Origin of the sequence: Mesorhizobium sp. B2-5-4 (assembly GCF_006441095.1) — a bacterium.
Lineage (GTDB): Bacteria > Pseudomonadota > Alphaproteobacteria > Rhizobiales > Rhizobiaceae > Mesorhizobium > Mesorhizobium salmacidum.
Window position 1 is genome coordinate 1 of sequence record NZ_VFUR01000033.1, and the last position, 49,613, is coordinate 49,613.

A 49,613-nucleotide genomic window follows, 5' to 3' on the forward strand; every position below is an offset into this window, starting at 1 on the left:
ACTCCAAAACCCCTTCGGGCCAAAAGTGTTACCCATGTCTCCGGTATAAACCGTAACCTATGTGTCCGGAACGGACCCGAAGCAGGATGGCGGAGAGGATGGGATTCGAACCCACGAGAAGCTTTTGACCTCTACTCCCTTAGCAGGGGAGCGCCTTCGACCACTCGGCCACCTCTCCGTTGAGCCGCTGGATAAAGAAAAGCGGCGGCACAATCAACAAGCCCGCGTCATTATATGGAAAAATAAGAGCGCAGCGGATCGCGGCTTTGCTCGATGCGGCGGATCTGCGGCAATTCCCTGGCTGGCGACTCGCGACCTCGCCATAATTCCGTCCTCCGATCGCCGGATTCGGCTGGAAACAAGCGGTTGCGGCGGCCCCGATGGTTAACGAGAGCTTTCTGAGTGAGGCCAAATCGTATCATTTGTGCAACAACGGTGGGGGATAGCAGACGAACGGCCCTTTCGCCGGTACGATCGTTGTTGAACGCCGCTGGCTCACGCTGGAATGTCGGTTTCGGTGGAGTGGGGCCCAACCAAGAAGTGCTTCGACAGTAAGTCACCGCCCATGAAATTTGCTGGTGTCCCAGCCGGGACGCTAAAACTTGACATTCGCATGTCTGACCTGGACGCGCCGGACTTTGCGCACGGCGGCGGTAGGGTGGCGTATTCCGGAGAGGCCCTGCCTTATGGCGCGTTTTCATACCGAGGACCCTGTCCCCCGTCGCCGCATACCTACCAATTCACTGTCAAGGCACTAGACGTCAACGGTAAAACTGTCGGGACGGCGAAGGCAAGAAAGCGCTTTCCGTAGGGCACAGTATCAGAGCATGATGCCGAAAAGTGTGAGGCGGTTTCGGCCGATGCTCTATCTCTTTGATTTAGAGGAGGAATTGGATTTCAGGTCGAGTTGACCTGAAATCTGGAGGCTCTAACGGAGCGCTGGTCTTATCGAAACGCTAAGCAGACTTTCGTGGGGTGCCCCACGAAAGTCTGCTTAGATTCTCTTGTTATTCGCAGGTTGTGATCGCAAAACCATGGGACACTTTTGCAGAACCTGCTTAGCCTTGATTAGCTGATCAATGGCCGTTCTCAGCCCGATCGAGGAAGGAAGCAATCTCTTCCGGCAAAATGCCGGTTTCCAGGAAGGGCGCGTGTCCCTGGCCGTCGGCCGTGATCGCCTCCATGCCGGGATGGCGCTTTTTCATCTCTTCAAGCGTGGCGTCGGAGAGAAGCTTTGAATTGCCGCCTCTTATGGCAAGCAACGGCACGGTGACCAGCGCGTCGAACCGAGGCCACAGATCCGGCAGCGGCTTGGTGACGTCGACGCCGGCCAGCGTGTCGATCAGGGCCGGGTCGAAATCCGGCAACAGCCCCTGATCCGTCTCACGGTAGAGCGCCCCAACCATCCGCGTCCAGTCGCCCTCGGTTAGCGCTGGAAAATCCTGGCCGTGAACGCTGCGCTGGGCAGCCATCGCCTCGGCGAGGGTTTTCGGCTTCGGTGCGCGTTCGAGATAGGACTGGATGTGAGCGAGACCCGCGGGTTCGATCACTGGCCCGATGTCGTTGAGCACGATGGCTTTCAGCGCCGCCGGCTGCATCGCGCCAAGCACATGGATGATCAGCCCGCCGCGCGAGGTGCCGATGAAGGCCGCCTGTTCGATGCCGAGCGCCGCCAGCCCGGCAAGGACGTCGCCGGCTTCGATGCCGACATTATAGTGGCTGACATCGGGATCGTAGGCCGACTGCCCGCGTCCGCGGTAGTCGAAAGCGACGACCTTACGCGCAAGGGCGGATCGCGTCGAGAGATGGAGCGCAAGCTCGTGAAAATCCCGCGCGTTACGTGTCAAGCCAGGCAGACAGACGACCGGCCAATGTGCGGAATTCGCTTCGCCATAGACGCGCGCGTGAAGTCTCAGCCCATCTGGCGCCGCATAGAAGAAGTCGGAGAAATCTGGATTGCTCGACATGGGACGGGCTCTTTAGCCGAAGGATCGTCCACGACTGCTACAGACGGAGCGCCGGAGGGTCAAACGGGAAAGGCTCCTCCTTCTCCTCGCAAGGCGAGGGCAAGAGCCTCAGCCGCGCCCGTTCACGAGATCGCCGACGATGTCGTACTTGCCGGAAATACGCATCTTGTAGACCTCGTAATTCTCCATCACGCGCTGCACGTAACTTCTTGTTTCTGTGTAGGGAATCCGCTCGATCCAGTCCACCACCGCATCGATGTCCTTGCCGCGCGGGTCACCGTATTTCGCCACCCACTGGCTGGCTCGGGTCGGGCCGGCATTGTAGCCCGCGAAGGTCAATACGTACGAGCCATTGAAGCGATCGAGCTGTTCGCCGAGGAACGCCGACCCAAGCGTTGCATTGTAGCCGGCGTCGGTAGTCAGCCTGGTCTGCGAAAACTGTAATCCGGCCTTCTTCGCCAATTGCTTGGCGGTTCCCGGCATCAGCTGCAGCAGTCCGCGTGCGCCGGCACTGGATACGGCGCCGATATTGAATTCGCTTTCCTGGCGGGCGATCGCATAGGCCAGCGCCTTGCCCGAACCGGAAATATTGGCCGAATCGGGGATGACGCCGAGCGGATGCGACAGCGCGCCGACATCGATGCCGCGCGCCCCGGCGATCTTGCCGATTTTCAGCGCCATGAAATGGTTGTCCTGCTTTTCGGCAAGGACAGCGAGCAGCGCCAGTTCACCCGGGCTGGTCAACTGCCCGGCAAGGTCGCGATAGAGCGTTTCGGCATAACGGTCGTAGCCTGCCTCCTGCAGGCGCTTGATGGCCGAGACGGCCTCGCGGCCGGCAAAGTTCTGCCGGTCGGCGGCACTTGGCTGGGGATAGACGATGTTGAGCGCCTGCCGGCCGACGCGTTCGGCGGCTAGCTGGCCGTAAAACGTCGTGCCGTAGGTCGCCGCACGCCCAAGATAGTCCTTGGCATTGCCGGGGCCACCGACTTCCGCCGCGCGGCCGAGCCAGTAATAGGCGCGCGACAGGGTCATCGGCCCTTGGGCAAGGTCGGCGATACGCGCGAAATGCGTCGCCGCGAGCTTGGGATCGTTCAGGCCGCGCAGCGCATACCAGCCGGCATGGAATTCGGCTTCCGCCGCATTGGCCGCGCTTTCGGCGGCATGCGTGGCGACTATTTTGTAGGCGGTCTTCATGTCGCCCTGGTCGACCAGTTCGCGCGACAGCACCCGGCGTTCGACCCACCAGGCATCCGGATCGACCAGGGATTCCCGGTCTGCCGGCGCTTTCATGACAATTGTCGCGGCGCCCGCAAAATCCTTCTGCTTGCGCAGATATTCGGCCTGCGCGAAGAAATAGCCGGCCGAGCGTTGCGCCACCGGCACAGTCTTCAATAGTTTGGCAGCATTCTTGTCGCCCTTGTCGGCCGCCGCCCAGGCGTCGGCAAGCTGCTGGGCGCCGGCGAGGCCGGCGACACGCAAGGCGGAATTCACCCGGTTGGCATAGAACATGCGCTCCATGCGAAAACGGTGATCGGCGGCGGGAACAAGGCTGCCGAATTCCTTGATCAGAGCCGTCTCGTCCTTGGCTTCCAGGATCGCGGTGCGCCAGAACGGCGACAGCACCGATCGCGCCGCCTTGGCGTTGCCCGACGACACATAGGCGCGCGCGAGAACCATCACGCCTTCGACTGTCTGCGGCTGGCTGCCGTCGAATGCCTTGACGACGACATCCGCCGCCGGGTTCTCGCGATAGAGTGCGCGCTCGCTGTTCTTGCGCAATGCAACGGTGCCCGGCCAGTTGGGCAGCATCTTCGCGGCCGTGGCGATGTCGCCGCTCGGAACCTTGTCGCCCCCGTAGAGCGCGATCGCCCAGGCCAATATGTGCTGGTCGAGCGATTGTGCGGGTAGCGCATCGCGCACACCGCGCGCGCCGGGAATATCGCCAGCCGCCAGCGCATCCAGTCCGCTTTTCAGGATCGTGACGGCGGGTGAAGGGTCCTGTTGCGCCTTGTCCTGTACACCAGGCATCGGGATGGCCGAGGTGACCCGCACATCGACGCTGCCGCTGATCGCCACGCCGGGCATCAGCGCGGCGATGGCGCCAAGAAGCGCGAACAGGTGGGGCCGACTGGGCGGCATGATTTCGTGTCTTTCCTTAATCCAGCATTTTACCTGCGGGCAAAGAAGCCTTGAAGCCTAAGCTTAGGTCGTGAAGGGCTCGTAAACAAAGGGTTGTCGAGGCCGTTCGAATTACGCCTGCTGGCACCATGGCAATGCTTGCCGCGCAACAATGTCGAGACTATGGTGCGCCGCTTCGCTTTCGGTTAGAAGGCGCGCACGACAAAACACCGATGCATGTCGCCCAAAAGTGGATACCGGTTTTGGGGCAGCGACATGCATAACCGACAAAGTGCATGTCGCCCAAAAGTGGATACCGGTTTTGGGACCGCGACATGCGTGAACCAAGAAGTCCCAAGGAGTTGGACGACATGCTGAGAGGCTCGCTTACTGCGCTCGTGACACCGTTCGAAAAGAGCGGGCGTTTCGACGAGAAAGCCTTTCGCGCGTTCGTCGAATGGCAGCTTGGCGAAGGCACCACGGGCCTTGTCCCGGTAGGCACCACCGGCGAATCCCCGACGCTGTCGCATGACGAGCACCGCCATGTCGTCAAGGTCTGCATCGAGGTGGCCAAGGGCAGGGCGCCTGTCGTCGCCGGCGCTGGCTCCAATAACACCGTGGAAGCGGTAGGTTTGGTGCAATATGCCGAAAAGGCCGGTGCCGATGCAGCCCTGGTCGTCACGCCCTATTATAACAGGCCGACGCAGCGCGGCCTGTATGAGCATTTCGCCGCCGTCGCCAGGGCGACCAGCCTGCCGATCATCATCTACAACATCCCGCCTCGCTCGGTGATCGACATGACGCCGGAAACGATGGGCCGGCTGGCGCACGACTTCAAGAACATCGTCGGCGTCAAGGATGCGACCGGCAAGGTCGAGCGCGTGTCCGAGCAGCGCATGACCTGCGGCAAGGATTTCATCCAGCTTTCCGGCGAGGATGCCTCAGCACTCGGCTTCAACGCGCATGGCGGCGTCGGCTGTATTTCGGTGACCTCGAACGTTGCGCCGCGGCTGTGCGCCGAGTTTCAGGAAGCGACGCTCTCCGGCGACAGCGCCAAGGCGCTGGAACTGCAGGACCGCTTGCTGCCGCTGCACAAGGCGATCTTCATCGAGCCCGGCGTGTCCGGCGCCAAATACGCGTTGTCGAAGCTGGGCAAGGTCGAGAACGTCGTGCGTTCGCCGCTGGTCACCATCGAGCAGTCGACGGCCGAAAAGATCGATGCGGCCATGAAGCACGCCCGCTTGATTAATTAACGAGTCCGTTTGGAAACTCTACTCCTGCGGCCATCTGAAGGCGCCACCTGCGCTTCCGGTGCTCGCGTACTATATGTACGCTCCGCTCCGGTTCGGCGCGTGGCCCCGAAAGCACTTCGCTTTCGGAAAGGACCATGCGCAAAGTCGGATTTCTAGAGCGTCCTTTGCGCGTTAAAAAACGCGCGGCGCTCTAGTAGCACCATCATCTGACTCGCAGGAGCGAGTTTCGAAACGGATTCTAGACGTTATGAACCAAGTCAGAAAAGCCGATCCCAACAACAAGACAGTTGCGGAAAACCGCAAGGCGCGGTTTTCCTATGAAGTGCTCGACACGATCGAGACAGGCCTGGTGTTGACCGGAACCGAGGTCAAGTCGCTGCGCCAGGGCCAGGCCAACATCCAGGACAGCTATGCCTCGGTCGAAGGCGGCGAGATCTGGCTGATCAATTCCTATCTGCCGGAATACCTGCAGGCCAATCGCTTCAACCACGAGCCGCGCCGGCGCCGCAAACTGCTGCTCAACAAGCGCGAGATGGCAAAACTATCGCAGAGCGTCGACCGCGAAGGCATGACGCTGGTGCCGCTGAAAATCTATTTCAACGACCAAGGGCGCGCCAAGCTGCTGCTTGCAGTTGGCCGCGGCAAGAAACTGCATGACAAGCGCGAGACCGAGAAGCAACGCGACTGGTCGCGCGAAAAGGGCCGGCTGCTCAAGGAACGTGGGTGATCGGGAGATAGCCTGGAAAAGTCACGGTCGGGTTTTCAACGTCGAACAACCGGCACGTCCAACAGGGGATGGTCTTGAAGAAGCGGATTGTCCTCTGGGGCCTGGCCAATCTTGCCCTGGCATGTGTCATTGCCGTGGCCTATTTCCGCACCTACTCTCCCGACCGCGACCGATATCCGGTCAGGGGCATCGACGTCTCCCATCATCAGGGCAAGATCGACTGGCGGCGTGTTGCCGCCGACGATGTGGCTTTCGCCGTCATCAAGGCGACTGAAGGCGGCGACCATGTCGATAATGCCTTCGCCGGCAATCTGCGCGAGGCCCGCGCCGCCGGGCTCGCCGTCGGCGCCTATCATTTCTTCACCTTCTGCCGGCCGGGCGCCGATCAGGCCAGGAACTTTATCTCGGCGGTTCCGCACGATCAGCCATTGCTGCCGCCGGTCGTCGACATCGAGTTCGGGGGCAACTGTCCGCAGCGCCTGTCACCCGAGCAACTGAATACGGAACTGAAGGATTTCCTTGGACCTGTCGAGGCTGCCTTCGGCAAGCCGGCGATCATCTATCTGACGGATGAAGCCGAGGCTGCCTATGCTGGGCAAATCGCCGCTCGCCCACCCTGGCTACGCTCGCTGCTCATGGAACCGGACCGCCGTGACTGGATCTACTGGCAGTACCACAACAGCGGGCGCGTGGACGGCATAGAGGGGGACGTCGACCTGAACGTTTTGCAGGGTGGGCCGGAGAAGTTGGCGGCTCTGCTTGCCTCCACACCTTGATGGACAGACCCGATCCGATGCCGGCTGGTTCTTCAGAAGCCTGCCATGCCCCTGAAACCATTCACGTTCCAGCTGATGTCGAGACAGCCAGCTTTTCCCTGGTGCCGCGTCGGCCCATCGCCGAATAACCCATCCCGGCGGCCATGATGGCGATGGCCACGCATTGGATAGCCAGCGGGGTCTCGCCAAGCACGACCATGCCGACCAGCACGGTGGCGACCGGCACACCCGGCAGGAACAGCGATGCAGCCTGCGAGCCCAATCGGTCGACAATGTAAGTATAGAGGAACATCGCGGCAGCGCCCGCGAGAAGACCTTGAATGACGATCTGGCTGGCGATTTCGGCGCCTGCGGCGGCATGGAGGCCGCTTGGCGCAAAGACATAGAGAAGTGGCAGTGGCAGGCAGGACAAAAGCACGACGCTCGCGGTCGCCGTGACCGGGTCGACACGCCATCGCTGCACAAGAATGGCATGTGTGGAAAACATCGCGCCCGATCCGATAAACAGCAGGTCGCCGAACAGGACATCACTGGCGCCGGTGCGCGCCGGCGCTATGAACAGCAACAAGCCGGTGATGATCGTGGCGACGCCAATGATCCGCCGACGCGACGCGCTTTCCCTGAACAGCGACAATAGGAACGAGAAGAACACGATCGAGGCCGGGCAGAGCGCCGCGGCATGGGCGGCGGGCGCGTGGGTCAGGCCCCAGTTGATGATCAGTGGATAGGGCAATCCGGCCAGTGCCGCCAACGTCAGTCCACGCCGCCAGCCCAGCGCCTTCATGGTGGCCAGGCCGCGCCTCCAGACGATCGGCAGGAACACCGCGCCGGCACCGGCAAAGCGCAGGCTGGCCATGTCGGTGGCCGTCAGATGCTCCCTGAGGCTGAAGCGGGCGGCGACGAACTGCGCTGCATAGATGGCGATCATGACAAGGCCGGCGATCACCGCCAGTCTTGTGTCTCCGGTGTCTCGTCCGTCCGCCATGTCGGTTCCGCCGGATGTTCATGTCGCCAGGAGGAGACAGTTGCGATGAAGCGCAGCCTATTGTCGAAATGGCCGCGACAAAATACGCTGTTTTTTACAATTTGAAGTGTAATTCACGCAAATAGGATGGCTTGAACGTGAATCCTGAACCAGTCGACCTGGACGCCGTCGACCGCAGTCTTCTGCGACTGCTGCAGGAAGATGGACGCCGCACCACGCTCGACCTGGCAGCGCGCGTCGGCCTGTCGCCGACCGGCGCCAGCCAGCGCGTGAAACGCCTGTTTCGCGATGGCTTCATCACCGCCGTCAGGGCGGTGCTCAATCCGGCAAAGATTGGCCGCGGCATGCTTGTCTTCATCGAGGTACGGCTTGATCACGCGGCCCCGCATATCTTTGACCGCTTCGCCGAGGCGGTCGCAAAGGCGCCCGAGGTCCTGGAATGCCACATGGTCGTCGGCGGCTTCGACTATCTCGTGAAGGCCCGCATTGCCGAGATGGCCGACTATCAGGACTTTCTCAAACGCGTCATCCTGCCACTGCCGGGGGTGAAGGAGACACATACCTATGCCTCGATCGGCGACGTGAAGCCGGATGCCTTGCTGCCGGTGTGAGCAGGCACCGGAGACCGCACGGTATCCGAGAGCTCAGTTCTTCAGGAATGCCGCGATCTCGCCAAACACCCTGACGAACATGTCTTCGGTCAACACACCGGTATTGGTGTTGTAGCGCGAGCAATGGTAGCTCGAAAACAGCATGATGCCGCCGGCTTCCAACTGGCCGCCATGTTTGAACGGATAGGTGGCGACGCGCCCGCCCAGTGCCCGCACGGTCGACTGGTGCGCGATCGATCCCAGCGCCAGCACGGCGCGCAGGTTGGGAAAGCGAGCGATAGTCGGCACCAAAAATGTCCGGCATGTGGCGATCTCCGCACCCACCGGCTTGTTCTCCGGCGGCACGCAGCGCACCGCGTTGGTGATCGCCGTGCCGACGAGCTCCAGCCCATCATCGGGCCGCGCCTTGAACTCGCCGCGTGCGAAGCCGTGGGCAATCAGCGTCGAGTAGAGCAGGTCGCCGGCATAGTCGCCGGTGAACGGGCGCCCGGTGCGGTTGGCGCCGCGCAAGCCAGGCGCCAGACCGACGATCAGAAGCCGGACGGTATCTTCGCCGCCCAATGGCAGGAAGGTCGGCACCGGCGCGTTGAACCATGACGGCTCGCGCTGCCGCCATTCGGCGATGAAATCATGCAACCGCGGGCAGAGTGGGCAGTCGCGGCTGGGTTCGGCAGCGGGGAGGGCGGTCAAGTCGACCGGCCTCAGTAGTCGTCCTCATCGACTTCAGCCGGTTCGGGCCGCCTTACGGGCCGCTCCGAGGGATCGCGGCCGACTTCGTTCTTCAGCGTCGCCAGGTCGATGAAATGGTCCGCCTGGCGGCGCAGGTCATCTGAGATCATCGGCGGCTGCGAGGCCATGGTCGAGACGATCGACACCTTGCGGCCACGCCGTTGCAGCGCCTCGACCAGCGTGCGGAAATCGCCGTCTCCGGAGAATATGACATAGTGGTCGACGACGTCGGCGAGTTCCAGCGCATCGACGGTGAGCTCGATGTCCATATTGCCCTTGATCTTGCGGCGGCCGGTCGAGTCGGTGAATTCCTTGGCCGGCTTGGTCACCACCTTGAAGCCGTTATAGTCGAGCCAGTCGATCAGCGGCCGGATCGAGGAGTATTCCTGGTCCTCGACCAGCGCGGTGTAATAATAGGCACGCAACAGGTAACCGCGCTTGTGGAAGCTCGCCAGGAGCTTGCGATAGTCGATGTCGAACCCGAGCGCGCGCGATGTGGCGTAGAGATTGGCGCCGTCGATGAACAGGGCGATTTTTTCACGGGGATCGAACATGGAAATAGTCCTTTTCGAAAAAAAACGGCCGTCTAAACGAAATGTGGTAGCGACTATCGGTCAGGCTCATAATAAACCGGCCGACCTTGGACAAACCGAGATAACGCCAGTTTGGTGGCAATCCAAGGGCATGTGGCGCACTGCAAGCAATTGTGATCGCGGCGCCGAGCCCTGGACCCGGCCGGCTTTGCTAGATCGGGAGTTCGATATTTGAGACTGAGTGCCCTGTGGGCACGCATTGCCATGATGCTTGTATTTTGGCGCTGTTCGGGTTATGGACCGCGCCTGTTTTCCATTACATCCAGGCATGAAAGGGGCAATCCATGGCCCGCGTAACCGTTGAAGATTGCATCGACAAGGTCGACAACCGCTTCGAGCTGGTGCTTCTAGCCGGCCACCGCGCTCGTCAGATCAGCCAAGGCGCACAGATCACCGTGCCGCGCGACAACGACAAGAACCCGGTCATCGCGCTGCGCGAGATTGCCGACGAGACGCTGTCGCCCGACGATCTCAAGGAAGATCTGATCCATTCGCTGCAGAAGCATGTCGAGGTCGACGAGCCCGAAGCCGATGGTGAAGTGATCGCCGACCAGACTGGCGGTGCCGTTGCTGCCGCCGACGCGGACGACACCGAGGACAACGTCACCTTCGATCGCATGACCGAGGAAGACCTGCTGGCCGGCATCGAAGGTCTGGTTCCCCCGGAAAAGAGCGACGACTACTAAGCCGGCCTCCGTTCCGGGCGGTCGCTGGAACAATCTTCCGGCACTTCCGTCCCGGCGGTTTCGTGGCTATCTATGACATGCGCCGTACAGCAGTGCGGCGCATGATTCATTTCATCGCCGAGAGATTTAGCCCATGATGCGTCAGTATGAGCTTGTCGAGCGCGTCCAGCGCTACAAGCCTGACGTCAACGAGGCGTTGCTCAACAAGGCCTATGTCTACGCCATGCAGAAGCATGGCCACCAGAAGCGCGCTTCCGGCGACCCCTATTTCTCGCATCCGCTCGAAGTCGCAGCCATCCTCACCGAAATGCATATGGATGAGGCCACGATCGCCGTCGCCCTGCTGCACGACACCATCGAGGACACCACGGCGACCAGGGCCGAGATCGATGAGCTGTTCGGTCCAGAAATGGGCAAGCTGGTCGAAGGGCTGACCAAGCTGAAGAAGCTCGACCTCGTGTCGAAGAAGGCGGAGCAGGCGGAAAACCTTCGCAAGCTTCTGCTGGCGATCTCGGAAGATGTCCGCGTGCTCCTCGTCAAGCTCGCCGACCGCCTGCACAACATGCGCACCCTCGACCATATGCCGGAGGCCAAGCGCCTGCGCATCGCCGAGGAAACGATGGACATCTATGCGCCCTTGGCCGGGCGCATGGGCATGCAAGGCATGCGCGAGGAGCTGGAGGAGATAGCCTTCCGCTTCATTAATCCGGAAGCCTATCGCGCCGTTACCGCCCGGCTCGCCGAAATCTTCGAGCGCAACAAGGATGTGCTGTCCGAGATCGAGAAGGCTCTTTCGGGCCTGTTCGAGAAACACGCCATCAAGGCCGGCGTCAAAAGCCGGCAGAAGAAGCCGTGGTCGGTGTTCCGCAAGATGGAGGCCAAGGCGCTGTCCTTCGAGCAATTGTCCGACATTTTCGGCTTCCGCGTCGTGGTCGACTCTGTCGAAGACTGCTATCGCGCGCTGGGAGCCATCCACACCACCTGGTCGATGGTGCCCGGCCGTTTCAAGGATTACATCTCGACGCCGAAACAGAACGACTACCGTTCGATCCACACCACCATCGTCGGTCCTTCGCGCCAGCGCGTCGAGCTGCAGATCCGCACCCGCGAGATGAACAAGATCGCCGAATATGGTGTCGCCGCCCATTCGATCTACAAGGACACTGGCGGCAAGACGAACGGCGCCGTGCACGCGATCTCGAAGGAGACCAATGCCTATGCCTGGCTGCGGCGCACCATCGAGCAGCTGGCAGAGGGCGACAACCCGGAAGATTTCCTCGAGAACACCAAGCTGGAGCTGTTCCAGGACCAGGTGTTCTGCTTCACGCCGAAGGGCATGCTGATTGCCTTGCCGCGCGGCGCCACGCCGATCGATTTCGCCTATGCCGTCCACACCGATGTCGGCGATACCTGTGTCGGCGCCAAGGTCAATGGCCGCATCATGCCGCTGATGACGGAATTGAAGAATGGCGACGAGGTCGAGATCATCCGCTCCAAGGCGCAGGTGCCGCCGGCCGCGTGGGAATCGGTCGTCGTCACCGGCAAGGCGCGCGCCGCCATCCGCCGCGCTACCAAGAATGCGATCCGCAAGCAGTATTCCGGCCTTGGCGCGCGTATCCTGGAGCGTGCCTTCGAACGAGCCGGCAAGACCTTCACCAAGGAAAGCCTGAAGCCCGTCCTGCACCGGTTGGCGCGCAAGGACATCGAGGATGTGCTGGCATCCGTCGGTCGCGGCGAACTGGCTTCCACCGATGTCATGAAGGCGGTCTTCCCTGACTACAAGGACGAGCGCGTCACCCCCGCGGCTCCCAAACAGCGCGAGGAGGGCTGGTCGAAGATCCGCAACGCCGCCGGCATGCTGTTCCAGATTCCGGGCCGGGCCGCGCGCAAGGACAAGGACCAGCCAGGCGCCGGCGCGGTGCCGATCCGTGGTGTGCGCGGCGACCTGCCGGTGCGCTTCGCGCCGGAAGGCGCGGTCCCTGGCGACCGCATCGTTGGTATCGTCCAGCCGGGCACCGGCATCACCATTTATCCGATCCAGTCGCCGGCGCTGCAGGCTTTCGACGACCAGCCGGAGCGCTGGATCGACGTACGTTGGGACATCGACGAACGCACCAAGGAACGGTTTCCCGCGCGCGTCTCGGTCACCGCCATCAACGCGCCGGGCTCGCTTGCCGACATCGCCCAAGTCGTTGCCTCCAACGACGCCAACATCCATACGCTGTCGATGGTGCGCACCGCGCCCGATTTCACCGAAATGCTGATCGATCTCGAAGTCTGGGACCTGAAGCATCTCAACCGGCTGCTGTCGCAGCTCAAGGACAATTCGAGCGTCAGCGATGCGCGGCGCGTCAACGGCTAGCGATAGCCGACCATGGGGGACGAGATGAATACCGACGAAGTGCTGGGCATATTCCGTGAGGCTGGCGCTGTTCTGGAGGGTCATTTCATCCTGACGTCGGGCCTGCGCAGTCCAGTCTTCCTGCAGAAGGCACGGGTGTTCATGCATGCCGACAAGACCGAGCGGCTGTGCAAGGCGCTGGCCGAGAAGATCCGCGCCGCGATCCCAGGCAAGATCGACTATATCGTCGGGCCGGCGATCGGCGGGCTGATCCCGGCTTACGAAACTTCGCGCCACCTTGGCGTGCCGGCGATCTGGGTGGAGCGGGAAGGGGGCGAGTTCCGCCTGCGGCGCTTCGAGATTGACCGGGGCGCGCGCGTCGTCATCGTCGAGGACATCGTCACCACCGGATTGTCGATCCGCGAAACCATCGATTGCCTGCGCGCCCTTGGTGCAGAGGTGGTCGCGGCCGCCTGCATCATCGACCGATCGGCCGGCAAGACCCATGTCGGCGTGCCGCTGATCGCGCTTGCCGAATATGAGGTCCCAGCCTATCCGCCGGACAGATTGCCGCCGGAGCTTGCCGCCATCCCGGCCATCAAGCCCGGCAGCCGCAACATCTGAGGAGGTCGCATTGATCGTCGGTATCGATCATTTCGTGCTGACGGTGGCATCGCTCGACGCGACCTGCGCCTTTTATCAGCGCGTGCTGGGCTTCGAACGCATCGACACGCCGGGCCGGCCTACGGCACTTGCCTTCGGCAACCAGAAGATCAATGTCCACGAGATCAGCCGCACCTTCGAGCCGAAGGCGAAGTCGCCGACGCCCGGATCCGGTGACTTCTGCCTGATCACCGACCGGCCGCTCGATGAATTCCTTGCCGGCCTCGAGGCCAATCACGTAACGGTGGAACTCGGGCCGGTCGAACGCATCGGCGCGCAGGGGCCAATGATGTCGGTCTACTTCCGCGATCCGGATGGCAACCTTGTCGAAGTCAGCCAGTACCTGCGGTAGCATAGCGATCATTGGCTGCGACAATTAGCCGAAACCACTTCTCAAATTCGCCGCGATTGTCCGATGTTGGAGAAGACGGACTTACCCGAATTTGGCGGTGCGGCCGCTGCGCGGTCGGCCTCCAGTTGTTGTCGGGGTTGCGGATGGCTATATCAAAGTCGCGATTGCCTTCTGGCGACCGTAAAGCGCAAGATGTGGTGGTCGAAGCCCGGCTGGAAATAGCGGGCCTGTAAGCTGTGAATTGTCGGGAATAGGAAGAGAGTGCTTTTTCGTCGTCGCAAACCTGATGGTCTTTTCGAGCGGGTGCGCACCTATCTGTGGCCGCGCCGTTCGTTTTCGCGCTCGCTTCAATATTTCTCCAAGCGCATCCTGCGGCTGAAGGCCACCCCGCATGCGGTGGCGGCTGGCGTCGCGGCAGGTGTCTTTGCTTCGTTCTTCCCCGTCGGTTTCCACTTCATCATCGCCGCCGTTCTGTGTTGGGTGATCGCCGGCAATCTGGTGGCAGCGGCTCTCGGAGCCGTGTTTTTCGGCAATCCGCTGACCTTTCCGCTCTTGTGGGGCGCGTCCTGGGAAACCGGCAAGCTCATCTTGCACGATCGCCTGCCTACGCATGGCCCGCCGGCGCATCTGGGCGAGATGATGCACAAGCTTTCCTTCGCCAAACTATGGCATCCCGTGCTGGAGCCCATGCTGATCGGGGCGGTGCCGCTCGGGCTCGTGTTCGGCCTGGTATTCTACGGCATCACGCGCTGGGGCATGAATGTCTTCCGCGAACAGAGGCGCAAGCGGCTGGCAGAGCGCGCGAGACGCCGTGAGCATTCGCCTCATCCCGGCGGAAGCATCGGTTCCGCCACCCAATGATCATCGGCATCGGCAGCGACCTGATCGACATCACACGCATCGAGAAATCGCTTGAGCGTCATGGCCAGCGCTTCATCCAGAGGATCTACACCGAGGTGGAGCAGGCGCGTTCGGAGAACCGGCGCGCCCGCGCGGCTTCCTACGCCAAGCGCTTTGCCGCTAAGGAGGCTTGCGCCAAGGCACTGGGCACCGGTCTGGCGCAAGGGGTCTTCTGGCGTGACATGGGTGTCGTCAACCTGCCCAGCGGTGCGCCGACGATGGCGCTGACCGGCGGAGCGCTGGCGCGGCTGGAAAAGATCCTGCCGCAAGGTCATCGGGCAGCGATCCACCTCACCATCACGGATGATTTCCCGCTCGCTCAAGCCTTTGTGATCATAGAAGCGCTACCGGTCGAAGAAGCGCCACATTGATTGCATCTGACGACCGGCATTGACGTTGCCGAGCGCGCGCCGAGACTCTATACCATCCAACGCACAATCGAGGACGACATGAGCGTGGCTGAAAAATCCCAGAAGAAATCCGGCGGGCTTGGCGAAACCGTCAGCGTCATCGTCCAGGCGCTTTTGCTCGCCCTGGTCATTCGCACGCTGCTGTTCCAGCCGTTCTCGATCCCGTCGGGCTCCATGCGGCCGACGCTTCTGGAAGGCGACTATCTGTTCGTCACCAAATGGTCCTACGGCTATTCACGCTATTCGCTGCCTTTTGGACCGGACATTTTCTCGGGCCGCATCTGGGGCTCCGAGCCCAAGCGTGGCGACGTGGTGGTATTCAAGTTCCCGCCGGATCCGTCCGTCGACTATATTAAGCGCGTCATTGGCCTGCCCGGCGACAAGATCCAGATGAAGGATGGCCAAGTCTTCATCAACGGCGTCGGCGTGCCGCGCGTCAAGACCGGCCAGATCGACAATCCCGACATCACGGAAAAGGATTATCCGATCGATGTCTATCGCGAGACGCTGCCCGATGGCGTCAGCTACGACACGCTGGACCTGTCGCCGAACTCGATTGGCGACAACACCCGCGAATTCGACGTGCCTCCCGGCCACTATTTCATGATGGGCGACAACAGGGACAATTCCGCCGACAGCCGCTTCACCGTCGGCTACGTTCCAGCCGAGAACCTGGTCGGCCGCGCCAACCTTGTCTTCTTCTCGATCGCCGGCAAGGCAAGCCCGCTCGAAATCTGGAAATGGCCGTCGCTGATGCGCGCCTCGCGCCTGTTCCATTTCGTCAACTAGGGTCATGGCGGCACCAAAAAGGTTGACCGCCGATGCGCTCGCCGAAGCGCTTGCGGAACGCACGGGCCATGCCTTTGCCGACCGCCAGCGCCTGCAGCGTGCGCTTACCCATGCCAGTGCGCGAGGCGCCAATGCGGGCGCCGATTATGAGCGGTTCGAATTCCTCGGCGACCGGGTTCTTGGCCTTGTTGTCGCCGATATGCTGCTAGCTGCCTTTCCCGATGCCGCGGAAGGGGAGTTGTCGCTGCGGCTCAATGCGTTGGTCAATGCCGAGGCGCTGTCTGACATCGCCGAAGATATCGGGCTGCCGGACCTGATCCGTGCCGGGTCGGATGTGCGCGGGCTCGAGGGACGCAAGCGCGTCAACCTGCGCGCCGACGCACTGGAATCGCTGATCGCCGTGCTGTATCTCGATGGTGGTCTGGAAGCAGCCCGCGCATTCATCCATAGATACTGGCAGCCGCGTTCGCGGGCCTCGGGTGCCGCGCGCCGCGACGCCAAGACCGAATTGCAGGAATGGGCGCATCAGGCGGCGAGTGCTGTTCCCGCCTATCAGATCGACGGCCGGGAAGGCCCCGATCACGATCCGCTGTTTACCGTCAGCGTCAAGGTCGGCGCGTTTCAGCCGGCAACCGGCAGCGGCCGCTCCAAGCGCGAGGCCGAACAGGCCGCCGCTGCTGCCCTTCTGGTTCGCGAGGGCGTCTGGGTTCATGAAGGGAGTGCGGCATGACCGCCGAAGACACCGCAGCCGCTCCTGTCACGCATTCCGGCTTCGTCGCGCTGATCGGCGCGCCCAATGCCGGCAAGTCGACGCTGGTCAACCAACTGGTCGGCGCCAAGGTCTCGATCGTCACCCATAAGGTGCAGACGACACGCGCCATCGTGCGCGGTATCGCCACGCACGACAACGCGCAGATCGTCTTTGTCGACACACCGGGCATCTTCAAGCCCAAGCGGCGGCTGGACACCGCGATGGTGACCACCGCCTGGGGCGGCGCCAAGGATGCAGATATCGTGCTGTTGCTGATCGACGCCGAGCGCGGCATCAGGGGCGACGCCGATGCCATCCTCGAACGGCTGAAGGATGTGCGCCAGCCGATGGTGCTGATCCTCAACAAGGTCGATCGGGTGAAGCATGAGGCGCTGCTCGCCCTGTCCGCGGCAGCGAACGAGAAAGTGCCGTTCCAGCGCACCTTCATGGTCTCGGCGCTGACCGGCTCCGGCTGCAAGGACCTGCTCGACTACTTGGCCCAGGCGCTGCCGGCCGGCCCTTGGTACTACCCGGAAGATCAGATTTCCGACCTGCCTATGCGCCAGCTGGCGGCCGAGATTACCCGCGAGAAGCTCTATCTCAGGCTGCATCAGGAACTACCCTATTCCTCGCACATCGAGACCGAGAAATGGGAAGAGAAGAAGGATGGTTCGGTGCGCATTGACCAGACCATCTTTGTCGAGCGCGACAGCCAGAAGAAGATCGTGCTCGGCCACAAGGGCGAGACCATCCGTGCCATCGGGCAGGCCGCGCGGATGGAAATATCAGGCATATTGGAGCAGAAGGTGCACCTGTTCCTGTTCGTGAAAGTGCGCGAGAATTGGGGCGACGACCCCGAGCGCTATCGCGAGATGGGGTTGGAGTTTCCTCACTAGGCGTGATCCCGAGAAGTGAGCGCCGTTTTCGGGAAAGATCATGCTTGAGGTAGCGATCGATGCCGCCTTGGTGCGCCGGCTGATTGCCGCGCAATTCCCGCATTGGAAGAATCTTGCGGTCAGGCCGGTTGATTTTGGCGGCTGGGACAACAGGACCTTTCATCTCGGCGACGAGATGACCGTGCGATTGCCGAGCGCCGCCGCCTATGCCCTGCAAGTGGAAAAGGAACATCGCTGGCTGCCGAGATTGGCGCCGCTGCTGCCACTGCCCATTCCCGTACCGCTGGCGATGGGCGTTCCGGCCGAGGGTTATACCTGGCACTGGTCAGTCTATGGCTGGATCGAGGGCGAGATCGCGAAACCGGAACGTATCGCAAATCTGTCGGAATTCGCGGCGGACCTGGCTCGGTTCCTGGTTGCGTTGAAACAGGTGGACGCGACCGATGGGCCAGCGCCTGGGCAGCACAATTTCTTTCGCGGCGGACCGCTGACGGTCTATGACGGCGAGACAAGGCAAGCGATCTCGGCACTCGGCAGCAGCATCGATGCCGGCGCCGCCACCGCCGTCTGGGAGATAGCCCTTGCCGCGGCCTGGGAAAGTCCGCCCGTCTGGTTCCATGGCGATGTCAGCCGGGGCAACCTCCTTGTCGAAAAGGGCAGGTTGAGCGCCGTGATCGATTTCGGCACCTCCGGTGTCGGCGATCCATCCTGCGATCTGGCAATTGCCTGGACGCTGTTCGAAGGCGAAAGCCGGGACACTTTTCGCGCCTGCCTCGCGGCAGACGAAGCGACCTGGGCGCGCGGGCGCGGCTGGGCGCTATGGAAGGCATTGATCACCGCCGCCGGGCACATAGACGTGGCCTCGGCCGAGATCGAAGAATCGTGGCGAGTGATCGATGCTGTGCTGATCGATCGCGAGCGCCAGGCATGAGGCGAGACGCGTGGCGCCGTCATCGGGCGGCGCTGATGGATCAAAAAAACCTGCTGTCGCCGGCAGCTTTCGCGTGGGCCTCTCGTCGGCCGAGCGCTCAAGAAATTGACCAGATTTGACTTGAGAATCTGATGTTGAAAAATAACTCATTCGACATTTTGTTAAGCAGCGTGCGCAATTGACTTGAAAATAATGGAATAAACTGGAAATTTTACAGTATAAAGTAAAAGATATCAGGGATTATTACATAAAAACGACGATGTGCCATTTGTGCCGATTTGAAAATCGACATGAGCCGGTTAGTGTTATTTGTGCAACACCGATTTAATCTGTGGCGTGAATCCGGCATATTCGCGGAATTGTCATTGAAGGCGGAAGATTGGTGGGTATGTTCGCCGCGAAAAGGGGACGCAGTGCGAGCCTTTTTTCATTGTGGGGGTGAGGCGGGAAAACATATCCGCCAGCCACAATTCGGAAGCCATTTTATTAACTTGACTGGAGAGGTCAGAAAATGAACATCAAGAGCCTCCTTCTCGGCTCAGCCGCGGCACTGATCGCGGTGTCCGGCGCACGCGCCGCGGACGCTGTCGTCGTCGCCGAACCGGAACCGGCCGAATACGTCAAGATCTGTGACGTCTACGGCGCCGGCTATTTCTACATCCCGGGCACCGAGACCTGCCTGCGCATCGGCGGCTATGTCCGTTACGACATCGGTGTCGGCGATGCCGGCTCGCTCGATGGCGTCAACCACGTCCCGGATCATCAGGACGCCGGCACCACTCATTCGACCTACTACAAGAACACCCGCTTCACGCTGAAGACCTGGACCGGTCAGGAGACCGAGCTCGGTACCCTGAAGACCTACACCGAGACCCGCTTCAACTACGGCAACAGCTCCGGTGACTATACTAATCAAGCCGCCTCCAGCGCCGACGATTGGACGGGTCGTAACAAGTCGCTCTCGCTGCGTTTCGCCTGGATTCAGCTCGGCGGCTTGCGCGTCGGCAAGGACGATACGGCTTTCGATACGTTCATCGGCTATGCCGGCAACGTCATCCAGGACACGCTGGTTCCGTATGGCGGGCAGGAGAGCAACGTCGTTCAGTACTACTTCGACGCTGGCAACGGCTTCTCGGGGCTGGTCTCGCTCGAAGAGGGTGCTGGCAAGGTCGGCACCATCGACAGCTATGTTCCGCATGTCGTCGGCGGTTTGAAGTACAAGGGCGACTGGGGTTCGCTCACCGGCGTCGTGGCCTATGACAGCAACTATGAAGAAGTCGCTGGCAAGGTTCGCCTCGACGTCAAGGCAACCAACGAATTGTCGCTGTTCATCATGGGTGGCTACGGCACCGACGACAATCTCACCGACGATGCGAACAACGCCATCGATGCACACGGTCGCGGCTTCTACAAACAGTGGGGCGGCAACTGGGCGATCTGGGGTGGCGGCACCTACAAGTTCAACGACAAGACCTCGTTCAACGCCCAGATCTCCTATGACGACTGGAAGAATCTCGGCATCGCCGCGAACGTTGCCTATACCGTTGTGCCCGGCTTTACCGTCACGGCTGAAGTCGATTACCTCAATGCTGGAAAGTTCGACGACGCAGATTTCAGCAACTGGACCAAGGCCAACAAGAAGAGCAGTGTCGGCGGCATTCTCCGCTTCCAGCGCTCGTTCTAACGGATCGACTGACCTTACCAGACCGCCCGCAGCACATCGCTGCGGGCGGCTTTTTTACCCGTTGTTGCGAGAGCCGGCCAAGGCGGCAGGCCCGTACCTTGATTTCGCCACCCGATCGGTGAAAAGCTCCTGATATGGAATGGCGCGACGAGGGAATCATTCTCGGCACCCGCAAGCATGGCGAAACCAGCGCCATTCTCGAGGTGATGACGCGTGCCCATGGCCGCCATCTCGGCCTCGTGCGCGGCGGCCGCTCGCGCAAGCTGCAACCCGTTCTCCAGCCCGGCAATCGCGTCGATCTCTTGTGGCGCGCGCGCCTCGACGAGCATCTGGGCACCTTCCAGGCCGAAGCGATCGAGATGAACGCCTCCCGGCTGATGGACAGTGCCATCGCCGTCTACGGCCTTCAGACGATGGCGGCGCATCTGCGCCTGCTGCCCGAGCGTGACGCCCATGGCGGCCTCTACGAGGCGCTTTCGGTGATGATCGTCCACCTGGACGATGCCGACGCCGCCGGGGAGCTGGTGGCGCGTTTCGAACTTCTGATCCTCGATGAACTCGGCTTTGGCCTCGATCTCAGCCAATGCGCCGCCACCGGCACCAAACAGGACCTTGCCTATGTCTCGCCGAAATCGGGACGCGCGGTGTCGCGTGAAGCCGGGGCGCCGTGGCACGACAAGATGCTGGTGCTGCCTGCATTTCTGCAGCGCGGCTCCGGCCTGCGCGCGAATCATGCGGCGATCGCGGATGCCTTCCGCTTGACCGGTTTCTTCTTCACCCGCCATGTCTACGAGCCGCGCGGCATCGATCAGCCCGACGCGCGCGCCGGTTTTCTTGCAGCGTTGCGCAAGCACCACGCAGCGCACAAGCCCATCGCTGGAGAGAACGCGGCCAGAGAAATCCTCAGATGAGCGAAGTCGAACTCTATCCGGGCCGGGTCTCGCCGCTCGGCCTCGGCACCATTCCTCACGCCGACATCCTGAAATACACCGGCCTGGATTTGCTTCAGCGAATCATCGACGGCAAATATCCAGCACCGCCGATCTCCTTCCAGCTCAGCTTCGCGTTGACCGAAGTATCAGAAGGTCGCGCCGTATTCCGCGGCGTGCCGAACGAACGTCACCTCAACCCGCTGGGTGGCGTTCATGGCGGCTGGGCGGCCACGCTGCTCGATTCGGCGTTGGCCTGCGCAGTACAGACGTTGCTCGACAAGGGCGAGGCCTACACGACCGCGGAGTTCAAGGTGAACCTCACGCGGCCGATAACGCCCAGGACCGGCGAGGTGGTCTGCGAAGGCAAGGTGGTCCACAAGGGCCGCACGCTTGCCGTTTCGGAAGCGACGCTGAAGGACGCCGGCGGCAAACTGCTGGCTTTCGGCACCGAGACATGTTCGATATTTCCAGCCGCCAATCTGGCGGCACGTTGAGTTTTCAGCCGTTTGGCCGCCGCATTTGAATGTCAATGAGACGAAACGTCAGTGAACACTGGCCTGGTTTGGGGGAACCGCCATGTTTGAAAGCCTGATCGGACTTGTCGCCATTATCGCCTTGTTCGTCATCATTTCGCGCCAGCAGAGCCGGATCGGCCTGATCGAGCGCGAACTTGGCGCGTTGCGCAGTCTCGTGCTTTCGGGCGCGGTGCCGTTCGCGGCCAGGCCGTCGGAACAGGAAGCGTCCGAAGGCGAGGCCTACACGGCACCGGTGGCCGCGCCCCCAGCCGATATCGCCCCGGCAGCAATCAGCGAGCCCGCGCCGGTACAGGCCACCGAGGCGGAAATCCCGGCCGCAGAGAGTGTGCCCGGTCCCTGGAGCACCCCCGAGGCAACACCGAAAACGCCAGAGGTCGCGCCGGCCGCGGTCGCCAAAGCCGCTCGCCAGTCCGACGTCGAAACCGCGCTCGGCACGCGTTGGGCGGTCTGGGTCGGTGGCATTGCGCTTGCTCTGGGCGGCCTGTTCCTGGTCCGCTACACCATCGAGGCCGGCATTTTCGGTCCCGGCGTGCGGCTCACCATGGCGGCCGTGCTCGGTTTGGTGCTGGTCGCCGCCGGCGAGTTCATTCGTCGCACCGGATTCAAGGTGCCGGTGCAAGGTGCTGCCGGCGCTTATATTCCGGCGATCCTCACGGCAGCCGGTGCCTTCATCCTGTTCGGCACCGTCTATGCCGCCCATGGTGTTTACGGCTTCATCGGCCCGGCGCTTGCCTTCACGTTGCTTGGTGCGATCGGCATTGCCACCATCGCCGCCGCTCTCGTCCATGGCCAGGCGCTGGCTGGCATCGGTCTCGTCGGCGCCATGGTGACGCCGGTGCTGATCGCTTCGCAGGCGCCCAATCCCTGGGCGTTGTTCGGCTATCTCGCAATTGTGCTCGCCGCCACCGGCGTTATCGCCCGCATGCGCGACTGGAAAGCGCTGATGGCGGCCGCCTTTTTCGGCACCGGCATCTGGACCATCCTCTACATGACCGACGCACCGGGCGCGAACCTCTCCGCGATCCTGTTCATCGACACTGTGACGCTGGCTGTACTTGCCCTTGTCTGGCTGAGCAGTCGCGGCGAAACCGGACCAGCAAGATCCTTTGACTGGCCGTCCATCGTGCCTGGACTGTTCGTCGCCTTCTCGGCGCTGGGCCTCTCGGTTGACCTGGTCTTCGCCGCTGCCGGTGATGCCTTGCCGGGCGCGGTGCTGCTTATGGTGATGGTAGCGGTCGCGCTCTACCGCCCGCTGGCGCTGCCACTGCTTTATGCCGCCGGACTGGCGACGGTACTGATCTATCTCGGCATCATCCCGCCGACCTCTATCGCTTCCGATTTTTCGACCGGCGCTCTGGGTGTTGATGGGGTGCCTTTGGCCACGGCCAACGTGCTGAGCTTGCGCCTTGGCATCGGCCTTGGCGTAGTCTTCATTGCCGCCGGTCTCTGGGCCGCGCGCCGTTTCGCCGCCTCGGCGCAGATCCGAGCAGCCTCGTGGGCTGCATGGGGTGTCATCGCGCCTCTGGTCATCCTGCTGGCGCTCTGGTTCACCTTCGGCAATCTCGACCGTGACTTTGTCTATGCCGCCGTTGCGGCCCTGCTGGTCGTGGTCTTCGCCGCCGGCGGCGAGTGGATCGCGCGGGCTGAGGAACCGCCGCTCAGGGGCGGCGTGGCAGTGTCATTTGCCTTGGGTGGCGCAGCGGTCGCCGGCCTCCTGATGCTGCATATGGCTTTTGATTCCGGCTGGACCACCACCTTGCTCGGTGCCACGGCAATCGTGCCGGCGCTCGCCACGCGCTGGCGCTCTTATCCTGTGCTCGGCTGGATTTCAGTCGCCGCCGTCATCGCGGTGCTTGGCCGCGTCGCCTTCGACCCGACGATCGTCGGCGCCGAGTTCCTGTCAATGACACCAGTCTTCAACTGGTTGCTGCCGGGCTATGGCGTGCCGGCGCTCGCCTTCGGCTTCGCGGCCTGGCAGCTCGCCAACACCACCGATGGCCGACCGCGCCTCGCCATGGAGGCGGCGGCGGCACTGTTCGCGCTGCTGACGCTCGCCATGCTGGTGCGTCACGCCATGCATGGCGGCGTCATCAACAGCGATGCGCCGACGCTCGCCGAACAAGCGATCTACACGCTGATCGCCATCGGTGCCGGCGCCATCCTGATCGCCATCGACAGGCGCTCGCCAAGCTCGGTGCTGCGCTATGGTTCGATGGCGGTGGGCGCGGTCTCGGTCGCCTTTGTCGTCATCCAGCATTTCCTGGTGCTCAATCCGTTGTTCACCGACGAATCGACCGGTCGGATTCCGGTTTTCAATCTTTTGTTGCTGGCCTATCTCGTGCCGGCCGTCGCCGCCGGCGGTCTGGCGCTCTATAGCAGGGGCAAGCGGCCGAAATGGTATTCGGCCATGCTGGCGCTGGTGGCGGCGCTGCTTGCCTTCGCCTATGCCACGCTGTCGGTGAGGCGCCTGTTCAAGGGTGAGTTCATCGGCTTGTGGAGTGGCCTTGGCCAGTTGGAGACCTATACCTATTCGGCACTCTGGCTGGTGATCGGCGTGGCGCTGCTCACGGCTGGCGTCTGGCTGAAATCGCAGGTTCTGCGCATTGCTTCGGCCGGGCTGATCGCGGTTGCCGTACTGAAAGTCTTCCTCTTCGACATGTCGGAACTGGAGGGTGTGCTCAGGGCGCTGTCCTTTATCGGTCTTGGTGCGGTGCTGATCGGCATTGGCCTGTTCTACCAGCGGCTTTTGACGCGGGCGGCGAAGGAAAAAGGATAGTCGCCTGCGATCATTGGTTTTCCTTGCCGGTCGGGAATAAACCGGCACCCGCCGGCGTTATCTCGTTGCTTGGGTGACCGGAGCGGTGGACCGCTTCGCGCTGGCCGCTTGCGCCGTGCCGGGAAGGCGCGTTCAATCGAGATCAACAAGGGCGACCTCAGAACCAGCGGTCATGAACGAAAAGAAGGCAGCAATCCTTGGCGAAATACCGCGCCTGCGACGCTACGCACGCTCGCTTTTGCGCGACCGCGATGCTGCCGACGATCTCGTTCAGGACTGCCTTGAGCGCGCGCTGTTGCGGCTCGACAATTGGCAGACAGGAGAAAGCCCCAGGAGGTGGCTGTTTACGATCATGCATCATTTGTTCATCGACCAGATGCGCAAGGTGAATCGCCGCGGCGAAGCGGCGATGCTGCCGCTGGAGGCGGGCGAGACGGTTGCCCAGCCGCCCGAACAGTTGGAGGGCATCGCTTCGCGCGAGATCATCGACGCCTTGCAGGCGATCAGCCCGGATCGCCGCGCGGCGCTGGTCATGGTCGCCATTGAGGGCTTTTCCTATGCCGAAGCCGCCAACATTCTGGGTGTGCCCGCGGGCACGCTGATGTCGCGCATCGCGCGTGGCCGTGAGGAACTGCGTGGGTTGCTGGACGACACAGCACGCCGCCGAGCCATAAGGATCGTCGAGAAATGATCCGCCGCGATTTTTCCGAACGGGACATCCACATGGCGCTCGACGGCGAACTGCCGCCCGATGAACGTGCCGCCTACGATGCCTGGCTCGACTCCAATCCTGAGATGAAGGCCAGGAGCGCCCGCTTCACCGCCGACCGGGAGGCATTGCGCTCGGCTTTTGCCGGCGTACTGGATGAGGCTGTACCAGTGCGCCTGCGCAAGGTGGTGCTCGGCGAAGCGCCTGTTAAGGTTGTGGTGCCACGCTCACGCTGGTGGCTTGCCGCCGCTGCGGCCGTGCTTCTCGCCACGGGCGGATTTGGCGGCTACTTTGCCGGCATCGGCGGCCTCGGGCAGGAGGATCCGGCGGAGGATCAGCTCGCCGAACAGGCGATCGCCGCCCACGTCATCTATGCCGCCGAGAAGCGGCATGCGGTGGAAGTTCCGGCCAGCGACAAGGATCATTTGCAGACCTGGCTGTCCAACCGGATCGGCCTGAATCTGGTGGTGCCGGACCTGAGCGCGAACGGCTTCCAATTGGTTGGTGGCCGGTTGCTGCCGGCCGGCGAAAGCAAGGCCGCGATGCTGCTTTACGAAGACGACAAGGGCGAGCGCATATCCCTCTTCGTGACGGCTGAATCGACCGAGAATGCCAAGGGTACCTACGCTTCGGCGCAGGACGGTCCGCAGGCCGTCTACTGGCTGGACAAGGGCTATGGCTGTGCCGTCGTCGGTTCGCTGCCGCGCGAGCAATTGGCGGCCGTGGCCAAGAGCGCGTATGGCCAGCTTTTAGCCGGGCTGGCCAGTTGAGCCGGTTGCGAACTTGCGCGGCCGACTAACTTGAAAACAGCGATTGCGTTCAAAGCTTGCCAGCTTCCCTGTCGTGGCGGAAACTGTCACAATTCGGCCCTAATCAAGGAGCGATAGCGCTTGATGAATACCGGCGCTTCGGCCGGTGTTCGCGACGCTTTTGACCGGGGCCGTTTTCCGCAACGCAATCGAGGTTTTCTCAAGCCGCATGCCTGCCGAGATCCGCAAGGCCCGCGCGTCAGACGTCGATGATCTCGCCGCCATCGAGAAAGCCGTGTTCTCGAGCGACCGCATTTCCCGCCGCTCCTTCCGCCAGTTCATCGAGCGGGAGACCGCCGAGACGCTGGTCGCCGAAATCGATGGCCGCGTAGGCGGTTATGCGATCGTGCTGTTTCGCAAGGGCAGTGGCGTGGCGCGGCTCTATTCCATAGCCGTCGGACCGTTCTTCGGCGGGCTCGGCATAGGCCGCCAATTACTGTCCGCGGCCGAAGAGGCAGCCTTCGAACACGACCGCATGATGCTGCGTCTCGAAGCGCGCGAGGACAATGGCCGCGCCATCCATATCTACGAGCAGGCCGGCTACCGCAAGATTGGCCGCGAGCCGGGGTACTACGAAGACGGCGCGACGGCGCTACGCTATGAAAAAACCCTGCGCGGCGACCTTCCGGTCGCCACCAGGGTGCCGTTCTACCAGCAGACCTGCGAGTTCACCTGCGGTCCATGCTGCCTGATGATGGCCATGGCCAATTTCGATGGTGGCTTCGTACCCGACCCGGTGATGGAAATCCGCCTCTGGCGCGAGGCAACGACCGTGTTCATGATGTCTGGACCAGGCGGCTGCGAACCATTCGGTCTGGCCGTTTCGGGGTACGAAAGCGGGCTTGCTGCGGAGATTTACGTTTCCTTCTACGGCGCATTGTTCCTGCAATCGGTGCGCAGCGAGGAGAAGCGCCGGGTCATGGAACTGGCACAGGTCGACTTTCGCCGCCGCGCGGAACTTTACGGCATCCCGGTGAATTACCGTCCGTTCACCATCGACGATATCAGGGCGGCTCTCGCTGGTGGCAAACTGGTTCTGGTGCTGATCAGCGGCTTCCTGATGTTTGGCAAGAAGGTGCCGCACTGGGTGCTGGCCATCGGCGATGATGGCGATCATATTCTGATCCACGATCCGTGGGTCGAGGATGAAAGGCAGGAAACCATCCTTGATGCCGCCAACATTCCCGTGCCTTACGGCATCTTCATGAACATGGCGCAGTTCGGTCGCGACGGACTGCGTGCCGCCATCACTTTGGGAAAGAGATAATGACCTGGGTCATTCTTACCGGCAGGCAGAGCGATCTCGACCAGGTGGCGACACCGCACAAGATCATCACCAATCGTGACTATCTCGCGCATCCCTCGCTGTTCCGCGGCCAGCGGCCGAAGGTCATTAATCTGTCGAACAACTACGGCTACCAGAGCCGCGGTTATTATGCGTCACTGCTGGCAAGTTCGCGCGGCCACAAGGTCATCCCGACCGTCGAGACGATGATCGACCTGTCGGAGCGCAAGCTCTACGAGCACGCCTTGCCGGAACTGGAACTGGCGCTCAACAAATGCCGCAAGGATCTCGGCGGTATATTCCCGGCGAAGGTCTGCATCTTCTTCGGCATCGGCCCGTCCAAGGTCTGGGACCGTTTTGCCAAGCTGTTGTTCGACTGGTTCCGGGCGCCGGCGCTCGAAGTCCACATCAAGGACAGCGCCGAATGGGCTTCGATCCGCAAGATCGGCTTCCACCCGCTGGCGCGCATGACCGAGGACGAGGAAAAGAGCTTCATCCAGTGCCTGGAGACCTACACCAACCGTGAGTGGCGCGACACCAAGGGCCGCACGCCGGCGCGGTACACCTTCGCCACGCTGGTCGACCCGCATGAGGAATTGCCGCCCTCGGAAATCTCCTCGCTGCGCTACTGGGCCAAGATCGCCGAAAAGATGGGGGTCGAAATCGAGCCCATCACCAGGAAGGATCTCGCCAAGCTCGCGAATTACGATGCGCTGTTCATCCGCGAGACCACCTCGATCTCCAATCATACCTATCGTTTCGCCCGCCGCGCCCAGCAGGAAGGCATGCCTGTCATAGACGACCCGCTGTCGATGATCCGCTGCACCAACAAGGTCTATCTCAACGAACTGATGGCCTACAACAAGGTGCCGGTGCCGCCGACGGTGATGATCGCCGGCGCCTCCGATCTCGAACTCGCGGCGCAGACGCTGGGTTTTCCCCTGGTGTTGAAGATCCCGGATTCGTCATTCTCGCGCGGTGTCAAGAAATGCGCCAATTTCGAGGAGCTGAAGACGCTTGCCACCGAATGGCTCGAGGATTCCGATCTTCTGATCGCGCAGAAATTCATCCCGACCGAATATGACTGGCGTGTCGGCGTGCTCGGTGGCCAGCCGCTGTTTGCCGTGCATTATCTGATGGCCAAGAAGCACTGGCAGATCGTCAACCACAAGGCCAATGGCAAGCCCGACCAAGGCGGCATCAAGACCTTCACGCTGAAGGAGACGCCGCCTCATGTCGTCGAGACGGCAGTGAAGGCTGCGCGCTGTATCGGCGATGGTCTCTATGGGGTCGACCTCAAGGAGACCAAGGACGGCGTCTTCGTCATCGAGGTCAACGACAACCCCAACCTCGATCATGGCTGGGAGGATTCCGGCGAGAAGGATGAGGTCTGGGTGCGGCTGACGCAGTGGTTCCTGGAGCGGCTGGACAGGCCGGGACGGTAATCAACCGAGGGGAAACATGCAGTTCATCGTCATCGAGGATTTCACCGGCTGCGATCGCAAGGAAATCTATCGCCGGTTCCGCGACCGCGGCCGCCTGAAGCCGGAGGAGCTTGTTGTGCATCATAGCTGGATCGCGGCCGATATGAGCCGCTGTTTCCTGCTGGTGGAGACCGATGACGTCACGCTGCTGCAGCGATGGGTCATCGAATGGGCTGATCTGGTCGAATTCGAGATCGTGCCCGTGGCGGCCAACAAGGACATGGTGGCGGCCTTGAGCGCGCACCTCTGACCATGGCCCCACCCGGTCAGCGCAGCGCCGGCGAGCCCACGGCGCGCTGGCATTCATCGATCAGCCAATCGCGGAACGCGGCCACGACGTCGCGCCTCGCGCTTCGCTCTGGGACGGTCAGGCAATAGGGCTGTCGCAGGGCAATTGCGCTCTTGGCGGGGCGGACCAGCCGGCCGTCCTCCACCGCCTCGGCACAGTAGATCCCTTGCGCCAGTGCCACGCCCAGCCCGAAATGGCGAGGTCGAGGGCCGCGCGCGACGAATTGGCCGAGAGCCCGCGCCGTACCGCCCGGCCAGATTGGGCGCCCGCCGCCTCGAACCAGTTGCGCCAGGACGGAAACGATGCGCCGGTCGGTCCCCAATCCGTGTGAATGAGCGGCAGCCCGGCGAGCGGCTCGCCGCCCGCCTTGATCATGCCGGCAAGCTTTGGCGCGCAGACGGGGTAGACCGCATCCCTGGCAATGTCCTTGGTCGGATGCTCGCGATAATGCGGTCCGTAGGAGAGCCTGATGTCGATCAGCTCGCGGTCGAACGGCACCGGGTCGTCATCGCCCCGGAGCGATATGTCGGCGGCGCCATGGCTTGCGACGAAGCCGGCCAGACGCTGCGAAAGCCAACCCATGGCCATGGATGGCGGCACCGATACCACGAGGCGCGGGCGGAATGCGTCGCCAGCAAGCTCGCGCGAGACGCTGCCGATCTCCTGAAAGGCCACGGTCAGCCGCGGCAGCATTTCCACGCCGGCCTCGGTGAGGACAACGCGCCGGTTGACCCGCTGAAACAGCTTGCGGCCCATCTGCTCCTCCAAGATGCGGATAAGCTGGCTGACGGCGGCGGCCGAAACCGACAGCTCCTCCGCCGCCGCGGCAAAGCTGCCCGTACGTGCCGCGGCCTCGAAAGCCTGAAGCCCTTTCAGGGATGGAGATGTGACCATTGCCGCCCAATAAGATAAGCTTACCTTATCCAAATCGCAGGAATCGTCGTTTTTGGAAAGCTTTTTTGCCACTAGAATGGTCGTCGTCAATATCCAGCCTGGATCGAAGCCGATGGACCATCGCGACATCATCGCGTCACTGACACCGGAAGAGCGCAATCGCCTGACGACCAAATCCGATGTAGCGGGCCTGTTCCAGCTCGGCGCTCACTTGGGCGCGATTGTCATCATTGGATCGTTGATCGCGGCCAAGGTGCCGTTCTGGCCATTGCTGGTGTTGCCGCAGGGCATTCTGATCGTGTTCCTGTTCACGCTGTTGCACGAGACGGTTCACCGCACGGCTTTCGAAACACAGCGGCTGAACGACGGCGTGGCGCGGCTGTGCAGCCTGGCGATCGCGCTGCCGGCCGACTGGTTCCGCTACTTCCATTTCGCTCACCACCGATACACGCAGGATCTGGAGAACGATCCCGAGCTCGCTTTCCCCAAACCCGAGACCTTGCAGCAATACATTGTCCACGTCTCGGGCCTCCCGGTGTGGTGGGGGCATGTCAAGACGCTGTACACCAATGCAGGTGGTGGCAGTCAGGAGAGTTATGTGCCGCCGAAAGGTCGACCCAAGGTACGGGCCGAGGCGCGCGCCATGATTGCCTTCTACGCTGTGGTCATTCTGCTCACTGTCTATTTCCGGCTCACCGTGCTGCTCTATGTCTGGATCATTCCCGCACTACTCGGGCAGCCATTCCTGCGCCTGTATCTGCTGGCCGAGCATGGCCGCTGTCCGTTCGTCGCCAACATGCTGGAGAACACAAGAACCACGCTGACCAATTGGGTGGTGCGCAAGCTGGCCTGGAACATGCCGTTCCATGCCGAGCATCATGCCTATCCCGGAGTGCCGTTTCACCAATTGCCGCGGTTTCACGCGCTGATCGAGCGGCATCTGAAGGTGGTCGAGCCCGGCTACGTCAGCTTCCACGAGAAATACCTGGAAACATTGAGCTGACATGTCCCGATGCCGTCAGCCGGTTTGGCTGCGCGTCGCACGCGGCTTCAATAGGCGCTGGATCTCGGCCGGCTTCGATGGCACGCCGATCAGATAGCCTTGCGCCTCGACACAACCATTGTCGCGCAGCATGTCGAGTTGCCTCTCGGTTTCGACGCCCTCTGCCGTGACCACGATGCCAAGCTCGGCACCCAGCCCGATGATGGTGCGAACGATCGCCGCCGTGTCGCGGTTGCCCATGTCGCGGATGAATGATCGGTCGATCTTGATCTTGTCGACCGGAAACCGTCTGAGGTAGCCGAGCGAGGAATAGCCGGTGCCGAAATCGTCCAGCGCGATGCGGACACCGAGCTCACGCAACTGGCGCAGCGTTTTCAGCACGGCTTTGCTCTCGTCCATCAGCACGGTTTCGGTGATCTCCAGTTCCAGCTGTCCGGCCGGCACGCCGGAAAAAGCCAGCGCCGAGATGACGCTGCGGGCAAATCCGCGGCTTTTGAGCTGCACCGCCGAGACATTGACCGCGATGCGCAAACCCGGCGGCCAGCTAGCCGCGACCGCGCAGGCTTTCCTCAGCGCCCATTCGCCAAGCGGCACGATCAGTCCTGTCTCTTCGGCGACCGGAATGAAGTCGTCCGGCGCCACCCTGCCGCGCGCTGGTGAATGCCAGCGCATCAAGGCCTCCGCGCCGATGATCTCGCCCGAGGCGATGTTCATGATGGGCTGGAAATCGAGATCGAATTCCTGGCGCGGCAGTGCCGCCTCCAGATCGACTTCAAGCGCCCGGCGGGCCTGCACCACGGCGTCCATTCCAGGTTCGAAGAAGCGATAGAGGTTTCGCCCATCGTTCTTTGCCCGATAGAGCGCCGTATCGGCGTTCTTCAGCAGCGTGTCGGCGTCACGGCCGTCGGCGGGGAAAACGGCGATGCCCAGGCTGACGCCGACATGCATGTCCCGGCCCTTGTCGCGAAATGGTTTTGCGATTGCCTCGACGATGCGTTTCGCCAGTTTCTCGGCATCGGCAATGCCCACGGAGTTGGATTGGATGACGACGAACTCGTCGCCGCCGAAACGGGCGATCATATCTGCATCATTGCGCAGGCAGCGCTGCAGTCTTTCGGCCACACTCTTCAACAGCCAGTCGCCGGCGGGGTGTCCCCAGGTGTCGTTGACCGCCTTGAAGCGGTCGAGGTCGAGCGAGAAGATCGCGAGCGGTGTAGCGGCCACATCCTCCAGCGCAAGGTCGAGCCGCTCGCGAAACATCGATCGGTTGGGCAGTCCGGTCAGCATGTCGTGATGCGCGAGATGGGTCATGCGCTCTTCGGCCAGGCGACGTTCCGTGACGTCGTCGAACGTCGCCACCCAACCGCCGCCACTCATTGGCTGGCGCACGACCAGAAATGTCCTGCCGTCCGCAAGATGGCGATAGGTCGAATGCATTTTTCCCGCCCGCCGGCAGGCTTCGGTCTTGGCGACTTCGCTGTCGACGTCGATCATCGTGTAGATGCCGAGTTCCAGCAGTCGTTCGAGCGCGTCGCGATGCGTCGTTCCAAGCGGGAAGTCGGCCGCCGTGACGTTGTACAGTTCCAGAAAACGCCCGTTGCGCACGATCATTTTGCCGTCGGCGTCGTACATCAGCAGGCCTTGCGACATGTTGGCGAGCGCTGCGTCGAAGCGGCGATGCTGCTCCTTGAGATCCTGCTCGGCGCGCCGCTGTTCAGTAATATCCTCGTAGATCGAGACCCACCCGCCCGAAGCCAGCGGCCGGTGCGAGATAAGGATGATGCGGCCGTCCGACAGGATTTCTTCGTAGGTCGAAGGCTTCGCCTGGTCGATATAGGGCTTGCGGATGGCATAGAGCTCGTCGGCGCTTTGCGAGGCGACGCCGAGGTCGACGCTGTGCCGCAGGATATCGAGGAAGCGGATGCCTGGCCGTATCAGCTTGGCGTCGAGGTGGAAGATGTCGATGTAGTTGCGGTTGCAGATGATCATGCGTTCATCGGCGTCGAACATGCACAGGCCATGCGACATGTTTTCGACAGCGGCTGAAAAACGTTCGTTCTGCTCGCGCAGCTCATCTTCAATGCGGCGCGACCGCTCCACGCCTCCGGCCACCCGTTCCGGGACGATCGAACCATCCTTGACGACGGGCATGAGGCGCCCCTGCGGTGTTTGATCGAACACCACACTGTTGACGCTTTCGGTTAATTTAGCGTTTTCTACCCTAGCGCAGATGTCGCAACGTAATGTCTTGAGGTCTCGATCGCCGAAAACCGCTTCAGGAACGCATTCTGTGCCCAGATCACCGAGCGTGGCGTGAAGTCGAAACGTTCGGCTGAAAAACCGCGCGGGCGGCCGAAGAACTCGGTCGCCTCGGCGGTCGAAAAGCCGGCGAGCAGCGTAGCCTCGAAATAGGCGGCGATCTGGTCGGCGCGCTTGATCTCCTTGCGCAGGGCAGCGGCCGGTTCGGGAGGCAGCGAGAAACGCAGATGGATGGCGCGTTGCAGGCGCAATTCGCAGTCCCTGTAGCTGCCGCCCATCACCGACTTGAATGGCGAGATCATGTCGCCGATGACATATTCCGGCGCGTCGTGCAGCAGTGCTGCCAACTGGTCGTCGGCCGAAGCCTGCGGCACCAGCTCGTTGAACAGCGCCTCGACCAGCAGTGAATGCTGGGCCACCGAGAAGGCGTGCTCGCCGCTGGTTTGGCCGTTCCAGCGCGCGACGCGGGCAAGCCCATGGGCGATGTCCGAAATTTCGATGTCGAGCGGCGAGGGGTCGAGCAGGTCGAGCCTGCGGCCGGACAGCATGCGCTGCCAGGCGCGTGGTGGCGCACCGGCGCGGTCTGCCGCCATCAGGCTTCCTCCGCGCCGGCTATTTCCTGCGGGAAACTGAATTTGGCCCAGGCGGGGATGGTGAGGGTCACTGGCACGTCGTCCGCCAGGACCGGCTGGCCGGCATCGAGCGCCGCCTTGACCCTGTCGATGCGGGCGATGGCGAGCCCGGTCAGGGTGACGGTCGAGCCGAGCGTGCCGACGGGTCGCCCGCCGACGGTGAGTTCGGCACCCGCGGCGGGCAGAGGAAGCCCAGCCTGGACGATCAGCACGCGCCGTCGGGCTGTGCCCCGATGCTGCATGCGCGACACGACCTCCTGGCCGACATAGCAGCCCTTCTTGAAGCCGACACCGCCCATCTCGTCGAGCAACACGTCATGCGGGAACGCATCGCCGAGTGCATAGTCGGACCCGCTCTCGGCAATACCGTGGGCGATGCGGAAGGCCTGCCACGCGGCGATGTCGCCGGCCTCCACTGTGCCGGCATGGAAGCGCGTGACGCCTTGGTCGCCAAAGCGCCTGTCGGCAACTGCGGTTGAATCACTTTCTGAGGCGATTGACTCTTTTCCCCACGCGACAGTGACAAGCGTTTGTTCCGACTTGGCAATCTCGACCTTGGCGCGAAGCTTGTAGAGCATCAGCCGGCGAATGAAATCGTCTGAAACGTCGGCACGGCATTCGATGCGGAAGGCGTTTTCTCCTGCCCGTGAGATCAGGAAGTCGAACAGTATCTTGCCTTGCGGCGTCAGCAGCGCGCCCGGCTTGGCCTCGCCATTGCCAAGCGCATCGAGATCGGTGGTCAGGATGTTTTGCAGAAAATGTTCGGCATCCGGGCCGGAGACGGAGATAAGCGCGCGGTCTTTCAGCAGGGCAAAGGGCATGGAGCGGATAGAAGCCTGATCTTGCAAAACGGTTGGCCATTACGTAAGCCGCTGACACTCCCCCCGCAAGAGAGCATCACCATGACCTATGACCTCATCCTGACAGGCGGCACAGTGGTCAATCATGACGGCGAGGGGTTGCGCGACATTGGCGTGAAGGGCGGTCGCATCGCCGCGATCGGCGATCTGCGCCAGGCCTCGGCCGGCGAGACGATCGACTGCCGGGGCCTTCATATCCTGCCCGGTGTCGTCGACAGCCAGGTGCATTTCCGCGAGCCGGGACTGGAGCACAAGGAAGACCTGGAAACGGGATCGCGGGCTGCTGTGCTCGGCGGTGTCACCGCCGTCTTCGAGATGCCCAACACCAACCCGTTGACCACCAGCGAGGCAACGCTTGCCGACAAGGTCCGGCGCGGCAGCGGCCGCATGCATTGCGATTTTGCTTTCTGGGTTGGCGGTACCCGCGATAACGCCAGGGATGTCGGCGACCTCGAGCGTTTGCCGGGAGCTGCGGGAATAAAGGTCTTCATGGGGTCGTCCACCGGTGACCTGCTGGTCGAGGACGACGAAAGCGTCGCCTCGATCCTGAGGAATACCCGCCGCCGCGCCGCTTTTCATTCGGAGGACGAGTTCCGGCTGCGCGAGCGCCTGGGCGAGCGCATTGAGGGCGACCCGTCATCGCATCCCGTTTGGCGTGACGAGATCGCCGCCTTGCGCTGCACCGAACGGCTGGTGCGCATCGCGCGCGACGTCCGGGCCCGCATCCATGTCCTGCACATTTCGACCGTCGAGGAAATCCTGTTCCTCGAACAGCACAAGGATGTCGCGACCTGTGAGGCCACGCCGCACCATCTGACGCTGAGCGCCGACGATTATGCGCGGCTCGGCACGCTGATCCAGATGAACCCGCCGGTGCGGGACAAGCGCCATAGCGACGGCGTCTGGCATGGTATTGCGCAGGGCATTGTGGACGTGCTCGGCTCCGACCACGCGCCACACACATTGGCGGAGAAGGCAAAGCCCTATCCGGCTTCGCCCTCGGGCATGACCGGCGTGCAGACGCTGGTGCCGATCATGCTCGACCACGTCAACGCCGGCCGGCTGACCCTGCAGCGCTTCGTCGATCTCTCCAGCCATGGCCCGCAGCGCATCTTCGGCATGGCCCGAAAAGGCCGTATCGCCGCCGGCTATGACGCCGACTTCACCATTGTCGACATGAAGCGGCGCGAGGCCATCACCAACGCGCAAGCCGGCTCGAAAGCCGGCTGGACACCTTATCACGGCAAGGAGGTGACCGGTTGGCCGGTCGGCACGGTCATTCGCGGTCAGCGTGTCATGTGGGAGGGCGAAATCGTTACGCCCGGCCAGGGCAGGGCGGTGGAGTTTTCCGAGGCATTGCCCGGCTAGACGGCCATCGCCGACGCGTCAGGTCGCCGACGCGTCACGTCTTTGATTTTTAAGCGCTCTGCACTATGTTCAGAGCACTATGAAGGCACAATTCGCGCCTATGATTGACCCCGCCGAGTTTCCAGAGCTGCAAGCAATCGTTCGTGAAGCCCGCATCCCATTGCAAGGTCGTTTCGATGAAGATCTAAACGTACCTTCTTTGATCCCCTCGGACATATTCGCCGAGAAGTTATTGGCGAATGCCGACCGATGCCAAGACCGTGCTGTCGGCTATCGCGATGCTATTGATCTTGGGATGTTGGTCAGTGCCTGTCGGGAGATCCCGAACGACGCCGTAGCGAAGGCTCAGGCTGCATATGGACAGGATGTCCAGCACAAGGTTGCGTGGGTGGTCAACAAGCTTCGGGAAACGGTAGAGCTGAGTTACGCAGCCGAGATTCTGCAGATGCAGGCTGATAAGGCTAGCGGTGCCATCTCGTTTCTTCGAAACGAAAGCATTCGCATTTGGCCGAATGCTGACATCATTGCATAGCCCGCCAGCCCGCTTAATGGCAACATTGTCTACAATGCTGCTCGCATCCTGCCGCGAGCAGGCAGGCACCTTCAATCGCCCGCGACGAAGAAGGTCCATTGCCCGGCGGGCGTGATGCCGACGCGGTAGAAGATGTAGGCGCCGAACTGCTTCATGTCGTCGAAATCGCCGGCGGTGACGATCTTGAACAGCTCGACCCGCTGCTTGGCGTCGAGCCTATCGAGCGGCAGCGCGAAGAAATACGGCCAGACATAGAGTTCCTGTGGCGTACCCGCATCGACATGGACGTAGCCGGCGCTAAGCACCTCCTCCAGAATGGCCAGGATCTCCTGGCCGTCAGGGTCGCCGGACAGCCCTTTGAGGAAGGCGATGGCATCGCCATCGATGTCGGCCAGCGACAGCTGGGTCATGGTGTCGCCCTTGCCGATTAAAGGCCTGAGCTTCTCGATGTCGCCGCTCTTGCAAGCTTCGATGATGAGGTCATGCATGCGTCGCACGGACTCGGGCAGCTTGCCGAGGTCATAGACGACCTCGGGCAAGGGCGCCTGGGGATCGACACGCGGCCTGTTGCTGCCGCCATCCGACGGAATGTCCGGCTCCGCGGCGTCGGGAGCGGCCGGTTGGCTGGCCGAAGGCGGCGTTCCCAGCGGGCCAGGCACGGGAATCGCGCCCCCGGGCGACGACGCGTCGTCGTCCGTCGAGGGTGTGACCGGCGAGGGGAGTTCTTCGCTTTTGATCTCGCTCAGCGCATAGGCAGGGCTGCTGGCCAGGCACGTCACCAAGGCAATCGCGCCACAGCAAGCAGCGAGGCGGATGTAGAGGACAAGGCCCTTCGGCCTGCCTGACATCGGAAAATTCACTGCCCCTATCTCCCTGCTGCCGGGCATGGTGCCCGGTCGGCATCTACTCGTCAAAGAACCTGATGTTGGTTCAGTGCCGCAGCCGCTCGGGTTCGAAGGCGCCAGCAATCACCTTTTCACGCATACGGTCCAGCAGGGCAAGGGCCGAGGTTTCGCCATTGGCGCGCAGCATTTCGCCGAATGCCGTTTCGAGCGCCGCCTCGGCAATGATCTCGGGCTCGATGCCGGCCGAAAGGCCTTCCGCCCAGGCTTCGCTGTGGCTCTCAACCGCCGTCAGGCGCTTCTCTTCCCTGACCAGCGCGTCGATGTCGTTGGCAGCATGTTCCATAAGCGATGTCCACCCTTTCAAGCGGCAACCCATCAGTGGTGGATCAGGCTTGATCTGTTCCATTCATAGGCAGCGCCAAGTAAGTATCTGTAAATACGACATTTTTTTGGTCGCGTTTTACAGGGGCCAATTGTGTTTGGCGAAGCTGCGTTTCAACCCGGATCAAACTTAGCCGATTAGGCCGGCCTGCGGGGCGAAAACCTTCAGTTTGAGTTAATTCCGCATTCGCGTGGTAACGTTTGATTAACGCTGTTGCAGAAGTGCAACATCAGAATTGCACCAAGACATGGACAGGCACAAGTAGGATATGCCGACGATCCTTGCCGACGCGCCTAATATCTGTTGATGGATGCTCAGTTGCCATAACGCGAGGCGATGTCGCGCGACAGCGTCTCACCTTCCTTCATATAACGGCTGATGGCTTCAGCGGCCGAAGCGGTGCACTGGGTGTAGGTGCCGCCGAAGGAGCGATAGCCGCGGTTGAAGCTGGCGATGAAGCGGGCGCGGCGTTCTGGATCGGGATTTTCCGAATCGAGCAGTTTTTCCATCTCGCCCCGCCACTGGTCGCCTTTCTCCCCGCACAGATTGCGCAGGAAATGCAGCGACCCCAGAACCTCCGCCAGTCGCATCAGCCCCGGCTCGAACGGCGACTCGGCACTGAACGCGGGCCGTACCGGGACGGCCGCGCTGACGGCAAGGCAAATGGCGAGGAGTATTGACGGACGGTTCATAAGCCCAAAGCCGATATGGTCCGCCGAACGGCCTAAATCGTGGCTGGCGAGACAACATAAGCGTTGTGACGAAACAATTTGTCGCCTGCAAGGCGATTTTTCAGTGCTGCGTCAGCGTGTTTGAATGTGACCGAGGAGTTCCTCGGCGATCGCCAACACCGAGCCGGCAAGCGGCAACAGGATCATCTCTTCAAGTGTGTAGAAGGCAGCTGTCTCGGCGTCGTCGCTGGCCACGGCCTCGCCACCGGCATAGGCGGCGCCGAACACCGTGAGGAGATAATCGACCGGGTGGCCGTCATCCCTGCCGTCGATGTGGATTTCCCGAAGCGGGCGCAAACCGGTGGCACGCAAGCCGGTCTCTTCCATCAGTTCACGCCGTGCCGCGTCCTCCAGTGTCTCGTCGCCTTCGACCTTGCCGCCGGGAAAGGCGTAGAATCCTTGCGAAGGCGGCCGTGCCCGTTTCACGAGGAGTAAGCTGTCGCCGCGCACGACGGCGACCGAGACGGCGGGAAGTGTCTTGCGTGCTTCGTTCATGATCAGGCTCATTCGAGGACCGGTCTGTTGTGGACCGCCCGGTAAGGGGAAGCATTACCGGTTGCGCAACACCGGTTCCATAGCCACTTTCGAAGTCGAACCATTCGAAAGGCTCCATTATGTGCGGACGTTTTGCCTTGACCGCCACGCCGGACCAGACCGCCGCCTTCCTGGGCCTTGCCGAGCTGGAGGATTTCCCGGCCCGCTACAACATCGCGCCGACACAGCCGGTCCTGATGGCGACCGCCGGCGCGCCCCGGGCTCCAGGCTCTAACCTGCCGGACCGGCAGCCGAGGCTGGTGCGCTGGGGCTTCCTTCCCGCCTGGGTCAAGGACACCAGGGAATTTCCGCTGCTGTTCAACGCGCGCTCCGAAGGTGCGATCGAAAAGGCCTCGTTCAAGGCCGCCATGCGCCATCGGCGCGCGCTGGTGCCGGCATCCGGCTTTTACGAGTGGCGGCAGACCGGAGGCAAGAAGGGGCAACCCTATTGGATCCGGCCGCGGCATGGCGGGCTGGTCGCCTTTGCCGGTCTGATCGAAACCTATGCCGAGCCGGGCGGCTCGGAGATGGACACCGGCGCCATCCTGACCATGAACGCCAATGCCGACATCGCCCATGTCCATGACCGGATGCCGGTGGTGATCGATATCCCCGACTTTGCCCGCTGGCTGGATTGCCGCACGCGCGAACCGCGCGAGATCGCCGATTTGCTGCGGCCGGCGCGGCCCGATTTCTTCGAGGCGATTCCTGTCTCCGACCTCGTCAACAAGGTCGCCAACACCGGACCGGAGATACAAGAGAGGGGCGAGATCGGACCTGAGCCCGAGGAAGCCAGGCGCAAGAAACCCGGCGCGGACGACAGTCAAATGACGCTGTTCTAGCGAAGCCCGTCGAGGACTTAAATCAGGGCGCTTGTTCGTGCCCCTCGGTGCCGGCAATTGCGTCGGCTGGAGCGCCGCTTCAGGCGGCGCGGGGCGATACGATCTTCTGCGCCGGCTTGTTCTTCTTGGCGGTGTGAAGAAGGGCGGCGACGATAGCTGCCGGGCCGATCGCACGATAGTGGTTGGTCAGCGCCGGTTGCTTGGCGCGGTTGGCTTCCTGCTTGCTTCGAGGCATGTTTCTCTTCCCAGATAACGTTTTCGTGTATGCGATTTGGTCGCTGAATCAGACCAAATCGTGACGCTTGGTGATCTAGCCGGCGAATGTTTCATGACTGTGCCGACATGCTTAATAAAATGTTTCATTGGCTGATTCCGTGTGATCGGGCGATGCGTTTGCCAGTCTTTGCGACGTTTTTTCCGGGATCAGCGACTTGACGGCAACACCTGCCAAGGCGATAAAGCCGCCCATGAAAACGTCTTTCGCCATTTGTGGCATTTGCATTATTGGCTAGCCTCGCGCTGGTCCGGACGTTTTCGCCTCATCTTTCCCCAGATTGGACAAACGCCCCGGCCAGCAGGCTGGAGCCAGATTTGCGCCTCGGCGCTGGGCTGGCTCCATCCAGACAAGAAGTTCTGAAACCGGGAAGGCATGGAATGTCTGACGCATCGCAGGGCCTGCGCCTCTACAACACGCTGACGCGCACGAAAGAGGATTTCGTGCCGATCGATCCGCGAAATGTGCGCATGTATGTCTGCGGCCCGACCGTCTACGACTACGCCCATATCGGCAACGCCAGGCCGGTGATCGTCTTCGACGTGCTGTTTCGTCTGCTGCGCCATCTCTATGGCGAGACGCACGTCACCTATGTGCGCAACATCACCGACGTCGACGACAAGATCAACGCGCGCGCCTTGCGGGACTTCGGCGGCGAGATCGCTTCAGGGGCGCTTTCGCTCAACGAAGCGATCCGGCGGGTTACCGAAAAAACGGCCGATCAGTTCCACAGGGATGTCGCGACGCTTGGCTGCCTGGAGCCGACGGTCGAGCCGCGCGCCACCGAATTCGTCGAGCCCCGCGCCGACGGCAAGGCTGACATGATCACCTTGATTCAAAGCCTGATCGGGCGCGGCCATGCCTATGTCGCGGCAGGCGAAGTGCTGTTCGATACGGCGTCGATGCCGGACTACGGGCAATTGTCGAGACGCAATCTCGACGAGCAGCAGGCCGGCGCCCGCATCGCCGTCGACGCGCATAAGAAGAACCCCGGCGATTTCGTGCTGTGGAAACTGTCGTCGCCGGAGGAGCCCGGTTGGCAAAGTCCATGGGGCAGGGGCCGGCCCGGCTGGCATATCGAGTGCTCGGCCATGTCGGCCGCCTATCTCGGCGAGGTCTTCGATATCCATGGCGGCGGCCTCGATCTGATCTTCCCGCACCATGAGAACGAGATCGCCCAGTCGCGCTGCGCCCACGGCACGTCGGTCATGGCCAATGTGTGGATGCACAATGGCTTCCTGCAGGTCGAGGGCCAGAAGATGTCGAAGAGCCTCGGCAATTTCTACTCGATCCACGAGTTGCTGGAGACCGACACTTTTGGTGGTCGCAAATGGCCCGGCGATGTGCTGCGGCTGGCGATGCTGATGACGCATTACCGCGAACCGATCGACTTTTCCGTGCGCAAGCTGGAGGAGGCGGAAAACACGCTGCGCAAATGGAAACGCGCGGCGGATCTGGCGCCGGCCGCGGGAAGTCAGTTGCCGGTTGAAGTCGTGGAGGCGCTGTCGGATGATCTTGCGACCTACGCGGCCTTCCAGCGACTCACCCAGCTTGCCGGCGAGGCGACCGACTTTGACGGTAGCGGCGACAACGCCGCCGCCGTCGCATTGAAGACCGCGCTCACCTTCCTTGGCTTCGATATTGGCGCGACCAAGGTGGACGACACCGTGGTCGCCAAAGCGATTGCCGAGCGCCTGACGCTTATCGCTGCGAAAAATTGGACAGAGGCCGACCGCGTGCGCGATGAACTTCTGGCGCAAGGTGTACAGTTGAAGGACGGCAAGGACCCGGTCACCGGCGAGCGCGTGACGACGTGGGAGATCAAACGGTGAGGCTAATGGCGGGAATGGAGACCCATCATCTCGTATCTCCCCTTAATCGTGGCAATGCGCGCAAGATGCGCAAGGCAATGACCGATGCCGAACTCAAACTTTGGAATGAGATACGTGCACATCGCCTTATGGGGCTGGCTTTCAGGCGCCAGATGCCGATCGCTGGCTACATCGTCGACTTTGCTTGCCCGACCAGAAAACTGATCGTCGAGATTGACGGCTCCCAACATGCAACGGCCAAAGCCTCGGAGATGGATGCGGCGCGTGCCGCGAAGCTTGAAGCGCTGAGCTGGACCATCCTGCGCTTCTGGAATGACGACGTCATCCGCGATATCGACAATGTCTGCCAGCACATCGTGATCGGGGCCGGTTTGGCCGATGCTGTGATGCCGACAAGTCAACCAGAAACGGAGGAGCTCGTTCCATGATCGATCATCTTGGCATCGCCGTTTCCGATTTCGATGCCTCCAAGGCCTTCTACGACAAGGCGATGGCGCCATTGGGCGCCTCGCTGCTTTACATGGTGCCGCAGGAATATACCGGCGGCACCAAGGTCGGCGGTTATGGCCGCGACCGGCCGGTGTTCTGGCTGAGCGCGGCAAGGGAAAAGCCCCGGGATCACCAGCACGTCGCATTCACAGCGCGCAGCCGCGCCGAGGTCAACGCCTTCCATGCCGCCGCCCTTGCAGCTGGCGGCAGGGACAATGGCGGGCCGGGCCTGCGTCCGCACTATCACCCCAACTACTACGGCGCCTTCGTCTTCGATCCCGACGGCAACAATGTCGAGGCGGTCTGTCATGATCCGGAGTGAAAACCGATGAGCCTCGACAACCGGCCGGTCTACACCGGCGGCTGCCAGTGCGGCGCGGTGCGCTTCCGCGTCGAAGGCGCGCTTGGCGACGCCTCGGTCTGCCACTGCCGCATGTGCCAGAAGGCGAGCGGCAATTTCTACCTGCCGCTGGTCTCGGTGCGGGGCGCCAAGGTCGACTGGACGCGCGGCGAGCCCAAGCGTTTCCGTTCCTCCAATGCCGCCTGGCGCGGCTTCTGCGCCGACTGCGGCACGCCGCTGACCTTCGAGGCGCCCGACGGCATGGCGCTGGCGATCGCGGCCTTCGACGATCCGGCTGGTATCGCGCCGACCATTCAATGGGGCACGGAAGCAAAACTGCCCTATGTGGATTCCGTTCCGCGATTGCCGGGCGAGGATACGATGGCGGATATTGGCTCGGCCCCCTATCTCGCCGAACTCGTCTCCTATCAGCATCCCGACCACGACACCGACCAATGGCCGCCGGAGGAAAGACCATGACCGAGACCGTCCGAACCGGCGGGTGCCAATGCGGCGCCGTGCGCTTCCGCATCAAGGGGGCGCTTGGACGCGCGTCCATCTGCCATTGCCGCATGTGCCAGAAACAGTTCGGCTCCTTCTTCGGCGCCTTGGTGACGGTGCCCAAGGACGGCGTCGAATGGACCCATGAAGAACCAAGTTATTTCCAGTCTTCGGTCAACATCGATCGCGGATTCTGCGCCCGTTGCGGCACGCCGCTGACCTATCGCCAGCCCGGCGGACTCGAGATCGCCATCGGCGCCTTCGACGACCGCTCGGATCTGGCGCCGCGGATCCAGGTCAACTACGCGGCACGGCTGCCTTGGGTGGAGACGATCTTCGATCAGCCTGTCCACGATGATCCCGACTATTACGCGCGGCAGGAGCAGATCATCTCCTTCCAACATCCTGATCACGAAACGGCCAATTGGCCGCAACAGGGCCTGAAACTATGAGCTTGCGCACCCTCTATCCGGAAATCGAACCGTTCGACTCGGGGATGCTCGACGTCGGTGACGGCCATAGGGTTTATTGGGAGCGGTCAGGCACCAAAGGCGCCAAGCCGGCCGTGTTCCTGCATGGCGGGCCGGGCGGCACCATCTCGCCAAAACACCGGCGGCTGTTCGACCCCAAGCTTTACGATGTCATCCTGTTCGATCAGCGCAGCTGTGGAAAGTCGACGCCGAACGCCTCGCTGGAGGCCAACACGACCTGGCATCTCGTTGCCGACATCGAACGCCTGCGCGAAATGGCCGGCTTCGATAAATGGCTGGTGTTTGGCGGCTCCTGGGGCTCGACGCTGGGGCTCGCCTATGCCGAGACACACCCTGATCGCGTCAGCGAACTGGTGGTGCGCGGCATCTATACGCTGACCCGCGCGGAGCTCGAATGGTACTATCAGTTCGGCGTCTCAGAGATGTTCCCAGACAAATGGGAGCGCTTCCTGGCGCCGATCCCGGAGGCCGAGCGCAGCGACATGATGGGTGCCTACCGCAAGCGGCTGGTCGGGTCCGATCGCAAGGCTCAGATAGAGGCCGCCCGCGCCTGGAGCCTGTGGGAAGGCGAGACGATCACCCTGCTGCCGGAGCCTGAAACCAGCGGTCCGTTTGGCCAGGATGACTACGCCGTCACCTTCGCCCGCATCGAGAACCATTATTTCGTCCACGCCGGTTGGCTGGAGGAGGGGCAGTTGCTGCGCGATGCCGGGAAGCTCAAGGACATCCCCGGCACCATCGTCCATGGCCGTTACGATATGCCGTGCCCGGCGCGCTACGCCTGGGCGCTGCACAAGGCGTGGCCCAAGGCCGACTTTCATCTGATCGAAGGCGCCGGCCATGCCTATTCGGAGCCGGGCATCCTCGACCGACTGATCCGCGCGACGGACAAGTTTGCAGGCAAATGACCATGCCCCGCGAGCGTCTCTATCTCTTCGACACCACGCTCCGCGATGGCCAGCAGACGCCGGGCATCGACTTTTCGGTCGAGGACAAGATCGCGATTGCAAAATTGCTTGACGAGTTCGGCTTCGACTATGTCGAAGGGGGTTATCCCGGCGCCAATCCGACCGACACGGCCTTCTTCCGGGAAAAGCGCACCGCACGCGCAAAGTTCGTCGCCTTCGGCATGACCAAGCGCGTAGGGGTATCGGCCTCCAACGATCCGGGGCTGGCGGCGCTCGTTCAATCGAAGTCGGACGCCATCTGCTTCGTCGCCAAGAGCTGGGACTATCATGTCCGCGTGGCGCTCGGCTGCACCAACGACGAGAATCTGGAGTCCATCAAGGCCTCGGTCGAGGCGGCGGGCGCTTCGGTCAAGGAAGCGATGGTCGACTGCGAGCATTTCTTCGACGGCTTCAAGGCCAACCCGGACTATGCGCTGGCCTGCGCCAAGACAGCCTATGATGCGGGCGCCCGCTGGGTGGTGCTTTGCGACACGAATGGCGGCACGCAGCCCTCGGAAGTGCGGCTAATCGTTGAAAAGGTCATCGCCGCGGGCATTCCGGGCGAGCATCTCGGCATCCACGCCCATGACGACACCGGCCAGGCGGTGGCCAATTCCCTTGCCGCCGTCGAGGCCGGCGTGCGCCAGGTGCAGGGTACGCTGAACGGCATCGGCGAACGTTGCGGCAATGCCAATCTGATCTCGATCGTGCCGACACTGGCGTTGAAACCGGCTTTCGCCGACCGCTTCGAGACTGGAATTTCAGCTGAAGCGTTGACCGGCATCTCTAGGCTGTCCCGCGCCTTCGACGAATTGCTGAACCGCGCCCCGGAAGCGCAGGCACCCTATGTCGGCTCGTCCGCCTTCGCCACCAAGGCTGGCATCCATGCTTCCGCACTGGCCAAGGAGCCGGCGACCTATGAGCACGTGCCGCCGGAATCGGTCGGCAACCGACGCCGCGTCATGGTCTCCGACCAGGGTGGCAAGGCCAATTTCCTCGCCGAGTTGAAGCGGCGCGGCATCGATGTGCCGAAGGACGATCACCGGCTCGATGCCCTGATATCCGTGGTCAAGGAGCGTGAAGCGTCGGGCTATGCCTATGAGGGCGCCGACGCCTCCTTCGAGCTCCTGGCGCGCAAGATGCTGCATGGCCTGCCCGAGTTTTTCCACGTCACCTCGTTCCGCTGCATGATCGAGCGCCGCTTCGATGCCAATGGCCAGTTGAAGACCGTGTCGGAAGCGGTGGTCAAGGTGCTGGTCGAAGGCGAGGAGAAGATGTCGGTGGCCGAGGGCCATGGCCCCGTCAACGCGCTCGACATCGCGCTGCGCAAGGATCTCGGCAGATACCAGAACGAGATCGCCGATCTCGAACTCGCCGACTTCAAGGTGCGTATCCTCAATGGCGGCACCGAGGCCATCACTCGCGTGCTCATCGAATCGCATGACGGCACCGGTGCCCGCTGGTGGACGGTCGGCGTTTCCGAAAACATCATCGACGCCTCGTTTCAGGCGCTGATGGATTCAATCATCTACAAGCTGATGAAGAACCGCGAGATGGCGGGGCTGGTGGCGGCGGAGTAAGTTTGAACCATCAGCGAAAGTCCATTGATCCATCAGAACTTTGCGATGGTCTTGCCAAGATTACTGGGCCATAGCGTAGGGCCATGGCCGCAGAAGCAATTACCCCCGATATAGATTCAAAAGCCCGCCGCGGCTTCTTGCTGGCGTTGGGTGCCTATCTCTTGTGGGGATTGCTGCCTTTCTACATGAAGGCGGTGGCGCATCTGCCGCTTGCCGAGGTGATTGCACATCGCATCGTCTGGTCGGTGCCGATTGCCGCGGCGGTCCTGATCTGGGCCGGCCGCACGGCGGACTTCAAGGCGGCAATCCGTTCGCCCCGCACCATCGCCATGGCGGCGCTGACGGCGGCGCTGATCTCGGTCAACTGGGGCATCTATGTCTGGGCGATCGCCGTCGATCGCACCGTCGAGACCGCGCTGGGCTATTACATAAACCCGCTGGTCAGCGTCGTCGTCGGCGCGTTGCTGCTCGGTGAGCGCCTCAATCGGCTGCAGATCGCGGCGGTGGCGCTTGCTGCGGTTGCCGTTGGCGTGCTGACAATCGAGGGCGGCAAGCTGCCCTGGGTGTCGCTGGCATTGGCGTTTTCCTTCGCCGCCTACGGCTTCTTCCGCAAGACCCTGCCGATCGGTCCCAGCCAGGGTTTCCTGCTCGAAGTGCTTTTGCTGTCGGTGCCGGCGTTGGGCTACATCATCTTCCTGATCGCCACCGGACAGGATCATTTCGTATCCGGCAGTGGCACCGACACCGCGCTGCTCATCGGCTGCGGGCCGGTGACCGCCGTCCCGCTGCTGCTGTTCGCCTTCGGCGCCAAGCTGCTGCGCCTATCGACCATCGGCCTCATGCAGTACATCGCGCCAACCATGGTGTTTCTGATCGCCGTGCTGATCTTCGACGAGCCGTTCGGCACCACGCAGGCCATCGCCTTTGCCCTGATCTGGACGGCGCTTGCGATCTATTCATGGTCCATGCTGGCGACGGCGCGTCGGGCTACATCTGTCCGAGCCGCCTGACGAAAAGATAGGTCACGCCCGCGATCAGTAGCGATACGGCCGTGACCACCCAAAAGCCCAATGGGGTGTTGACCAGCGGCAAGCCGCCGACATTCATGCCGAACAGGCCCGAGATGATGGTCATCGGCAACAGCACCGCCGTCATCACTGACAGCACATAGAGCAGCCGGTTCGACTGCGTCGTCAGCTTGGCCATCAGCTCGTCCTGCAGCAGCCGCGTGCGCGCCTGCAGCTGCTCGCCATCATAGTGCAACGTCTGGGCGCGGTGCGACAGCCGCGCCGCCATGTCGTTGATGGAATCCGGCAGGTCGTTGCGGTGCGAATGGTCGAGATGGCGAAACAGATTGGTCAGCGTCGCCATCTGCCGATGGATGACCACCAGGTGCCGGCGTGCATCGACCAGCGCTTGCCGCTCATTGTGCCATGCGTCGCAGACGATACGGTCCTCGATGCCGTCGAGACTGTCGCTGAGTGTCGCGAGTTCGGCGGCCATTCCGTCGAACGACTGGCCGACGACAGCCTCGATCAGCTCGGCCGGAGAGCGGAATTTGCGCGATCCGTTCTCGATCGCCTTGCGGATGTTGTCGACCGATTGCAGCGGTTGTTTGCGGGCGCCGACCAGCATCGTATCGTTGAGAGCAAAGCGGAAATGACCAAGCCCGCCGGCTTCCGCCGAATAGTCATGGCGCAGGTCCGGCAGATCGCCATAGAGCCAGTCATCCTCGAGATCGATGTGGCAGCCATGGCTGGCGCTCAGGAAGGCTTCGCGCACCGGCGCCGGCAACGCTTGATCGGCGCCGATCTCGTGACGGGCGCGCATGTCGGAAAGCTGGTAGCTGCGCCATGTCCAGTGCGCGGCGGCGGCATCCCTGGTACGCACACCCTCGGTGGTAAAGTGATAGATGAAGAACAGCCCGTGTTCATCGGGCAGATAAGGCGACAGGTCAGTGCCTTCGGAGGGGAGGGCGATGTTCATGGCGGCTTCGCCGGTCTCTGATGCGGTCGGGGTCGCGGGGGCGGCCAAGCGCGATTTCTAGCATGGCATGCCCGATTTAGTGTGACTGTTTGGTGACGGCGTGCCGCCTAGAGGACGCTGGTGATCCCGCCATCCACCAGCAGCGTCTGTCCGCTCACGAAGCTGGCGGCGTCGGATGCCAGGAATACGGCGGCCCCCGCGAGTTCCCTCACTTCGCCCCAGCGCCGCATCGGTGTGCGGCCGGTCAGCCAGGCGGAGAATGTCTCGTCGGCGACCAGCGCGGAGTTGAGCTCGGTCATGAAATAGCCCGGCGCGATGGCGTTGACGCGCACGCCGTGCTGGCCCCATTCGCCGGCCATCGATTTGGTCAGCATGGTGATGGCGCCTTTGCTCGCCGCGTAAGGCGCGATCGAGGGGCGCGCGAGCACGCTCTGCACCGAGGAGACATTGATGATCGCCCCCCTTTGGCGGGCGATCATGCCCTTTACGACGGCCCGGCTCACCTTGAACACGCCGTCCAGGTTGGTGGCCATCAGCGCGTCCCAGTCGGCGTCGCTAAAGGTCTCCAGCGGCGCCCGTCGCTGGATGCCGGCATTGTTGACCAGGATGTCGATCGGTGCGGTGCCGGTTTCCGCCGCTGCGATCGCCTGGTCGACCGACTTCGTGTCGGTTACGTCGATCACTGCTTCAGCGATCGAATGGCCCGCGGCGCGCAGCCTGTCTGCGGCCGCTTTCAGATCGTCGGCCTTGCGGCCGCCGATCGTGACGCGAGCGCCCGCGCTCGCAAGCGCTTCCGCAAAGGCCACGCCCAGGCCGCGGCTGGCGCCGGTGATGAAGGCATGCTTGCCCTCGAGGCCGAACAGGCGGCCGAGATAGTCAGTCGAATGCAATTTTGCACCTTCATCGATTGCGATTTATCGCCGCCGGCGCGAAGGCTCGTCTGACCTCGGCAAGCGGCAGCACCAGCCTGCCGCGTGGCTTGATGACATGCAAGGCGCTTTGTCGCGCCTGGCTGACGGCCTCGGTTGTCGCGGCCGTCAGCCTCAGCGTTTCGGCCCAAACCCCGGATAGGGGTTGAGCGGCACGATCGCGGCAATGTCCATCATGCCGGCCTTGATCAGCGGCAAGGTGGCGAGATGGCCGCGCACATCCGCCGCGCCGCCCTCGATCCTGTTCCGCGACATGCCATGGTTCGGGCGCATGGTTTCCATCCACCTCGCCTGGCGGCGGCAGGACCGGCGCGTGGTGATCACTGACCTGCGGGAGGCTGCCCGGAGGGAGGGAGTAGGGGAGTAGGGGAGTAGGGGAG

General features: G+C 62.4%; 53 protein-coding genes, 1 tRNA gene and 1 pseudogene. 36 read left to right on the forward strand and 19 right to left on the reverse strand.

The window, feature by feature from the left end:
* Positions 1 to 87: 87 nt before the first annotated feature.
* Positions 88 to 178: transfer RNA gene (locus tag FJ492_RS27040), tRNA-Ser, on the reverse strand.
* A 327-nt stretch (positions 179 to 505) separates the two neighbouring features.
* Between FJ492_RS27040 and FJ492_RS27045 the strand changes: the two genes are divergently transcribed.
* Positions 506 to 811 carry a phospholipid-binding protein gene (locus FJ492_RS27045; RefSeq protein WP_281408180.1) on the forward strand — a complete coding sequence of 102 codons (306 nt, stop codon included), beginning with the start codon at positions 506 to 508 and terminating at the stop codon, positions 809 to 811.
* A 265-nt stretch (positions 812 to 1,076) separates the two neighbouring features.
* Here the strand turns inward: FJ492_RS27045 and FJ492_RS27050 are convergent, their stop codons facing one another.
* Together FJ492_RS27050 and FJ492_RS27055 are read right to left on the reverse strand one after the other, a co-directional pair.
* The gene (locus tag FJ492_RS27050) at positions 1,077 to 1,967 is read right to left on the reverse strand and encodes an alpha/beta hydrolase (protein ID WP_140717122.1); all 891 of its coding nucleotides are present in this window, start codon (positions 1,965 to 1,967) and stop codon (positions 1,077 to 1,079) included.
* Positions 1,968 to 2,075: 108 nt separating this feature from the next.
* Complete coding sequence (locus tag FJ492_RS27055; RefSeq protein WP_140773318.1) at positions 2,076 to 4,106, reverse strand: lytic transglycosylase domain-containing protein; 2,031 nt, start codon at positions 4,104 to 4,106, stop codon at positions 2,076 to 2,078.
* 350 nt (positions 4,107 to 4,456) lie between these two features.
* Here FJ492_RS27055 and dapA point away from each other — a divergent pair, with 350 nt between their 5' ends.
* The 3 genes from dapA to FJ492_RS27070 all read left to right on the forward strand — a co-directional run bounded on the left by dapA (position 4,457) and on the right by FJ492_RS27070 (position 6,841).
* Positions 4,457 to 5,338 carry a 4-hydroxy-tetrahydrodipicolinate synthase gene (dapA, locus tag FJ492_RS27060; protein ID WP_140506241.1) on the forward strand — a complete coding sequence of 294 codons (882 nt, stop codon included), beginning with the start codon at positions 4,457 to 4,459 and terminating at the stop codon, positions 5,336 to 5,338.
* Positions 5,339 to 5,585: 247 nt separating this feature from the next.
* A complete protein-coding gene (gene smpB, locus FJ492_RS27065) occupies positions 5,586 to 6,065 on the forward strand; it encodes an SsrA-binding protein SmpB (protein ID WP_027144197.1) in 480 nt (159 codons plus the stop codon).
* 74 nt (positions 6,066 to 6,139) lie between these two features.
* Positions 6,140 to 6,841 (forward strand): GH25 family lysozyme, encoded by a 702-nt coding sequence (locus FJ492_RS27070; protein ID WP_140773320.1) that lies wholly within the window; start codon positions 6,140 to 6,142, stop codon positions 6,839 to 6,841.
* A gap of 61 nt (positions 6,842 to 6,902) precedes the next feature.
* Here the strand turns inward: FJ492_RS27070 and FJ492_RS27075 are convergent, their stop codons facing one another.
* A complete protein-coding gene (locus FJ492_RS27075; protein ID WP_140773322.1) occupies positions 6,903 to 7,826 on the reverse strand; it encodes a DMT family transporter in 924 nt (307 codons plus the stop codon).
* 137 nt (positions 7,827 to 7,963) lie between these two features.
* On the opposite strand from FJ492_RS27075, the gene FJ492_RS27080 reads away from it, so the two are divergent.
* Complete coding sequence (locus FJ492_RS27080) at positions 7,964 to 8,437, forward strand: Lrp/AsnC ligand binding domain-containing protein (protein ID WP_015318584.1); 474 nt, start codon at positions 7,964 to 7,966, stop codon at positions 8,435 to 8,437.
* Between the two features lie 33 nt (positions 8,438 to 8,470).
* Here the strand turns inward: FJ492_RS27080 and FJ492_RS27085 are convergent, their stop codons facing one another.
* Both FJ492_RS27085 and FJ492_RS27090 read right to left on the reverse strand, forming a co-directional pair.
* On the reverse strand, positions 8,471 to 9,127 hold the full coding sequence (locus FJ492_RS27085; protein ID WP_140746705.1) for a uracil-DNA glycosylase: 657 nt from the start codon (positions 9,125 to 9,127) through the stop codon (positions 8,471 to 8,473).
* A gap of 11 nt (positions 9,128 to 9,138) precedes the next feature.
* Complete coding sequence (locus FJ492_RS27090; RefSeq protein WP_027144193.1) at positions 9,139 to 9,720, reverse strand: NYN domain-containing protein; 582 nt, start codon at positions 9,718 to 9,720, stop codon at positions 9,139 to 9,141.
* A gap of 323 nt (positions 9,721 to 10,043) precedes the next feature.
* Between FJ492_RS27090 and rpoZ the strand changes: the two genes are divergently transcribed.
* The 19 genes from rpoZ to FJ492_RS27185 all read left to right on the forward strand — a co-directional run bounded on the left by rpoZ (position 10,044) and on the right by FJ492_RS27185 (position 28,943).
* Positions 10,044 to 10,445 (forward strand): DNA-directed RNA polymerase subunit omega, encoded by a 402-nt coding sequence (gene rpoZ, locus FJ492_RS27095; protein ID WP_027144192.1) that lies wholly within the window; start codon positions 10,044 to 10,046, stop codon positions 10,443 to 10,445.
* Between the two features lie 133 nt (positions 10,446 to 10,578).
* Positions 10,579 to 12,807, forward strand: a complete 2,229-nt coding sequence (locus tag FJ492_RS27100; protein ID WP_027144191.1) for a bifunctional (p)ppGpp synthetase/guanosine-3',5'-bis(diphosphate) 3'-pyrophosphohydrolase — start codon at positions 10,579 to 10,581, stop codon at positions 12,805 to 12,807.
* A gap of 24 nt (positions 12,808 to 12,831) precedes the next feature.
* Positions 12,832 to 13,410, forward strand: coding sequence for an orotate phosphoribosyltransferase (gene pyrE / locus FJ492_RS27105; RefSeq protein WP_140506003.1), 579 nt, complete (start codon positions 12,832 to 12,834; stop codon positions 13,408 to 13,410).
* Between the two features lie 10 nt (positions 13,411 to 13,420).
* Positions 13,421 to 13,801, forward strand: coding sequence for a VOC family protein (locus FJ492_RS27110; RefSeq protein WP_181165874.1), 381 nt, complete (start codon positions 13,421 to 13,423; stop codon positions 13,799 to 13,801).
* Between the two features lie 261 nt (positions 13,802 to 14,062).
* The gene (locus FJ492_RS27115; RefSeq protein ID WP_140746702.1) at positions 14,063 to 14,662 is read left to right on the forward strand and encodes a DUF2062 domain-containing protein; all 600 of its coding nucleotides are present in this window, start codon (positions 14,063 to 14,065) and stop codon (positions 14,660 to 14,662) included.
* Positions 14,659 to 15,072, forward strand: a complete 414-nt coding sequence (gene acpS, locus FJ492_RS27120) for a holo-ACP synthase (RefSeq protein ID WP_015318576.1) — start codon at positions 14,659 to 14,661, stop codon at positions 15,070 to 15,072. The genes FJ492_RS27115 and acpS overlap by 4 nt, the downstream gene beginning before the upstream one ends.
* A 78-nt stretch (positions 15,073 to 15,150) precedes the next feature.
* On the forward strand, positions 15,151 to 15,900 hold the full coding sequence (gene lepB / locus FJ492_RS27125; RefSeq protein ID WP_027144187.1) for a signal peptidase I: 750 nt from the start codon (positions 15,151 to 15,153) through the stop codon (positions 15,898 to 15,900).
* A gap of 4 nt (positions 15,901 to 15,904) precedes the next feature.
* Positions 15,905 to 16,630 carry a ribonuclease III gene (gene rnc, locus FJ492_RS27130; protein ID WP_140505997.1) on the forward strand — a complete coding sequence of 242 codons (726 nt, stop codon included), beginning with the start codon at positions 15,905 to 15,907 and terminating at the stop codon, positions 16,628 to 16,630.
* The gene (gene era / locus FJ492_RS27135) at positions 16,627 to 17,547 is read left to right on the forward strand and encodes a GTPase Era (RefSeq protein ID WP_027144185.1); all 921 of its coding nucleotides are present in this window, start codon (positions 16,627 to 16,629) and stop codon (positions 17,545 to 17,547) included. The genes rnc and era overlap by 4 nt, the downstream gene beginning before the upstream one ends.
* Before the next feature lie 40 nt (positions 17,548 to 17,587).
* Positions 17,588 to 18,478 (forward strand): aminoglycoside phosphotransferase family protein, encoded by an 891-nt coding sequence (locus FJ492_RS27140; protein WP_181166771.1) that lies wholly within the window; start codon positions 17,588 to 17,590, stop codon positions 18,476 to 18,478.
* Positions 18,479 to 18,989: 511 nt separating this feature from the next.
* Complete coding sequence (locus FJ492_RS27145; protein ID WP_140505993.1) at positions 18,990 to 20,162, forward strand: porin; 1,173 nt, start codon at positions 18,990 to 18,992, stop codon at positions 20,160 to 20,162.
* Between the two features lie 134 nt (positions 20,163 to 20,296).
* Positions 20,297 to 21,073 (forward strand): DNA repair protein RecO, encoded by a 777-nt coding sequence (recO, locus tag FJ492_RS27150; protein ID WP_140717140.1) that lies wholly within the window; start codon positions 20,297 to 20,299, stop codon positions 21,071 to 21,073.
* A complete protein-coding gene (locus tag FJ492_RS27155) occupies positions 21,070 to 21,588 on the forward strand; it encodes a PaaI family thioesterase (protein WP_140773325.1) in 519 nt (172 codons plus the stop codon). Before recO ends, FJ492_RS27155 begins: the two co-directional genes overlap by 4 nt.
* A gap of 82 nt (positions 21,589 to 21,670) precedes the next feature.
* A complete protein-coding gene (locus FJ492_RS27160; RefSeq protein WP_140773327.1) occupies positions 21,671 to 24,406 on the forward strand; it encodes a DUF2339 domain-containing protein in 2,736 nt (911 codons plus the stop codon).
* Between the two features lie 172 nt (positions 24,407 to 24,578).
* Positions 24,579 to 25,097, forward strand: coding sequence for an RNA polymerase sigma factor (locus FJ492_RS27165; protein ID WP_027144179.1), 519 nt, complete (start codon positions 24,579 to 24,581; stop codon positions 25,095 to 25,097).
* Entirely contained in the window at positions 25,094 to 25,885 is a 792-nt protein-coding gene (locus FJ492_RS27170) for an anti-sigma factor (RefSeq protein WP_140773329.1), read from the forward strand. The genes FJ492_RS27165 and FJ492_RS27170 overlap by 4 nt, the downstream gene beginning before the upstream one ends.
* Before the next feature lie 208 nt (positions 25,886 to 26,093).
* Positions 26,094 to 27,191, forward strand: a complete 1,098-nt coding sequence (locus FJ492_RS27175) for a GNAT family N-acetyltransferase/peptidase C39 family protein (RefSeq protein ID WP_140505981.1) — start codon at positions 26,094 to 26,096, stop codon at positions 27,189 to 27,191.
* Positions 27,191 to 28,654 (forward strand): RimK family protein, encoded by a 1,464-nt coding sequence (locus tag FJ492_RS27180; protein WP_140746684.1) that lies wholly within the window; start codon positions 27,191 to 27,193, stop codon positions 28,652 to 28,654. Before FJ492_RS27175 ends, FJ492_RS27180 begins: the two co-directional genes overlap by 1 nt.
* 16 nt (positions 28,655 to 28,670) lie before the next feature.
* Positions 28,671 to 28,943, forward strand: coding sequence for a DUF3303 family protein (locus FJ492_RS27185; RefSeq protein ID WP_027144175.1), 273 nt, complete (start codon positions 28,671 to 28,673; stop codon positions 28,941 to 28,943).
* A 16-nt stretch (positions 28,944 to 28,959) separates the two neighbouring features.
* Here FJ492_RS27185 and FJ492_RS27190 read toward each other — a convergent pair.
* Positions 28,960 to 29,876, reverse strand: a pseudogene (locus FJ492_RS27190) (LysR substrate-binding domain-containing protein).
* Positions 29,877 to 29,988: 112 nt separating this feature from the next.
* On the opposite strand from FJ492_RS27190, the gene FJ492_RS27195 reads away from it, so the two are divergent.
* The gene (locus tag FJ492_RS27195; protein WP_140717151.1) at positions 29,989 to 30,879 is read left to right on the forward strand and encodes a fatty acid desaturase family protein; all 891 of its coding nucleotides are present in this window, start codon (positions 29,989 to 29,991) and stop codon (positions 30,877 to 30,879) included.
* Positions 30,880 to 30,894: 15 nt separating this feature from the next.
* Here the strand turns inward: FJ492_RS27195 and FJ492_RS27200 are convergent, their stop codons facing one another.
* The 3 genes from FJ492_RS27200 to FJ492_RS27210 all read right to left on the reverse strand — a co-directional run bounded on the left by FJ492_RS27200 (position 30,895) and on the right by FJ492_RS27210 (position 34,591).
* Entirely contained in the window at positions 30,895 to 33,030 is a 2,136-nt protein-coding gene (locus FJ492_RS27200; protein WP_140773331.1) for an EAL domain-containing protein, read from the reverse strand.
* Positions 33,031 to 33,095: 65 nt separating this feature from the next.
* Positions 33,096 to 33,731 carry an HD family hydrolase gene (locus FJ492_RS27205; protein ID WP_140773333.1) on the reverse strand — a complete coding sequence of 212 codons (636 nt, stop codon included), beginning with the start codon at positions 33,729 to 33,731 and terminating at the stop codon, positions 33,096 to 33,098.
* A complete protein-coding gene (locus tag FJ492_RS27210; protein WP_140773335.1) occupies positions 33,731 to 34,591 on the reverse strand; it encodes a folate-binding protein YgfZ in 861 nt (286 codons plus the stop codon). The genes FJ492_RS27205 and FJ492_RS27210 overlap by 1 nt, the downstream gene beginning before the upstream one ends.
* Before the next feature lie 75 nt (positions 34,592 to 34,666).
* Here FJ492_RS27210 and FJ492_RS27215 point away from each other — a divergent pair, with 75 nt between their 5' ends.
* Positions 34,667 to 35,998: a dihydroorotase gene (locus tag FJ492_RS27215; RefSeq protein ID WP_181166774.1), complete on the forward strand. Its 1,332-nt coding sequence runs from the start codon at positions 34,667 to 34,669 to the stop codon at positions 35,996 to 35,998.
* A gap of 79 nt (positions 35,999 to 36,077) precedes the next feature.
* Entirely contained in the window at positions 36,078 to 36,530 is a 453-nt protein-coding gene (locus FJ492_RS27220; protein ID WP_140773339.1) for a nucleotidyl transferase AbiEii/AbiGii toxin family protein, read from the forward strand.
* 71 nt (positions 36,531 to 36,601) lie between these two features.
* On the opposite strand, the gene FJ492_RS27225 is transcribed toward FJ492_RS27220, so the two are convergent.
* The 4 genes from FJ492_RS27225 to FJ492_RS27240 form a co-directional block, all read right to left on the reverse strand.
* A complete protein-coding gene (locus tag FJ492_RS27225) occupies positions 36,602 to 37,390 on the reverse strand; it encodes a hypothetical protein (protein WP_181166772.1) in 789 nt (262 codons plus the stop codon).
* Positions 37,391 to 37,460: 70 nt separating this feature from the next.
* On the reverse strand, positions 37,461 to 37,718 hold the full coding sequence (locus tag FJ492_RS27230; protein ID WP_015318556.1) for a hypothetical protein: 258 nt from the start codon (positions 37,716 to 37,718) through the stop codon (positions 37,461 to 37,463).
* A 353-nt stretch (positions 37,719 to 38,071) separates the two neighbouring features.
* Positions 38,072 to 38,449: a TIGR02301 family protein gene (locus FJ492_RS27235; protein WP_027144167.1), complete on the reverse strand. Its 378-nt coding sequence runs from the start codon at positions 38,447 to 38,449 to the stop codon at positions 38,072 to 38,074.
* A gap of 111 nt (positions 38,450 to 38,560) precedes the next feature.
* Positions 38,561 to 38,983: an NUDIX domain-containing protein gene (locus FJ492_RS27240; RefSeq protein WP_140773341.1), complete on the reverse strand. Its 423-nt coding sequence runs from the start codon at positions 38,981 to 38,983 to the stop codon at positions 38,561 to 38,563.
* A 119-nt stretch (positions 38,984 to 39,102) separates the two neighbouring features.
* Here FJ492_RS27240 and FJ492_RS27245 point away from each other — a divergent pair, with 119 nt between their 5' ends.
* Positions 39,103 to 39,864 (forward strand): SOS response-associated peptidase, encoded by a 762-nt coding sequence (locus FJ492_RS27245; protein WP_140773343.1) that lies wholly within the window; start codon positions 39,103 to 39,105, stop codon positions 39,862 to 39,864.
* 79 nt (positions 39,865 to 39,943) lie between these two features.
* Here the strand turns inward: FJ492_RS27245 and FJ492_RS27250 are convergent, their stop codons facing one another.
* A complete protein-coding gene (locus tag FJ492_RS27250; protein WP_140505959.1) occupies positions 39,944 to 40,099 on the reverse strand; it encodes a hypothetical protein in 156 nt (51 codons plus the stop codon).
* Between the two features lie 111 nt (positions 40,100 to 40,210).
* The gene (locus tag FJ492_RS28925; RefSeq protein WP_181166775.1) at positions 40,211 to 40,351 is read right to left on the reverse strand and encodes a hypothetical protein; all 141 of its coding nucleotides are present in this window, start codon (positions 40,349 to 40,351) and stop codon (positions 40,211 to 40,213) included.
* A 167-nt stretch (positions 40,352 to 40,518) separates the two neighbouring features.
* Here FJ492_RS28925 and cysS point away from each other — a divergent pair, with 167 nt between their 5' ends.
* The 8 genes from cysS (at position 40,519) to rarD (ending at position 47,328) form a co-directional block, all read left to right on the forward strand.
* The gene (gene cysS, locus FJ492_RS27255) at positions 40,519 to 41,970 is read left to right on the forward strand and encodes a cysteine--tRNA ligase (RefSeq protein WP_140773346.1); all 1,452 of its coding nucleotides are present in this window, start codon (positions 40,519 to 40,521) and stop codon (positions 41,968 to 41,970) included.
* 14 nt (positions 41,971 to 41,984) lie between these two features.
* A complete protein-coding gene (locus FJ492_RS27260) occupies positions 41,985 to 42,398 on the forward strand; it encodes an endonuclease domain-containing protein (RefSeq protein WP_246676139.1) in 414 nt (137 codons plus the stop codon).
* On the forward strand, positions 42,395 to 42,781 hold the full coding sequence (locus FJ492_RS27265) for a VOC family protein (protein ID WP_027144162.1): 387 nt from the start codon (positions 42,395 to 42,397) through the stop codon (positions 42,779 to 42,781). The genes FJ492_RS27260 and FJ492_RS27265 overlap by 4 nt, the downstream gene beginning before the upstream one ends.
* A gap of 6 nt (positions 42,782 to 42,787) precedes the next feature.
* On the forward strand, positions 42,788 to 43,279 hold the full coding sequence (locus FJ492_RS27270) for a GFA family protein (protein WP_140773348.1): 492 nt from the start codon (positions 42,788 to 42,790) through the stop codon (positions 43,277 to 43,279).
* The gene (locus FJ492_RS27275; RefSeq protein WP_027144160.1) at positions 43,276 to 43,752 is read left to right on the forward strand and encodes a GFA family protein; all 477 of its coding nucleotides are present in this window, start codon (positions 43,276 to 43,278) and stop codon (positions 43,750 to 43,752) included. Before FJ492_RS27270 ends, FJ492_RS27275 begins: the two co-directional genes overlap by 4 nt.
* Positions 43,749 to 44,699, forward strand: coding sequence for a prolyl aminopeptidase (gene pip / locus FJ492_RS27280; protein WP_140773350.1), 951 nt, complete (start codon positions 43,749 to 43,751; stop codon positions 44,697 to 44,699). The genes FJ492_RS27275 and pip overlap by 4 nt, the downstream gene beginning before the upstream one ends.
* On the forward strand, positions 44,696 to 46,318 hold the full coding sequence (gene cimA / locus FJ492_RS27285; RefSeq protein WP_181166773.1) for a citramalate synthase: 1,623 nt from the start codon (positions 44,696 to 44,698) through the stop codon (positions 46,316 to 46,318). Before pip ends, cimA begins: the two co-directional genes overlap by 4 nt.
* Before the next feature lie 83 nt (positions 46,319 to 46,401).
* Complete coding sequence (gene rarD / locus FJ492_RS27290) at positions 46,402 to 47,328, forward strand: EamA family transporter RarD (RefSeq protein WP_140773354.1); 927 nt, start codon at positions 46,402 to 46,404, stop codon at positions 47,326 to 47,328.
* Here the strand turns inward: rarD and FJ492_RS27295 are convergent.
* The 3 genes from FJ492_RS27295 to FJ492_RS28930 all read right to left on the reverse strand — a co-directional run bounded on the left by FJ492_RS27295 (position 47,306) and on the right by FJ492_RS28930 (position 49,515).
* Complete coding sequence (locus FJ492_RS27295) at positions 47,306 to 48,304, reverse strand: transporter (RefSeq protein ID WP_140505947.1); 999 nt, start codon at positions 48,302 to 48,304, stop codon at positions 47,306 to 47,308. The genes rarD and FJ492_RS27295 overlap by 23 nt on opposite strands.
* A 107-nt stretch (positions 48,305 to 48,411) precedes the next feature.
* Positions 48,412 to 49,194: a glucose 1-dehydrogenase gene (locus tag FJ492_RS27300; RefSeq protein WP_140773356.1), complete on the reverse strand. Its 783-nt coding sequence runs from the start codon at positions 49,192 to 49,194 to the stop codon at positions 48,412 to 48,414.
* 153 nt (positions 49,195 to 49,347) lie between these two features.
* Complete coding sequence (locus FJ492_RS28930) at positions 49,348 to 49,515, reverse strand: hypothetical protein (RefSeq protein ID WP_181165906.1); 168 nt, start codon at positions 49,513 to 49,515, stop codon at positions 49,348 to 49,350.
* Positions 49,516 to 49,613: the final 98 nt, after the last annotated feature.

Coding starts and splice junctions, on each gene's coding strand:
- FJ492_RS27045 (WP_281408180.1), top strand. CDS start 506: ATGTCGGTTTCGGTGGAGTGGGGCCCAACCAAGAAGTGCTTCGACAGT.
- FJ492_RS27050 (WP_140717122.1), bottom strand. CDS start 1,967: ATGTCGAGCAATCCAGATTTCTCCGACTTCTTCTATGCGGCGCCAGAT.
- FJ492_RS27055 (WP_140773318.1), bottom strand. CDS start 4,106: ATGCCGCCCAGTCGGCCCCACCTGTTCGCGCTTCTTGGCGCCATCGCC.
- dapA (WP_140506241.1), top strand. CDS start 4,457: ATGCTGAGAGGCTCGCTTACTGCGCTCGTGACACCGTTCGAAAAGAGC.
- smpB (WP_027144197.1), top strand. CDS start 5,586: ATGAACCAAGTCAGAAAAGCCGATCCCAACAACAAGACAGTTGCGGAA.
- FJ492_RS27075 (WP_140773322.1), bottom strand. CDS start 7,826: ATGGCGGACGGACGAGACACCGGAGACACAAGACTGGCGGTGATCGCC.
- FJ492_RS27090 (WP_027144193.1), bottom strand. CDS start 9,720: ATGTTCGATCCCCGTGAAAAAATCGCCCTGTTCATCGACGGCGCCAAT.
- rpoZ (WP_027144192.1), top strand. CDS start 10,044: ATGGCCCGCGTAACCGTTGAAGATTGCATCGACAAGGTCGACAACCGC.
- FJ492_RS27100 (WP_027144191.1), top strand. CDS start 10,579: ATGATGCGTCAGTATGAGCTTGTCGAGCGCGTCCAGCGCTACAAGCCT.
- pyrE (WP_140506003.1), top strand. CDS start 12,832: ATGAATACCGACGAAGTGCTGGGCATATTCCGTGAGGCTGGCGCTGTT.
- acpS (WP_015318576.1), top strand. CDS start 14,659: ATGATCATCGGCATCGGCAGCGACCTGATCGACATCACACGCATCGAG.
- lepB (WP_027144187.1), top strand. CDS start 15,151: ATGAGCGTGGCTGAAAAATCCCAGAAGAAATCCGGCGGGCTTGGCGAA.
- rnc (WP_140505997.1), top strand. CDS start 15,905: ATGGCGGCACCAAAAAGGTTGACCGCCGATGCGCTCGCCGAAGCGCTT.
- era (WP_027144185.1), top strand. CDS start 16,627: ATGACCGCCGAAGACACCGCAGCCGCTCCTGTCACGCATTCCGGCTTC.
- FJ492_RS27140 (WP_181166771.1), top strand. CDS start 17,588: ATGCTTGAGGTAGCGATCGATGCCGCCTTGGTGCGCCGGCTGATTGCC.
- FJ492_RS27145 (WP_140505993.1), top strand. CDS start 18,990: ATGAACATCAAGAGCCTCCTTCTCGGCTCAGCCGCGGCACTGATCGCG.
- recO (WP_140717140.1), top strand. CDS start 20,297: ATGGAATGGCGCGACGAGGGAATCATTCTCGGCACCCGCAAGCATGGC.
- FJ492_RS27155 (WP_140773325.1), top strand. CDS start 21,070: ATGAGCGAAGTCGAACTCTATCCGGGCCGGGTCTCGCCGCTCGGCCTC.
- FJ492_RS27160 (WP_140773327.1), top strand. CDS start 21,671: ATGTTTGAAAGCCTGATCGGACTTGTCGCCATTATCGCCTTGTTCGTC.
- FJ492_RS27165 (WP_027144179.1), top strand. CDS start 24,579: ATGAACGAAAAGAAGGCAGCAATCCTTGGCGAAATACCGCGCCTGCGA.
- FJ492_RS27170 (WP_140773329.1), top strand. CDS start 25,094: ATGATCCGCCGCGATTTTTCCGAACGGGACATCCACATGGCGCTCGAC.
- FJ492_RS27175 (WP_140505981.1), top strand. CDS start 26,094: ATGCCTGCCGAGATCCGCAAGGCCCGCGCGTCAGACGTCGATGATCTC.
- FJ492_RS27180 (WP_140746684.1), top strand. CDS start 27,191: ATGACCTGGGTCATTCTTACCGGCAGGCAGAGCGATCTCGACCAGGTG.
- FJ492_RS27185 (WP_027144175.1), top strand. CDS start 28,671: ATGCAGTTCATCGTCATCGAGGATTTCACCGGCTGCGATCGCAAGGAA.
- FJ492_RS27195 (WP_140717151.1), top strand. CDS start 29,989: ATGGACCATCGCGACATCATCGCGTCACTGACACCGGAAGAGCGCAAT.
- FJ492_RS27200 (WP_140773331.1), bottom strand. CDS start 33,030: ATGCCCGTCGTCAAGGATGGTTCGATCGTCCCGGAACGGGTGGCCGGA.
- FJ492_RS27205 (WP_140773333.1), bottom strand. CDS start 33,731: ATGGCGGCAGACCGCGCCGGTGCGCCACCACGCGCCTGGCAGCGCATG.
- FJ492_RS27210 (WP_140773335.1), bottom strand. CDS start 34,591: ATGCCCTTTGCCCTGCTGAAAGACCGCGCGCTTATCTCCGTCTCCGGC.
- FJ492_RS27220 (WP_140773339.1), top strand. CDS start 36,078: ATGAAGGCACAATTCGCGCCTATGATTGACCCCGCCGAGTTTCCAGAG.
- FJ492_RS27230 (WP_015318556.1), bottom strand. CDS start 37,718: ATGGAACATGCTGCCAACGACATCGACGCGCTGGTCAGGGAAGAGAAG.
- FJ492_RS27235 (WP_027144167.1), bottom strand. CDS start 38,449: ATGAACCGTCCGTCAATACTCCTCGCCATTTGCCTTGCCGTCAGCGCG.
- FJ492_RS27240 (WP_140773341.1), bottom strand. CDS start 38,983: ATGAACGAAGCACGCAAGACACTTCCCGCCGTCTCGGTCGCCGTCGTG.
- FJ492_RS27245 (WP_140773343.1), top strand. CDS start 39,103: ATGTGCGGACGTTTTGCCTTGACCGCCACGCCGGACCAGACCGCCGCC.
- FJ492_RS27250 (WP_140505959.1), bottom strand. CDS start 40,099: ATGCCTCGAAGCAAGCAGGAAGCCAACCGCGCCAAGCAACCGGCGCTG.
- FJ492_RS28925 (WP_181166775.1), bottom strand. CDS start 40,351: ATGGCGAAAGACGTTTTCATGGGCGGCTTTATCGCCTTGGCAGGTGTT.
- cysS (WP_140773346.1), top strand. CDS start 40,519: ATGTCTGACGCATCGCAGGGCCTGCGCCTCTACAACACGCTGACGCGC.
- FJ492_RS27260 (WP_246676139.1), top strand. CDS start 41,985: ATGGAGACCCATCATCTCGTATCTCCCCTTAATCGTGGCAATGCGCGC.
- FJ492_RS27265 (WP_027144162.1), top strand. CDS start 42,395: ATGATCGATCATCTTGGCATCGCCGTTTCCGATTTCGATGCCTCCAAG.
- FJ492_RS27270 (WP_140773348.1), top strand. CDS start 42,788: ATGAGCCTCGACAACCGGCCGGTCTACACCGGCGGCTGCCAGTGCGGC.
- FJ492_RS27275 (WP_027144160.1), top strand. CDS start 43,276: ATGACCGAGACCGTCCGAACCGGCGGGTGCCAATGCGGCGCCGTGCGC.
- pip (WP_140773350.1), top strand. CDS start 43,749: ATGAGCTTGCGCACCCTCTATCCGGAAATCGAACCGTTCGACTCGGGG.
- cimA (WP_181166773.1), top strand. CDS start 44,696: ATGACCATGCCCCGCGAGCGTCTCTATCTCTTCGACACCACGCTCCGC.
- rarD (WP_140773354.1), top strand. CDS start 46,402: ATGGCCGCAGAAGCAATTACCCCCGATATAGATTCAAAAGCCCGCCGC.
- FJ492_RS27295 (WP_140505947.1), bottom strand. CDS start 48,304: ATGAACATCGCCCTCCCCTCCGAAGGCACTGACCTGTCGCCTTATCTG.
- FJ492_RS28930 (WP_181165906.1), bottom strand. CDS start 49,515: ATGGAAACCATGCGCCCGAACCATGGCATGTCGCGGAACAGGATCGAG.